General features: G+C 34.3%; 40 protein-coding genes and 1 pseudogene. 21 read left to right on the top strand and 20 right to left on the bottom strand.

Annotation, left to right across the window (positions count from 1 at the left end; genetic code table 11):
* Positions 1–74: 74 nt before the first annotated feature.
* The 13 genes from GQ598_RS06385 to miaB all read right to left on the bottom strand — a co-directional run bounded on the left by GQ598_RS06385 (position 75) and on the right by miaB (position 14,250).
* Positions 75–1,730 (bottom strand): hypothetical protein, encoded by a 1,656-nt coding sequence (locus GQ598_RS06385; protein ID WP_160403022.1) that lies wholly within the window; start codon positions 1,728–1,730, stop codon positions 75–77.
* Positions 1,731–2,284: 554 nt separating this feature from the next.
* Positions 2,285–2,842 carry a ribosome recycling factor gene (frr, locus tag GQ598_RS06380; RefSeq protein WP_065587087.1) on the bottom strand — a complete coding sequence of 186 codons (558 nt, stop codon included), beginning with the start codon at positions 2,840–2,842 and terminating at the stop codon, positions 2,285–2,287.
* A gap of 29 nt (positions 2,843–2,871) precedes the next feature.
* A complete protein-coding gene (pyrH, locus tag GQ598_RS06375; protein ID WP_160403020.1) occupies positions 2,872–3,606 on the bottom strand; it encodes a UMP kinase in 735 nt (244 codons plus the stop codon).
* Between the two features lie 120 nt (positions 3,607–3,726).
* Complete coding sequence (tsf, locus tag GQ598_RS06370) at positions 3,727–4,584, bottom strand: translation elongation factor Ts (protein WP_160403018.1); 858 nt, start codon at positions 4,582–4,584, stop codon at positions 3,727–3,729.
* Positions 4,585–4,672: 88 nt separating this feature from the next.
* On the bottom strand, positions 4,673–5,410 hold the full coding sequence (rpsB, locus tag GQ598_RS06365) for a 30S ribosomal protein S2 (RefSeq protein WP_034947534.1): 738 nt from the start codon (positions 5,408–5,410) through the stop codon (positions 4,673–4,675).
* Positions 5,411–5,815: 405 nt separating this feature from the next.
* Positions 5,816–5,947, bottom strand: coding sequence for a hypothetical protein (locus tag GQ598_RS11210; protein ID WP_255471331.1), 132 nt, complete (start codon positions 5,945–5,947; stop codon positions 5,816–5,818).
* Complete coding sequence (locus GQ598_RS06360; RefSeq protein WP_160403017.1) at positions 5,928–6,491, bottom strand: hypothetical protein; 564 nt, start codon at positions 6,489–6,491, stop codon at positions 5,928–5,930. The genes GQ598_RS11210 and GQ598_RS06360 overlap by 20 nt, the downstream gene beginning before the upstream one ends.
* A gap of 443 nt (positions 6,492–6,934) precedes the next feature.
* Entirely contained in the window at positions 6,935–8,116 is a 1,182-nt protein-coding gene (locus tag GQ598_RS06355) for a serine hydrolase (RefSeq protein ID WP_091349246.1), read from the bottom strand.
* 14 nt (positions 8,117–8,130) lie between these two features.
* Positions 8,131–9,237: a peptidoglycan glycosyltransferase MrdB gene (gene mrdB / locus GQ598_RS06350; protein WP_237410324.1), complete on the bottom strand. Its 1,107-nt coding sequence runs from the start codon at positions 9,235–9,237 to the stop codon at positions 8,131–8,133.
* Between the two features lie 2 nt (positions 9,238–9,239).
* Positions 9,240–11,189 (bottom strand): penicillin-binding protein 2, encoded by a 1,950-nt coding sequence (gene mrdA / locus GQ598_RS06345; protein WP_160403013.1) that lies wholly within the window; start codon positions 11,187–11,189, stop codon positions 9,240–9,242.
* A gap of 10 nt (positions 11,190–11,199) precedes the next feature.
* Positions 11,200–12,222 carry a PhoH family protein gene (locus GQ598_RS06340; protein ID WP_237410323.1) on the bottom strand — a complete coding sequence of 341 codons (1,023 nt, stop codon included), beginning with the start codon at positions 12,220–12,222 and terminating at the stop codon, positions 11,200–11,202.
* Positions 12,223–12,246: 24 nt separating this feature from the next.
* Positions 12,247–12,726, bottom strand: coding sequence for a hypothetical protein (locus GQ598_RS06335; RefSeq protein ID WP_160403010.1), 480 nt, complete (start codon positions 12,724–12,726; stop codon positions 12,247–12,249).
* Positions 12,727–12,822: 96 nt separating this feature from the next.
* Positions 12,823–14,250 carry a tRNA (N6-isopentenyl adenosine(37)-C2)-methylthiotransferase MiaB gene (miaB, locus tag GQ598_RS06330; RefSeq protein ID WP_160403009.1) on the bottom strand — a complete coding sequence of 476 codons (1,428 nt, stop codon included), beginning with the start codon at positions 14,248–14,250 and terminating at the stop codon, positions 12,823–12,825.
* A 377-nt stretch (positions 14,251–14,627) separates the two neighbouring features.
* Here miaB and GQ598_RS06325 point away from each other — a divergent pair, with 377 nt between their 5' ends.
* A complete protein-coding gene (locus tag GQ598_RS06325; protein WP_160403007.1) occupies positions 14,628–15,863 on the top strand; it encodes an N-acetylmuramoyl-L-alanine amidase in 1,236 nt (411 codons plus the stop codon).
* A 25-nt stretch (positions 15,864–15,888) separates the two neighbouring features.
* On the opposite strand, the gene rsmG is transcribed toward GQ598_RS06325, so the two are convergent.
* Both rsmG and mnmG read right to left on the bottom strand, forming a co-directional pair.
* Positions 15,889–16,488 (bottom strand): 16S rRNA (guanine(527)-N(7))-methyltransferase RsmG, encoded by a 600-nt coding sequence (gene rsmG, locus GQ598_RS06320; protein WP_160403006.1) that lies wholly within the window; start codon positions 16,486–16,488, stop codon positions 15,889–15,891.
* Positions 16,466–18,358: a tRNA uridine-5-carboxymethylaminomethyl(34) synthesis enzyme MnmG gene (mnmG, locus tag GQ598_RS06315; protein ID WP_160403004.1), complete on the bottom strand. Its 1,893-nt coding sequence runs from the start codon at positions 18,356–18,358 to the stop codon at positions 16,466–16,468. The genes rsmG and mnmG overlap by 23 nt, the downstream gene beginning before the upstream one ends.
* A 619-nt stretch (positions 18,359–18,977) precedes the next feature.
* Here mnmG and hda point away from each other — a divergent pair.
* A complete protein-coding gene (hda, locus tag GQ598_RS06310; RefSeq protein WP_160403027.1) occupies positions 18,978–19,661 on the top strand; it encodes a DnaA inactivator Hda in 684 nt (227 codons plus the stop codon).
* Between the two features lies 1 nt (position 19,662).
* Positions 19,663–20,442 carry a Cof-type HAD-IIB family hydrolase gene (locus GQ598_RS06305; RefSeq protein WP_160403002.1) on the top strand — a complete coding sequence of 260 codons (780 nt, stop codon included), beginning with the start codon at positions 19,663–19,665 and terminating at the stop codon, positions 20,440–20,442.
* Positions 20,443–20,510: 68 nt separating this feature from the next.
* Here GQ598_RS06305 and GQ598_RS06300 read toward each other — a convergent pair whose 3' ends face one another.
* Positions 20,511–22,013, bottom strand: a complete 1,503-nt coding sequence (locus tag GQ598_RS06300) for an MFS transporter (protein ID WP_160403000.1) — start codon at positions 22,011–22,013, stop codon at positions 20,511–20,513.
* A gap of 296 nt (positions 22,014–22,309) precedes the next feature.
* Between GQ598_RS06300 and GQ598_RS06295 the strand changes: the two genes are divergently transcribed.
* The 4 genes from GQ598_RS06295 to GQ598_RS06280 are packed head-to-tail and all read left to right on the top strand — an operon-like array spanning position 22,310 to position 28,943.
* The gene (locus GQ598_RS06295) at positions 22,310–23,878 is read left to right on the top strand and encodes an oligogalacturonate-specific porin KdgM family protein (RefSeq protein WP_160402998.1); all 1,569 of its coding nucleotides are present in this window, start codon (positions 22,310–22,312) and stop codon (positions 23,876–23,878) included.
* Between the two features lie 40 nt (positions 23,879–23,918).
* A complete protein-coding gene (locus tag GQ598_RS06290) occupies positions 23,919–25,484 on the top strand; it encodes a hypothetical protein (RefSeq protein ID WP_160402996.1) in 1,566 nt (521 codons plus the stop codon).
* A gap of 19 nt (positions 25,485–25,503) precedes the next feature.
* Positions 25,504–26,670 carry a polysaccharide lyase family 1 protein gene (locus tag GQ598_RS06285; RefSeq protein WP_202112703.1) on the top strand — a complete coding sequence of 389 codons (1,167 nt, stop codon included), beginning with the start codon at positions 25,504–25,506 and terminating at the stop codon, positions 26,668–26,670.
* A gap of 35 nt (positions 26,671–26,705) precedes the next feature.
* Entirely contained in the window at positions 26,706–28,943 is a 2,238-nt protein-coding gene (locus GQ598_RS06280) for an exopolygalacturonate lyase (RefSeq protein ID WP_160402993.1), read from the top strand.
* 284 nt (positions 28,944–29,227) lie between these two features.
* On the opposite strand, the gene GQ598_RS06275 is transcribed toward GQ598_RS06280, so the two are convergent.
* Positions 29,228–29,863, bottom strand: coding sequence for an RpiB/LacA/LacB family sugar-phosphate isomerase (locus GQ598_RS06275; protein ID WP_160402991.1), 636 nt, complete (start codon positions 29,861–29,863; stop codon positions 29,228–29,230).
* A 254-nt stretch (positions 29,864–30,117) separates the two neighbouring features.
* Between GQ598_RS06275 and GQ598_RS06270 the strand changes: the two genes are divergently transcribed.
* The 4 genes from GQ598_RS06270 to kdgR all read left to right on the top strand — a co-directional run bounded on the left by GQ598_RS06270 (position 30,118) and on the right by kdgR (position 33,456).
* The gene (locus GQ598_RS06270) at positions 30,118–31,290 is read left to right on the top strand and encodes an oligogalacturonate lyase family protein (protein ID WP_160402990.1); all 1,173 of its coding nucleotides are present in this window, start codon (positions 30,118–30,120) and stop codon (positions 31,288–31,290) included.
* Between the two features lie 43 nt (positions 31,291–31,333).
* A complete protein-coding gene (locus tag GQ598_RS06265) occupies positions 31,334–32,134 on the top strand; it encodes a gluconate 5-dehydrogenase (protein ID WP_160402988.1) in 801 nt (266 codons plus the stop codon).
* Positions 32,135–32,224: 90 nt separating this feature from the next.
* Positions 32,225–32,545 carry a cupin domain-containing protein gene (locus tag GQ598_RS06260; RefSeq protein WP_160402986.1) on the top strand — a complete coding sequence of 107 codons (321 nt, stop codon included), beginning with the start codon at positions 32,225–32,227 and terminating at the stop codon, positions 32,543–32,545.
* Between the two features lie 116 nt (positions 32,546–32,661).
* On the top strand, positions 32,662–33,456 hold the full coding sequence (kdgR, locus tag GQ598_RS06255; protein ID WP_160402985.1) for a DNA-binding transcriptional regulator KdgR: 795 nt from the start codon (positions 32,662–32,664) through the stop codon (positions 33,454–33,456).
* Between the two features lie 9 nt (positions 33,457–33,465).
* Here the strand turns inward: kdgR and GQ598_RS06250 are convergent, their stop codons facing one another.
* From GQ598_RS06250 to tusB, 3 genes are all read right to left on the bottom strand, one after another.
* Positions 33,466–34,572, bottom strand: a complete 1,107-nt coding sequence (locus GQ598_RS06250; RefSeq protein WP_160402983.1) for an anhydro-N-acetylmuramic acid kinase — start codon at positions 34,570–34,572, stop codon at positions 33,466–33,468.
* Positions 34,573–34,576: 4 nt separating this feature from the next.
* The gene (locus GQ598_RS06245) at positions 34,577–35,140 is read right to left on the bottom strand and encodes a Sua5/YciO/YrdC/YwlC family protein (RefSeq protein WP_160402981.1); all 564 of its coding nucleotides are present in this window, start codon (positions 35,138–35,140) and stop codon (positions 34,577–34,579) included.
* Positions 35,141–35,258: 118 nt separating this feature from the next.
* The gene (gene tusB / locus GQ598_RS06240) at positions 35,259–35,540 is read right to left on the bottom strand and encodes a sulfurtransferase complex subunit TusB (protein WP_160402979.1); all 282 of its coding nucleotides are present in this window, start codon (positions 35,538–35,540) and stop codon (positions 35,259–35,261) included.
* Positions 35,541–35,668: 128 nt separating this feature from the next.
* Here tusB and tsaE point away from each other — a divergent pair, with 128 nt between their 5' ends.
* From tsaE to purT, 10 genes and pseudogenes are all read left to right on the top strand, one after another.
* A complete protein-coding gene (gene tsaE, locus GQ598_RS06235; protein WP_160403023.1) occupies positions 35,669–36,145 on the top strand; it encodes a tRNA (adenosine(37)-N6)-threonylcarbamoyltransferase complex ATPase subunit type 1 TsaE in 477 nt (158 codons plus the stop codon).
* Positions 36,146–36,207: 62 nt separating this feature from the next.
* Positions 36,208–36,912, top strand: a pseudogene (locus GQ598_RS06230) (N-acetylmuramoyl-L-alanine amidase); the annotation flags it as partial.
* A gap of 20 nt (positions 36,913–36,932) precedes the next feature.
* Positions 36,933–38,783: a DNA mismatch repair endonuclease MutL gene (gene mutL / locus GQ598_RS06225; protein WP_160402976.1), complete on the top strand. Its 1,851-nt coding sequence runs from the start codon at positions 36,933–36,935 to the stop codon at positions 38,781–38,783.
* Positions 38,780–39,694, top strand: a complete 915-nt coding sequence (gene miaA / locus GQ598_RS06220) for a tRNA (adenosine(37)-N6)-dimethylallyltransferase MiaA (RefSeq protein ID WP_160402974.1) — start codon at positions 38,780–38,782, stop codon at positions 39,692–39,694. The genes mutL and miaA overlap by 4 nt, the downstream gene beginning before the upstream one ends.
* A 261-nt stretch (positions 39,695–39,955) precedes the next feature.
* Positions 39,956–40,201, top strand: a complete 246-nt coding sequence (gene hfq / locus GQ598_RS06215; protein WP_085247646.1) for an RNA chaperone Hfq — start codon at positions 39,956–39,958, stop codon at positions 40,199–40,201.
* 18 nt (positions 40,202–40,219) lie between these two features.
* A complete protein-coding gene (gene hflX, locus GQ598_RS06210; protein ID WP_160402972.1) occupies positions 40,220–41,515 on the top strand; it encodes a ribosome rescue GTPase HflX in 1,296 nt (431 codons plus the stop codon).
* Positions 41,516–41,538: 23 nt separating this feature from the next.
* Positions 41,539–42,756, top strand: coding sequence for an FtsH protease activity modulator HflK (gene hflK, locus GQ598_RS06205; RefSeq protein ID WP_160402970.1), 1,218 nt, complete (start codon positions 41,539–41,541; stop codon positions 42,754–42,756).
* Between the two features lie 10 nt (positions 42,757–42,766).
* Positions 42,767–43,705, top strand: coding sequence for a protease modulator HflC (gene hflC / locus GQ598_RS06200; protein WP_160402968.1), 939 nt, complete (start codon positions 42,767–42,769; stop codon positions 43,703–43,705).
* Between the two features lie 20 nt (positions 43,706–43,725).
* A complete protein-coding gene (locus GQ598_RS06195) occupies positions 43,726–45,024 on the top strand; it encodes an adenylosuccinate synthase (RefSeq protein ID WP_160402966.1) in 1,299 nt (432 codons plus the stop codon).
* Positions 45,025–45,113: 89 nt separating this feature from the next.
* The gene (gene purT, locus GQ598_RS06190; RefSeq protein ID WP_160402964.1) at positions 45,114–46,295 is read left to right on the top strand and encodes a formate-dependent phosphoribosylglycinamide formyltransferase; all 1,182 of its coding nucleotides are present in this window, start codon (positions 45,114–45,116) and stop codon (positions 46,293–46,295) included.
* Positions 46,296–46,478 lie beyond the last annotated feature (183 nt).

The following is a 46,478-nucleotide window of genomic DNA, read 5'->3' as shown; positions in this document are numbered from 1 at the left end:
TTCTTTGTTAGATTGTCCTCTCAGGCTCCATAACCGCCCCCGCGGCCCAAGGATTAAGGAATAAACGCTAAAAACTAAGGTGCGGTACAAACAGCATCCCAGCTGATGGAAGCACTGCTGCTGTAGACAGAGCCGTTGGACGAGTAGATATCGAACCCATAGCTACCTGAAGCGCCGCTCGTCCAGTAGTAGCTGTCGACGAAGCCCGCATCAGCGTAGCCGTCCATGTAGCCCCACTCCGTGAAAAATCCTGCACCTATGTGACGCATATAACGATTAACAGATGAATGAGGCAAGGCGCCAGAAATAGAAGGACTATCTGTTCTGACTGCATTGGTTAAATCCTTAACCTGTGGCGCACGATAACCCAAACCACGACACCAAGATATTTGACTAGACTGAGAAGCAGTTTTATTACCCCGATTGACGAACCACTGCTTTAACACAAACCCATACCTCACCTCATTACCACGACTATCTCTACCGACCAACTCAAACGTCTGTGGCAAAGAGGGCAACGGAGTAAGCCGACTAGGACTACTTGAACTTATCTGAGTATCACTAGCCCTAGGACCGCTTAACTTAACTCGTGCGACAACTTTTCCCCTATCAACACTAGGAATCCAACTATCACTAGGTGTAACATTTGTCACCGTAGCTGTTATTCCACCACGAGTAACAGGAGACCATGTCAACTGACCTGCATCGGCTCCATCTATGAGCAAATCAAAATACAATCCATCTGAACCTGTAGTTGGAAAATTTTGGCCGTAAGATGCAGAATCGTTAGACTGAGTTAAAAAACCCTTATTAGGATTCCATATGCTAGCTGGGCCGGCGTAATTGCCTGTGCCATAATTAAGATTTGGCCTCGCGTGACTCACAAAGTAACAAACAACAGGACCAGTAACACCATACGGATTGATATAGTATGTCACCCTTTGACCGCTAAAACTGGTTCTATTAGGAACACCGTACTGTGTCTGTAAATACCCCCCTGTACTACTTAAAGTGACCCTATAAGGAGCCTTACATTTATCTAATACATCGTTACGACTTACTGTATTCCCATTATTATCCGTAAATGATACCGATATACTCCCCGATACACCATTTACAGCCGGCTCATCCCCATCATCATCTCGCCAATAATTATATCGAGTGACTAAATCACTTAAACTCACTGAATTCGTTGATGATGGGACTATCATATCTATATGACTTAAATTACTCCCAACGTACGGCAAACTGATTGGATTTGTTGCACTTGATGTATTACTAGATGGCGTGATTACCTGACCATCCTGCAACCGAATTGACAACAATTTATCCGTTGATGTGGCCCTTGTTCGACCATTGTCGAATGTTAAATATGGCGCACTACCCTCGATATATCTTGATGTATAAGCCGTTAATGCCACAGAACCCTGTGTATACGACAACAAGAGCAACAGCACGAAGAACAACGCCGATTTAGAAAATCTAAATAATCTAAGTAAACCTGATAAACCTGATAAGCTTGGTAAACCTGAAAATTTAGATAGAAGAGGTAAACGCCTCGACCCCGGCGATAACCCTGCCGATAACGTCTCCGATAACGTCTCCGATTTCGCTACGCGAAATGACCTCGCTGATGAAAATAAGAACTGTGTCTGTTTTAGACTACGGTGAAATTGAAAAAGATTTTGAGCATAGGTTTGGCAGGCCAGATGCCAGATGCCAGATGCCATAAATGGTAACGCATTTCGATCATCCTGTCAAGTAATTTTTTGTTTTATTTGAATTTTTTATAATTGACTGCTCGACTAATGAGCACTCCCTTGCTTTGAAAGCGATTAAATTATAACCGTCTGAGTAATAATTCGCTACCTTTTTTGTTAAAAATTTGTAAAGAATTGTTAGGGGGTAAGTGTGGGTTGCTTTGGCTTTTTTGGGGAGTGACGTTTTTTATGGGGGTAGCGGTTGGGTGGTTTTTAAAGGAAGTTATAGTTATTACTTTGAAATTGACGCAATGAATCAAGGCGTTGAGATAACTCGGACATAACATCTTTTTTATTTAATTTATCAAGTTCTTGATATACTTTATTAATTCCCTCAAAATTACCATTCCATAAATATGCATCAAACAAATGTATTAAAAAATTAGAATTATTTGAATTTAGATTACTTATATTGGCATTTTCCATCCTAAAATAGATTTCAGTATAAAAATTAGTTTTTCAAGGGAAAAACGCTCTGCTGTATAAAACAGAGCATTTGAAAGGAAAGGGAAAAAATAGAAGAATTAGAATTCCATTAACTCTTTTTCTTTATCGGCAAGCACTGCATCTAATTTTTTAATTGCGGCATCTGTCGCTTTTTGGATTAAATCTTGTGCTTTACGCTCATCATCTTCTGAAATTTCTTTATCTTTTAGTAACGCTTTTATTTGATCGTTGGCATCACGGCGAATATTACGGATAGATACTCGACCTTGTTCCGCTTCGTTACGAACAATTTTAGTTAAATCACGACGGCGTTCTTCTGTTAATGGTGGCAATGGTACACGAATAACGGTACCTGCTGATGCTGGGTTTAACCCTAAATCAGACGTTAAAATTGCTTTTTCAATAGCAGGAGTTAATGATTTATCAAATACTGTGATAGCTAGCGTTCTTGCATCTTCAGCAACAATGTTAGCTAGTTGACGAAGTGGCGTTGGGCTGCCGTAATATTCAACCATAATACCATCTAATAAGCTTGGTGATGCACGACCTGTTCGAACTTTAGAAATATGATTTTGAAACGCATCAATGCTTTTTTCCATGCGCGTTTGCGCTTCTTTTTGAATCTCGTTTAACATAATAAAAGCCTTATTTAAAATAAAGATAATTAACTGGTTACTGTTGCTTTGTTATTAATTAATGTCCCTTCTTGTTCACCTAAAATAACACGACGCAATGCACCAGGTTTATTCATATTAAAGACACAAATGGGTAGATTATGATCTCTTGCTAATGTGAATGCAGCTAAATCCATCACTTTAAGTTCATCATCAAGCACTTTATCATAATTTAATGTTTTATAAAGTGTTGCTGTTGGATCTTTAACAGGATCGGCTGAATAAACACCATCAACTTTGGTGGCTTTTAAAACAACATCAGCTTCAATTTCAATACCACGTAAACAAGCTGCTGAATCGGTGGTGAAAAAGGGATTGCCTGTACCAGCAGATAAGATAACCACTTTACCATGACGGAGCAAGCTAATTGCTTCGGTCCAGCGATAATCATCACATACACCATTTAATGGAATGGCTGACATTAAACGGGCATTAACTTCAATTCGGTGCAACGCATCTCGCATCGCAAGACCATTCATTACAGTTGCTAGCATCCCCATATGATCACCAACAACACGGTTCATCCCTGCTTTAGCAAGCCCTGCACCCCGAAATAGATTACCACCCCCAATAACAACAGCAACTTGAACATTCATTTCAATTAGTTCTTTGATTTCTTGCGCCATGCGATCTAGAACGGTTGCATCAATACCAAAACCTTCGTCACCTTGTAGTGCTTCGCCACTGAGTTTAAGAAGAATACGTTTATAGAAAGGGGTCACCATATTGAAGTCTCACTATTTCGTTGTTTTATTACTCAATAAGCTAAAAAATTAGCCTATAGTAATTTTAAAATATTTTGTAGATAAACAAAACCGCCTTAACGGCGGTTTTTTTTGAAACGATTAAGATTGTTTCGATATTGCAGCAACTTCTGCAGCAAAGTCAACTTCGACTTTTTCAATACCTTCACCCACTTCAAAACGGATGAATGAAGCAACTGCTGCTTTTTTCTCTTTTAATAAGTCGCCAACTGTTTTTGCAGGATCCATAACAAATGGTTGTCCAGTTAGTGATACTTCACCTGTGAATTTACGCATACGGCCTTCAACCATTTTTTCAGCGATTTCACGTGGTTTGCCTGATTGCATTGCGATATCGATTTGAATGTTACGTTCATGTTCAACCACATCAGCTGGAACATCGCTTGGATCAACATATTCTGGTTTGCTTGCAGCAATGTGCATTGCAATATGTTTAACTAATTCATCATCAGCGCCATTAGCTGCAACTAATACACCAATACGCGCACCGTGTTGGTAACTACCCACAACATCACCAGCGATTTGAGCAACGCGACGGATACCGATGTTTTCACCAATTTTAGCAACTAAAGCTGTGCGCTCTTCTTCAAATTTAGCTTGTAATGCTGCGATATCGCTAGTGCGTTCAGTTAATGCAGCTTCAGCAACTTTATCACTAAATGCTAAGAAGCCTGCATCTTTCGCAACAAAGTCTGTTTCGCAGTTTACTTCTAAGATAATACCAAATTTTTTATCTGCAGAGATTTTAGAAATAATAACACCTTCAGCCGCAACACGACCCGCTTTTTTAGCAGCTTTTGCTTGACCTGATTTACGCATGTTGTCAATTGCAAGTTCTATATCACCATTAGCTTCAACTAATGCTTTTTTACATTCCATCATACCTGCGCCAGTTCTTTCGCGCAGTTCTTTTACCATAGAAGCGGTAACTTCAGCCATTTTTTAATCCTCTATTTAACCATTGTGATGATTTTCATTAGAATGGGTCGATATTACTCAATATCAACCCTGAAAATATTTGAGTTTATTACTCTGCTGCTGGAGCTTCTTCTACGAAGCTTTCTTCAGATACTGGAGATTGGTTTTGCTCACGACCAGAACGTACTGCTTCAGCAACTGCATTTGCATATAATTGAATTGCACGAATTGCATCATCATTACCTGGAACAACGTAATCAATACCATCAGGATCTGAGTTTGTATCAACAATAGCAATGACTGGAATACCTAAATTGTTAGCTTCTTTGATTGCGATATGTTCGTGGTCTGCACCAATCACAAAGATCACATCGGGTAAGCCACCCATATTTTTAATTCCGCCCAAGCTATTTTCTAATTTAGCCATTTCACGAGCACGCATTAGTGCTTCTTTTTTGGTTAATTTATCGAATGTACCATCACTAGCTTGTGTTTCTAAATCTTTTAGACGTTTAATTGATTGACGTACTGTTTTCCAGTTAGTCAACATACCACCTAACCAACGGTGATTAACGTAGTATTGTCCACAGCTTTCAGCCGCTTGTTTAATCGCTTCGCTAGCTGCACGCTTTGTACCAACAAATAAAATTTTACCTTTACGAGCGGCAATCTTGTTTAATTCAGCTAATGCTTCGTTGAACAGTGGTACTGTTTTTTCAAGATTGATAATATGAACTTTATTGCGTGCACCAAAAATAAATGGTTTCATTTTTGGGTTCCAATAACGAGTTTGGTGTCCAAAGTGTACACCCGCTTGTAACATATCGCGCATTGATACTGTAGTCATGATTTCCTCATTTTGACGTTGGGGTTATGCCTCCACATATCCGCTTTAACCGACCTAATTACACAAGGTAAAAGGCACCCCGGAAAAGTGTAATGATATGTGTGTGTTATAACGTTAATTAATCATTAAATTTAATGCTTTTATCCATCATTACTTTTGCGAAAAAATAATGTGAAATGTAGCGCGCGTTTTATACCATAAATTGTATAAGATTACCAGCTTTATTTGTATTTATAGGCTATTAGCGATGTTAATTAACGTTATTTAGATGTAGGTAAGTTTTGTAACTATCTCTTAAAATAGTACAGCAGGCAAATCATCGTAGGTCAGTAATTCAATGTGTGCAATTTGCGGTAATTGATTGTCTAATGCACGTTTCATCGTCGATAACGAGGCAACATTAGGCTAGTCAAAACGTTGGCGTTGGCTGTCATTATGGACGATATAACCTATAAAGTCGCCTTTTTTGATTGACACAAGCGTTTTTAATACCACGATTTTATCTAATTTTTCAGGTTTAAGCTGGGTAATTATCATATTGTTCGCCTAGGCCATTTTTTGCTTTCATTTCAATCTTTAACGTTACTTCATCTTGCCAGCGATAACCTTCTAACACTCTAAGAATATCAGCAGTACCAATACTTTCCATACGTTCAAAAATAATGCCTTGCATTTTATCGGGGTTATGGGTGTGCACTGGATACACGTGTTTTAAATAATTGCCATCAAGCGGATCAACCGGTTTAGTATTTCGCAACTCTTGCTCACGCCGAGCTATCATCTGTTTAAAAGGGGGTAAATATTGTTGCTTTGTGGTAATGGTCACATCATGATTACTTTTATAATAAAAGTTTCCCTTCTTTTTGACTTTAAATTCAATAGGTAAGTCTATTAAATAGGTACCAATACAGCGTGTTGCTCTCTTTTCTAATAACTTATTTACTTGTTGCTGTTGTGTTGATGATAATTTGATCACACGAATATCTTGGTTAAAGATCTGATAACAGATTAAAACGATCAGTACCAACAAACCAACAATAAGACCACAGTAATATTTATAAAATTTAGTTAAATTAATCATTTATTTTTACCTTATACATAATTTCAACAATGGCTTGAAGGGTGAATTCTCGACTGATTTTACTTTTATAAGAGGGCCCATGTCCAACAGGTAGTTGTATATAAGCAAAAAACTGATTGATATTAGCTGATAAATTTACTGTGATGATGGTAGGTTCTATCACTATATTAGTATACTAATATTAGCGATAATTCTGTATTATCTGGTTCTTCATAAAGTATTGATATCCATACCGAATAATCTATTACTGGCTCAGTATTTAAATCCCAACGTTGAATATGGCTTCCAGCAGTTCGTCGTCATAGATGAGTGTTTTAGGTAAGTAAATATGCGTTAAATAGTGGTGATAATTAGGGCATTGCTGTTCTAAGTTTTGCATTACTTCATCAAGAAACCAAAAGGTTGTTCTGTAAGCGAACGCTTACAGAACAATGATAATAAAACTAGCTAAATAACTTATGGCATTGTAGGCAGATCCAATCCCATACTCCACCAAAGAATCCTGTTTCTTCGATATCTTGTAAAGCAACAAGCGGTTGTTCGTTAATGACTTTGCCATCTAATAAAAACTGCATTTTACCTACCGCATTACCTTTGGTGATAGGTGCATAGATGTAATCGTCAATTTTATATTCGACTTGTACATCAGCCGCACGTCCTTTTGGTACGGTAATAAATGCCCCATTAACAGCACCCAGTTGGATTTTATTTTGGTCGCCATACCAGATGGTTTCGGTAGTGACTGGGGTTCCAGCCTTAACAGGGTTTGCGGTTTCAAAGAAGCGGAATCCCCAAACTAATAACTTTTTACTTTCTTCTTCACGACCTTTGAAGGTGCGACCACCCAGTACCGCTGAAATTAAACGAGTATTACCATCAACCGCTGAAGCAACTAAATTGTAGCCTGCGGCATTGGTGTGGCCTGTTTTGATGCCATCTACATTTAATGTGGTGTCCCAAAGTAATCCATTTCGATTAAGTTGGGGTTTTGATAGAGTATAGGTAAATTCTTTTTCTTTATAAATAGAATATTCTTCGGGTAAATCACGAATTAAGGCCTGCCCTAAATATGCCATATCTTTGGCTGTAGTGTATTGGCCCGGGGCATCAAGTCCATGTACAGTTTCAAAATGAGTATGATTTAGTCCAATTTTTTTGGCGTAATCATTCATTAAGTTAACAAAAGCACCTTGGCTGCCAGCAACATGTTCTGCCATGGCGATACATGCATCGTTACCTGATTGAATAATAATACCTTTGTTAAGATCGGAAACGGAAACTGTTTTACCGACTTCTAAAAACATTAATGACGACCCTTTTAATACAGGGTTACCCGTTGCCCAAGCATCTTTACTAACAACAACCATATCATCATTTTTTATGCGGCCTGATTGCAATGCTTGCCCAACGACATAACTAGTCATCATTTTAGTTAAGCTTGCAGGATCACGCTGTTGCTCGGCATTATACTGCGCTAAAATTTCGCCTGATTTTGCATCAATTAAAATATAAGCTTCTGCATCTAATTGCGGAATAGCTGGAATAGGAAAAGCCATTTCAGCCGATGCAGATGAACAAATAGCAAGCGCTAATAAAGCAAAAGATAATTTAAATTTACTTTTCATTTATTTAAATTCCGTCAAATATTTTTAGATAACATGTATCGATGAGTATGAATAGACATCATAATGCCAAAACTTGCCATTAATACGACTAAGGATGAGCCACCATAACTTATTAGTGGTAATGGTACACCAACAACAGGCAAGATTCCACTGACCATACCAATATTAATGAACACATAAATAAAAAAGACTAAAATAAGTCCACCAGAAAGGATCCGTCCAAAGGTTGTTTGCGCCTGTGCAGCAATAAACATCCCTCGTATAATTAAACATAAAAACAGAATTAATAAAATAATAGAGCCAATAAAACCGAACTCTTCAGCAATAACTGAAAAAATAAAATCAGTATGTCGCTCAGGTAAAAATTCAAGTTGCGATTGCGTACCTTCAAGCCATCCTTTACCCCATATACCGCCCGATCCAATTGCTGTTTTAGATTGAATAATATGATAACCAGCTCCGTTTGGATCAAGTTCAGGATTAATGAGCATAAGTACACGTTTTTGCTGGTAATCGTGCATTAAGCAGAACCACATAATCGGTAAAAATATAGCAATTAAAATAAGCGCAATAAGAATATAACGCCAGTTTATGCCTGCTAAAAAGATAATAAAAATACCAGACATGGTTATCAAAATAGCAGTTCCTAAATCGGGTTGCATAGCAACCAGTAACGTTGGTACGCCAATAATAGCAAGTGTTTGTAGCGTGGTTTTTAATGGCGGTGGGCATCCATCACGATGAATAAATTTAGCAACCATTAATGGTACGGCAATTTTAGCTATTTCAGAGGGTTGGAACCGTAATACACCTAAATCTAACCAACGCTGTGCGCCTTTACTGGTGTAACCAAAAATGTCCACAAGTAATAAAATTAAAATACAAAAAACATATAGATACGGTGCCCATTTTTCATAAGTTCTGGGTGAAAACTGCGCCAACACAATCATTACAACAAAACCAAGCAATATTTGTATTGCTCGCTTTTGTATCATATCAATACTTTGCCCTGTTGCACTCCAAAGAATATAAAGGCTATAAGCAAGCAATAATGTAATAAATAAAAAAAACAGGGGATCGATATGTATTTTTTGCCAAAAACTTTTTTTGATATTATTCATCATTAGTCCTCTATTCCTGTATTGGATGATGATTCATCAAGCTCTGTTGAATTATTGCCTAAAAGGTAAAAATCCAATATTTTACGCGCTACCGCACCACCGTTCGAGCTACCGCCACCACCATTTTCTAAAACAATGGCTAAGGCTATTTTTGGCTTATCATATGGAGCGTAAGCAATAAATAAGGCATGATCGCGCAGACGCTCCGGAATTTTATGGGCATTATAGATCTCGTCTTGCTTTAAACCATAAACTTGTGCTGTGCCCGATTTACCTGCTGCCTGATATTTTGCATCAGCATAAACTTTGCGGGCAGTTCCTCGTGATCCAAACATGACTCGGTGCATTCCTTCTTTAGCAAGTGACCAATAAGTTGGATTGACATCAACTAAGCTATTTTTTTCGATATAATTATCTGAATTAACCTGTGGTTGGTGTTCACTAGAGTTTAAAATATCGCTCTTTTTATATAATAAAAAATGTGGTGTGTAAGTTTTACCATTATTGATCAAGGTCGTTAATGCTTTCGCCATTTGGATTGGGGTTGCAGTCCAATAGCCTTGTCCTATGCCAACTGGAATAGTATCACCTTGTAACCAAGACTTTTTATGGCGCTTCATTTTCCATTCACGGCTCGGCATAACCGCTCGTGTTTCTTCGTTTGGTGATATATCAATGCCTGTTCTTTCACCATAACCAAACTTTGTCATCCATAAATTTAAACGATCAATGCCCATGTCATAAGCAACTTGATAAAAGTAAGTATCAACTGATTCTTCAATTGCCTTTAATACATCAACACGACCATGTCCCCATTTAAGCCAGTCTCGATAACGTCGTTCTGTGCCCGGTAATTGCCACCAACCAGGGTCGTTAACTACGCTTTTTGGCGTTACGATGCCTTCACTTAAAGCGGCAATAGAAATAAATGGTTTAACTGTCGAAGCAGGCGGATAAGCACCCAGTAAAGCCCGATTAAAAAGAGGCTTACTTGGATCTTTAAGCAATTCGCTATATTTAGCACTTGATATCCCACCTACAAATGGATTGGAATCATAGCTTGGGCTAGAAACCAAGGCTAAAATCTCACCATTATTCGGATCAATAGCAACTACAGCCGCTTTGCGTCCAGCTAGTAATTGCTCAATATAAAGCTGCAATTTAAGGTTGATAGACAAATAGATATCCTCACCAGCTTGCGGCGGATGTTGATTTAGTTGGCGAACAATACGGCCTCGGCTGTTGACTTCAACCTTTTCATAACCCGGCGTTCCGTGTAATACTTCTTCGTAGTACTTTTCAATACCCATTTTGCCGATGTTAAACGTTGCTACATAATCGCTAGTCTTATTTTCATCTTCTAAACGCTGTTTATCTTGGCTGTTAATTTTAGAAATATAGCCAAGAATATGCGTCAGTGATGCACCATAAGGATAATAACGATGCTGTATACCAACAATGGAAACAAACGGAAAACGATGTTGATCTACAACAAAACGAGCTATTTGTTTTTCGGTCAAATTATCTTTTAATGGTACCGGACGATGAGCTCTATAGTTGCGACGTTCTTTTTGAAAAGTTTCAATATCTTCATCAGTCAAATCAACAATTTTTTTTAATTCCTCTAATTGTTCATTGAGGTTTTTAGTTTTATCGGGAATGATATTTAATTGATAAGTAATGTTATTAATCGCTAATGGCGTACCATTACGATCATAAATCATGCCACGATTTGGTGGAATAGGGATAATTTCGATGCGATTATCATTAGATTTCGTAGTGTAATAACCATAATTCAAAATCTGTAAATCAGCTAATTTTGTAATCAATACGACAATCAAAATAATAATTACAATAAAAGAAAACAGTGCTCGGCGTAAAAACAAGTTTGCTTCAGCTGAATGATCTCGAATATTAGTTTTCTTTTTTTTACTTGAGATAGGGGTAATCATACTCTTTCTACTAAATGCTTTTTTCTGTTTGTGGCTTATGTTGCTGTTCTTCCCATTTTTCATAAGCATTAACAATTTTAGCAACCACTGGGTGACGTACCACATCTTCGCTATTGAAAAAATTAAAGCTGATTTCATCAACTTTGCTTAACACTTCAATCGCATGGCGTAAACCCGATTTTTGATGACGAGGTAAATCAATTTGAGTGATGTCGCCTGTGATGACCGCTTTTGAATTAAAGCCAATACGAGTTAAGAACATTTTCATTTGTTCTATTGTGGTATTTTGGCTTTCATCAAGAATAATAAACGCATCATTTAGCGTTCGCCCGCGCATATAGGCAAGTGGAGCTACTTCAATCACACTTTTTTCAATTAGTTTTTCTACTTTTTCAAAGCCAAGCATTTCAAATAAGGCATCATAAAGTGGACGTAAGTAAGGATCCACTTTTTGGCTTAAATCGCCCGGCAAAAACCCTAGCTTTTCACCCGCTTCAACGGCTGGACGGGTTAGTACAATACGACGAATTTGTTGCTTTTCAAGGGCATCAACTGCGGCAGCTACCGCTAAATAGGTTTTACCTGTTCCAGCAGGTCCAATACCAAATGAAATATCATAATCTAAAACATGAGCAATATATTGTGCTTGGTTCGCTGTTCGAGGTTTTATCACACCTCGTTTAGTTTTGATCATCACTAACTTTCCACCTTGATGATCAATATAAGCAGGTAAGTGTTCACTTACTTTTTCAAGCGCACCTGTTTCTTTAATAGCTAAATGAATTTGCTCAGGTTCAATATCAATAATTTTATCTTTTATTTTGGTTTGTTTATAAAGAGACTGCAAAATATCACCAGCAGCTTTAACACAAAGCTGCTCGCCAGTTATTGAAAATAGATTACCTCGGTGATTAATTTCTATACCGAGTCTGCGTTCTAACTGTTTAATATTATCATTATAAGGACCACAAAGACTATTAAGCCGCTGATTGTCGGCTGGTTCAAGCATGGTTTCATGTGTCGTAATATTCAAATGTAAGTCCTCAAATAATTAATTTTAACCGCTAATACGCCCTTCGCATAAAGAACACTTTTCAACACCTTTTAAAAAGTCCATGTTACACTGATGGCAAGAAACGATGTTTCCGTTAACAACATTATTAACTGCGTTTGTTGATTGTTGTTCATCAAATCCTTGTGCTTTTAATTTGTTGACTAACATTGAAATAGGTGTTCCGCTTTTTAACTCTTGCTCAACATATGATGCAATTTGTTCTTCAAATGTTGGTGGTACATATTCGAGCACCTTTTCGTTGTAATCATTATTACATTCATTACACTTTATATAACGTCCTAATGTTTCGTAACTAAAAATAGGAATAAAAAATAGCGTAAAATATTTTGCGATTTTTATTTGTGTATATTTTTGTTTTTTTTCGTCGGTAGTGGTGTTTTGTTGCGAACAGCAATTTGGGCAATTAAATTGTCCACTACGTTCGTTAACTTCTCTTCCGCGAGTTCCAAATATTATAAACATATTATTCCCCTTTTCCTTAAATTCATCTGTAAGTTATTTTATTATTTTATAAAAATTATAAAAAGCCACTCTCATTGTGGCTTAATGATTATTACTTTAAGGTTGATAGATCCCAACCCCTAACTCGTTTTCTTTACGAGTGCGTGAAATAACTGAAATTGGCGATTCACTAACACGTAAATCCATTTCATCTTCAGTACGAACAACTCTACCACGCAATGAATTTGGATAAACATCAGTAATTTCAACGTCAACAAACTTACCTATCATCTCAGGGCGACCTTCAAAATTAACAATTCGATTGTTTTCTGTTCGACCGGTTAATTCCATAAGGTCTTTTTTGGATGGACCTTCAACTAAAATACGCTGTACAGTATTTAACATACGACGACTAAATTGCATAGCTTGCTGATTGATTCGTTCTTGAAGAATGTAAAGGCGTTGCTTCTTCTCTTCTTCTGATACATTATCTTCCATTTCAGCAGCAGGAGTACCTGGGCGCGATGAATAAACAAAGCTATAACTTAAATCAAAATTGACATCGGCAATCAGTTTCATTGTTTGTTCAAAATCTTCTTGTGTTTCACCCGGGAAACCGACAATAAAATCCGAACTAATTTGAATATCAGGGCGCACTTTACGTAATTTTCGAATAATGGATTTATATTCAAGCGCGGTATGCGTACGTTTCATTAAGTTTAATACACGATCTGATCCACTTTGTACTGGCAAATGTAAAAAATTAACTAGCTCTGGTGTATCACGATAAACATCAATAATATCATCAGTAAACTCAATTGGATGACTGGTTGTAAAGCGAATGCGATCGATACCGTCAATGGCTGCAACTAAGCGTAATAATTCAGCAAAAGAACAAATATCACCATCAAACGTAGGTCCACGATAAGCATTAACATTTTGACCTAATAAATTAACTTCACGCACACCTTGTTCAGCCAGTTGAGCTATTTCATAAATGACATCATCACAAGGTCTGCTGACCTCTTCACCTCGGGTGTAAGGCACTACACAGTAAGTACAATATTTATTACATCCTTCCATAATCGACACAAATGCAGTTGGACCTTCGCTACGAGGTTCAGGTAGACGATCAAATTTTTCAATTTCAGGAAAGCTTACATCAACCACATGATTGTTGTTACCACTGCGAATCTGTTCAATCATTTCAGGTAAGCGGTGAAAGGTTTGTGGTCCAAAAATAATATCTACAAATGGTGCGCGTTTACGAATTTGAGCACCTTCTTGAGAAGCAACACAACCACCAACACCAATGATGATATTTTTATTATGTTGTTTAAGGTTTTTCCAACGACCTAATTGATGAAAGACCTTTTCTTGGGCTTTTTCCCGAATAGAACAAGTGTTAAGTAATAAGATATCGGCTTCTTCAGCATTGTCTGTTAAGGTTAAACCATGGGTGGATTCAAGGAGATCAGCCATTTTTGTTGAGTCATACTCATTCATTTGGCAACCCCAAGTTTTGATATGTAATTTTTTGCTCATCAATAACTCAGCTATATTTAATTGTTAAAATGAAAACGGGTTTAAATCCGCGATTTTAGCGAGCCATATTGTAAACTGTTGTGATTGTAGGGTCTATAATAAATTAAAAAAGAGACATCACAAAACAAGGCTTATTTTGATAATGTTGAATAAAAAATGTAAAAATAGGTTCAATGAATATTTATTAATAATATTAAATATAAAATAATAATTTAATTTAAGATTTTTTATTGGGGTATTAAAAATGAATAAATAGATTAAAAAGGTTTATTTATTTACTAAAAAACAACCAATTATAATCATCATTCTTTTTTAATATCTCTTTATTTTATGTTATTATCCGCGGCTAATAAGATCACAAATAAAGTGTTTAAGATATGGCAAAAACATTTAGTTCAACAAAACGCCTTTTTATAAAAGGTATTATAGCTACATGTTTATTATCTGTCACTCGTGTTGGCTTTGCAGCAGCTAAAGCCCAAGTTGTTGCTGTACGTGTTTGGCCTTCATCAACTTATACTCGAATTACGTTAGAATCTAATATCAGTTTGAACTATAAGAGTGCTTCACTTTTTAATCCAAATAGGATCGTTATCGATATTGATAATATCGATTTAACCCCCACTTTAAAAACGATTTCATCAAAAGTATTAAGTCACGATCCTTTTATAAAATCAATTCGTGTTCTTAAATTAGATGCTAAAACAATCAGAATTATGATCGAGTTGAAGCAAGGGGTTGAGCCTAATACTTTTACATTGTCACCTATTGCTGAATTTAAACATCGTTTAGTGATGGATCTTTATCCATCAAAATCTTTTTCAAAAGAAGAGGACGATCCTTTACTTACTCTATTAGAAGAATATAAAGCAGGCAATCTTAGTAAAAAACAAGCACAAATAAAAACCCCAACCAATAAAAAGAAAAATGCACCTGTTATTGTTATGCTCGATCCTGGCCATGGTGGTGAAGATCCTGGAGCAATCGGTTACAGTAGAACCCGAGAAAAAGATATTGTTTTGCAAATAGCACGTCGTACTTATAACTTACTTAAAAAAGAACCGAATATTAAAGTCTATATGACTCGTAATGAAGATGTATTTATTCCATTAAAAGTACGAGTTGCTAAAGCGCGGTCACTGCATGCAGATCTATTTATTTCTATTCATGCCGATGCTTTTGCTAACCGTTCAGTCGGTGGTTCGTCTGTTTTTGCATTATCAACTCGTGGGGCAAGTAGTTCGGCAGCAAGCTATTTAGCGCAAACTCAAAACAAGTCCGATCAGATTGGTGGCGTTAGCCGTAGTGGCGATAAATATTTAGATAATACTATTTTAGACTTAGTTCAAAAAACGACGTTAAGTAATGGTATATTATTGGGTAATGCTATTTTAAATCGTATGAAAAAAGTAAATAAAATGCATAAACCATCGCTTGAAAAGGCAGGATTTGCAGTGTTAAAAGCGCCGGATATCCCATCAGTTTTAGTCGAAACAGCCTTTATTAGTAATATCAATGAAGAAAGAAAACTAAAGACTGCTTCGTTTCAAAATCAAGTGTCTAAATCAATCGTTGATGGTATTAAAGATTACTTAAAAAACCGTAAAAATTAAAAAAACAAACTGTTTTACGATAAAACTATTGAATAATAATCAAACATCTTTCAGCATCTAATCCTGGTATAGCTAATTTAATATTCTGTTTAAGTGTAAAACCATCAGGAATAGGATCGATATCACTTCCTTTTAAAGCATAAAAAGATCCGTTTTGATCAGGAAGGTGCTTACACCAATTAAGCATATCTTGTAAAGAAGCAAAAGCTCGGCTAATAACTCCATCAAATTTTTTATCATTATACTCTTCGATTCGGCTTTGTATTGGGTTAATATTTGTTAGCTTTAATTCAAACTGCACTTGCTTTAAAAAGCGAATACGCTTACCTAAACTATCAACCAAATCAAATTGTTTATTGGGGTTAATAATCGCTAATGGAACGCCTGGTAAACCAGGACCAGTTCCTACATCAATAAAGGTTTTGCCAGTTAAATAAGGCGATACAACTAAGCTATCCATAATATGCTTAACTAACATCTCGCTCGGATCGCGCACTGCTGTTAAGTTGTAAGTTTTGTTCCATTTGCTGAGCATTTCAACATAATGGATCAATTGATCTATTTGTGATTCAGAGATCGAAAGATCCGTTTGATCAATTAGACTAGTGAGTTTCTTTTTTAACATAATTTTTCTTTTTTAAATAAACTAATAACATTGAAATAGCAGCTGGTGTAATGCCTGATATACGAGAAGCTTGTCCTATAGATACAGGCTTATGTTGCTTTAATTTAGCCACAACTTCATTCGATAATCCAGATATTTCGGCATAATCAATATGCTCAGGAATAAGCGTTTCTTCATTGCGCTTTTGACGTTCAATTTCTTCTATTTGCAGTTTAATGTAACCATCATATTTTACTTGAATTTCAACCTGCTCGGCAGCTTGTGGATCAGATAATCCTGGTGCAAATAATGAAAGTGATTTCAATGTGTTATAACTCATTTCAGGCCGTTTAAGTAACTCTTCACCATTGGCTTCTTTAGTCAAATTAGCACTTAAAACAGCATTGACTTCATCGATGCTTTCAATATGAGGATGTACCCATATATCCCGTAACCTTGCTCTTTCTTGTTCAATAGCTTCGAATTTTTCATTAAAACGACGCCAACGATAATCGTCGACCATGCCTAGTTTACGACCTATTTCAGTTAAACGAATATCAGCATTGTCTTCACGTAACATTAAACGATATTCAGCGCGCGAGGTAAACATACGATAAGGTTCGTTAGTGCCAAGTGTACAAAGATCGTCAACTAGCACACCTAAATAAGCCTGATCGCGGCTTGGATACCATTGATCTTGATCATATGCAAAGCGGGCTGCATTTAAACCAGCAAGCATTCCTTGTGCAGCCGCTTCTTCATAACCTGTTGTGCCATTGATCTGTCCAGCTAAAAAGAGCCCTTTGATCACTTTACTTTCAAGTGTTGGTTTAAGATCCCTTGGATCAAAATAATCATATTCGATCGCGTAACCTGGTCTTACAATGTTGGCATTTTCTAATCCTTTCATACTGCGGACAAATTCAAGTTGCGTATCAAATGGTAAGCTTGTTGAGATCCCATTTGGATAGATCTCATTGCTATCCAATCCTTCAGGTTCTAAATAGATCTGATGAGAATTGCGATCGGCAAAACGCATGATCTTATCTTCAATTGATGGGCAATATCTTGGTCCTACACCTTCAATAATACCAGTGTACATAGGGCTGCGATCTAAATTAAATCTAATAATATCGTGGGTTGTTTCATTCGTGCTGGTGATGTAGCAAGGGATCTGTCTAGGATGTTCATTTGCGTTGCCTAAAAATGAGAATACTGGAACAGGATCATCACCATATTGAGTCTCCAATTTTGAAAAATCAATAGTTCTAGCATCAATTCGTGGTGGAGTACCAGTTTTTAAGCGCCCCATTCTAAACGAATATTGATGTAGTGATTTTGATAAGCCGATCGAGGCCGGATCGCCGGTACGACCGCCACTATAATTATCAAGCCCTATGTGGATCTTACCATCTAAAAAAGTACCTGTTGTAAGTACAACAGCTTTGGCTTTAAAAGAAACACCCATTTGAGTTCTTACACCAATAATCTGATCGTTTTCAATGATCACATCTTCAACCGATTGTTGAAATAACATTAAATTTTCTTGGTTTTCAAGTGTTGTTCTTATCACTTTTCTATACAGAGAACGATCCGCTTGTGCACGCGTAGCCCTAACGGCTGGACCTTTGCTACTATTTAAGATCCTAAATTGGATCCCAGCACGATCGATAGCATGAGCCATTAAGCCACCCATTGCATCAATTTCTTTAACCAAGTGGCCTTTACCTATACCGCCAATGGCTGGGTTGCAAGACATCTGCCCTAATGTATTGATATTATGGGTTAAAAGTAGTGTTTTCCGTCCCATTCTTGCTGATGCCATAGCTGCTTCTGTTCCGGCATGGCCGCCGCCGACGATGATGACATCAAAAAGATCTGGATAAAACATAAAAAAGCCTCGTATTTATTTTTTGTACAGAAGATCGCTAATTTAGATCTGAAGATTTGGTTTATTTAGGGTAGGGAATTTTACTCATCTTTTCGATTACGTCAAATGATCTATTTTGATCGCGATCTAAATAAAATAAGATCTTTTAGATGATCTTTTTATTTTTATTATTATTACTGTGGATCCTTTTTGTTGATAACTCATTTTTATAATTATTTTATAGGATCTTATCGATCATCTAATTCTGTTAATTGATCGGATCTTTTTTTATTTAAACTTGTTTATAACTATTCTATTTATCCACAGATGATTTATTAGGTCAGGTTATTAATGCGATCATAACAGCTTGTGATCCTAATTTATCACAGAGTTATCCACAAAAAATAAATTTGTTTGCTTAAATTTTATCCTTTATTGCTTCTATTTTATACTTACTAAATGAGCTTTTATTAAAGATCTAACATATTTAGTTCAAAAAACTAAATGATGAATATGAAACAAAATAGTAAGTAAATTATAATATGATACTAGGATATTTTTCTTTTCTATAAAAGTGATTGATTTTTATGAAAGCAAATTTATACTTAATATGATTATGTTTTTATTGTGAGGTTATTTTATTACTCTTTCGCAGCTACCTTTACCTTTTTCGTTACCTAATAATGAAACTTTTGATAGTTTTTATGTAGGCGATAATCGATTATTATTTGATTCATTACAAACCTTATTAGGTAAAGAGGGGTTTAATATCTTTTATATATGGTCGGCTAGCGCTGCGGGTCAAACTCACCTTTTACATGCATCAAGTCAAAATAAATTAGCCAGTTATATTCCCTTAAAGCAGTACTATCATCTTGTGCCTGAAATTCTACAGGGGTTGGATCATTATGATTTAGTCTGTTTAGATGATATTGATGCAATAGCTGGTCATAGAGATTGGGAAGAAGCTATTTTTGATTTATTTAATCGTTTAACTGAAAAAAACGTGAGTAAATTATTGATAACGGCAAGTAGACCACCTAAACAAATCTCTTTTATATTACCTGATTTGGTTTCTAGATTATCTTGGGGGCAAGTTTATCAATTAAAAGAGCTTAGCGATGATGATAAGCTTAAAGCCTTGCAATTAAGGGCACAATTAAGTGGGTTTGAATTATCAACAGAAGTTGGGTTATTTTTATTAAAGCGCGTTAATCGTGATATGCGTACACTGTTTTCTTTATTAGAAAAGTTTGAAGTTGCAACGCTTGCGCAACAGCGTAAATTAACTATTCCTTTTATTAAACACATTTTGGATTTGTAATATGAGCAAGAAACCTGACGCTATTGTTTTTTTTGATTTAGATGGAACATTATTTAATAGCCAAATTGATGTATTACCCAGCTCTTTGGAAGCTATAAACAAATTAAAACAAAATAATATTACACCAATGATAGCAACGGGTCGAACACCTTGTGAAGTGGTTGATTTAATGAAAAAGACTCAAATTGAATCGATAATTGGCATGAATGGACAAGTTGTTTTATATCAAGGCGAAAAGGTCTTTACTAATGATATTGATAAGGGCGTTATCGATAGGTTGTATCAATTTTCTAAACAGCAAACAGGCATCCCACTGTCTTTTTATAATTACGAAATTATGCGAGTGTCGCAAGATAGCCAACCTACTAAAACATTTTATAATTTCCTTAAGCAGCAAGTTCCACCTGTTGATGATCAGATTTATTTAAAAACACCTATTCAGATGCTTTTATTACTTTGTGAATCAGGAGAGGCGCTTTATCGAGATGTTTTTCCTGAGCTAACCTTTATTCGTAATACGCCTTACTGTGTTGATGTTTTTAATCATGGTGGATCTAAAGGGTATGGTATTACTAAGTTGCTACAAAATAAAGGCTTTACTGATGTACCAACCTATGCCTTTGGTGATGGTATGAATGATTTTGAAATGTTTTTAACAGTTGATCACCCTATTGCTATGGGTAATGCTGTTGATGAATTAAAAGCACAAGCTGAGTTTGTGACAGATACTAATAATAATGATGGTATTGCTAAGGCATTACAAAAATTTGGATTGATTTAATTTTCTATTTAAAAAAATCATCTAATATTAACAATTAGATGATTTTTATAGTTAGATTTTATTTATTGTTAGTGATGCTTAAAACCGACATTATTATTGCCAAAGCAGTTGTCATAGCCATATCCTGTTAGCTCTTTGACTAAGTTTCTTATTTCTGGTGTTGCATCTTGTTTTTTACCACCATTTTTTAGTCTTTCTAGCTCTTGAATAATTTGTGCGTGAGTAGATTTATCTAATTTCATGCGATATGTAAATATAATACCTAAAATGGCCATTCCACATACCCCAACAATCATTACTAAGTTGATAGCATCTACGGCGCTTTGGGGTTGTACGCTATTGACTCCTGATACAAATCCAGAAAACTTCAATACGAGTCCTAGAATAAAAACAATTGTAGCTCGCATTAGTTTACCTGCCATAGTCATTGCACCTGCGTAGATACCTTCACGGCGTCTTCCGGTTAATACTTCATCAATATCGGCTAGAAATGTATAAACACTCCAAGGAATGTAATAAACTCCACCGGTACCTAATCCAAACCAAATTGTGATACCAACAACAATCCAAGTTATATTTGGCATATTAAAGTAGTAGATACCAATATAACCAATTACAGAAGATATAACAATTAATATGGCGATCACAAAAGGACGTTTAAATCCGCGTTTTACACACCATGCCATAAAGAATGCAGTTGAAATTAACTGGCATATACTACTTAAACTATTCATTTCTGATACAAATGTTTTTGGTTGACCTAAATTGAAAACCACAAAATAGGTAAATGTTGCTGCAAACAACCATTCAGCACCAAAACCAAATAAGTACATACCTAAATGATTTCTGAATGTTTTTAATCGGAATGTTGAAAACACATCTGAAAATAATTTAATTATACTTTCCCAAAGCCCTGATGTTGTTTCATCTTCTATTTCATCAACAGATTTCTCCCAACTATTGGTATAAAGTAAAATGAGTGCAATAGCCATAATAGTGGCATAGGTAATACCGGTAAGTAAGAATGGTAATGGTGAATCTTTACCATTGAATAGATAGAAAAATATACCTGGTATGGCAGCCGCTAAGAAGTTAGCAACTTTACCAAACATCGCTTTTGAACCAGCTAAATAGGTTCTTTGATCAAAGTTTTTGGTCATTTCTACCGGTAATGTGTTGTACGGAATCATTATCATTGTATAAATGAACTCAAATAGAATATAGGTTGTTAAGTAGTACCAAAAATTCATTCCATCAACCCATAGTAATGGGTAAATAATCATACAAGGGATAGCTAATAAGATGAAAAACCGACGACGCCCAAAACGACGCCCTAGTTTGGTATGATTAAAATTATCGGTAATAAACCCCATCAATGGATTTAATATAACATCTAAATAGGTTGCTATTGAAAATATTAATGTTGCTTGAAAAGCCGAAAGGTCACAAAAAGTTGTATAAAAGTAAAGTAGCCAAGCAGCACTAATAGCTAGTGCACCACTTCCTATTAAGTTACCACTACCATACGAAAACCGAGTTAGTGTTGTTATTTTTTTTTGATTGTCAATCATAAATCATTTTCCTTTAATAATGAAATGATGTTTTAAAAATATTAATTAAATAATACTAAATTTATTGAAATTTACTTTAAATTTTTTTTATAAATGTGATATTGGTAACAAATTATTTATTTTTTAGAGATTAATTTATATTTTTATTTAAAATAAATTTATATATATCAAAATGTTAAAATAAAACACTGATTGTTTATCTAAACTGTGATCTTATTAACAGAAAAATTGTAAAAAAATATAAAAAATATAAAACAATATTTCAAAAATAAAAAATTAAAAATAAGGTAATGGTGATGAGAAAAATAAAATTAAAAAAAATTTCTTTAATGATATTTATTTCAACATTTTCGGTGTGTGCATTTGCTGGCTCTGGCCAAACTACTTTTCAATATGAACATAATTGGAAGTCGATGAATAGGATTCATGCTGATACTTTAAAGTTAATCCATAAAACGGATGATAATTGGCAATATGAATTTAAATTTGGTGTGAATGAAGGCGGTGGAAATAAAAGGGATGTTTTATATGATGATATGTATGGTGGTTCAGGTGGAGTTGTGATCCAAAAAACATTTGGTCTTCCTAATGACTGGGGGTCATTAATTCCTGCATTAGAGTTAGGATTTGGTAAAGATTTAACCCTTTATCAACCTGGTTTGAAGTATAGCTATAAATTCAATAGTGATTGGTCAAGTAGCTTACGTTATCGCTATGAATGGAAAAAAATATCGCAAGCAGAACGGTATAAAATTGCAAAAATTTCCGGCAATGAAGTTAAATATATTTTAAGTAGTAATACAGGAAGGCATCGTTTAGATTGGGCATTGGCTTATTCAGGAATAAAAGCACTTAATCTTGTCTATACCTTTAATTACTATATTGGTGACTTTACCAATCAATCATATAAGGCATTGAAAAATGAATTAGTCAAAAATAAATATAAAGCTTATAACAATAAAAAAATAGATTATGAACAAGAATTTAAAGTAACTTATAACTACTCAAAATTATTTCGCCCATATTTTTCTATTTCTGATGTCTCCAAAAACAAAACAGCAGATACCCGACAAGCAAAATTTAAAGTCGGTTTTAATTACGCTTTTGGAAAATCAAATAATACAGAATCTAACTTTAATTATAAAACCTATTTTAAATATGTTCATAATTATGGTTTAAGCTCTCGTTATCATAGTGATAATTTTGGTTTATATCTTGACTTTTATAAGCAAGGTTATCTTGGTATTGGGGTAGCGACTTATAATCAATTGAAGGATAGAGCCTTTTTTGATGATTTAGTTTCAAACTATTACCAAATGTATGGTGGTTATAATTTCTATCTTGCTGATAATTGGATTTTAACACCAAATATGGAAGTAAGATTTTATTCTGGTGGTGGATATAAAGCGAAAAGCAAAGAAAATATTCCTCATTATCAATTAGGTGATGTCAGTGACTCACAACGATCAGGTATGCGATACGCACCAGCATTGAAATTAACTTGGTTATCAAACAATGATCTTTCTTTTTATGGCCAATATCGATTTGAATATCGTAAAGTTTCCCGTAATAAACGAGACGATAGTGTTCAAGGTTATGTTGATAATCGTTCACGTAATCGATTTGATATTGGAACTCATTATGTTTTATCTCCGGATTGGAATGTAGGATATCGCTTTTCATATTTAAAGGGCAATTATTTATTACAAAATGATAAAAAACATGATTATCAACAAGAAGTAGATATTAATTGGCAAGCCACAAAAGATTGGCAAATTAATTTTGCCGCGGAAGATATTGCTAAAAAAGTACATTCTAGTGCCAGAGAAACAAAGTTAGCTCTTGGGTTAAGTTATTTATTTTAGTGATATAAAAAATAATAAAATATGTATTTATGGTGTAGCTATGTTAAAAAAATCAATTTTAAGCCTTTTAATTTTTGCTTTTTCAGGGAACCAAGCTATTGCTAGTACTTTATTACAAGGCTATGTTTATGTTAATAAACCTGTTGCTAATGCATCAGTGATAATTCGTGATGTAAATAATAAAACCTTAACTACTACAACTGATGAGCGTGGATTTTATCAGCAAGATATTTCACAATTATCTGCACCATTAGTTTTGTTTTCTGATAATAATTTACTTCATAGAGGTGGGCAAAAAGGAATATGTGCTGGTAATTGTATTACATCATTAGTTAATGTATTACAAAAAAATAAGGTTAATACAGCCAATATTAACCCATTTACAGATTATTTTGTAAGTGAAATAGCTAACCAAATGTCTCTTATTGGCCCTGAACAGCTGATTGAGAAAGGTATTTTTTCAACTATAGATGATGATATTTTAGCCCGCGCAAGGCGGAAATTATACATAAGGTTTGATCATGCATTGCAACAAGTTGGGATTACTGATCAATTATTTGATCCTGTGAGTGGAAATGATCCTAAAATAACTCGTTTATTTGATTTGATTATTTTCAATCGAGGGTATGATTCTACTAGTGGGCAAGTTGGGGCTACAGTGCTATTGGATATGCGTTTTAAGCCTATTAGTGATCAATCTATTTTTGATTATGGACTCGTTGTTAAGCAAAAAAACGAAAATATTAATGCTCAAAGACGGATATTTATTCTTAGTGATTCAACTGCTTCTTATTATGATGCTAAAGTCTATCCGAGAATGGGGTGGGGGCAGGTTTTTGATCGGTTTATTGATAAAAGTGCCAATATTGTGGTGATAAATGGTGCTCAATCGGGGCGTTCTAGTCGTAGTTTTTATGATGAAGGCTGGTTTGATTTAATGGCACCATTAATGCAAAAAGGTGATTATATGATCATCGCTTTTGGTCATAATGACGAGAAATGTGATTCAAGTAACACCAAGCGTGGACAGGCCGATGTAAGCCATTTATGTACATATCCTAATGATGCAAATAATCATAAGCAGTTTCCTATAGATAATGAAAATATGTCTTTTCAAACGTCACTTGAGCGCTATATTAATTTTGCTAAACAGAAGCAAATGACGCCAATTTTAATGACTCCTGTTACACGATTCCGCGATGCTAATAATAAAATTGCTTTCCAAAATCAAAGTATCGATCCAGTTAGTCATACTCATTATACGAGTAATAAATTAGGTTTTGCTTACTGGGGTGATTATTCTCAAACAATAAAATATACGGCTAAAGTTCATCAAATTGCTTTAATAGATCTAGAGTCATTAAGTATTGAGTTTGCTAATCAACATAAAAATGATTGGCAATCTTACTGGCTGGTTGTTGATCCTAATGATGCAAAATTTCCGTATTACAAAACACAGTCTTCAGGGGTAATTGATCATCCTGATACGACTCATTTTCAAGAAAAAGGCGCATTAGCAATAGCTAAAATTATAGCTAATGCTATTAACCATGATTTTACCTTAAAAAAAGGCATCGTTATTGATCAAAGTCAGATCAACCAATAAAAAATAAGGTATTTATTAAATGAAAAAATTAATGGCAGTCATTTTAATTTCTTTTGCTATAAATTCACATGTTTCAACATGTCATGCTTTATTGCCATCATCAGTCAAAGTTAAACAAGCTCTTGATGTTGCTCCAATAGGAGGGTTTGGTAGTTATGATTTAAAGAAAAATAGCGGAACGATCGGTGGATCTCAAGCTAATAAAAATATGATTTTTTTTGTAAGTAATAAACAAGATCTTTTGGATGCAATCGTGATAAATAAAGATCAGCCGCGTATTATTCAAGTCTTTGGAAAAATTGATCTTAGTGATAACAAGCCATATAAAAACTTTGAAGATCAAAAATCACGATCCTTAATAAATATTCCTAGTAATACCACATTAATTGGTATTGGTGATAATGCAGGTTTTATCAATGGTTCGATAGTGCTGTCTAAGGTAAATAATGTCATTATTCGTAATTTGAAAATTGAAGCACCGGTTGATATTGAACCAAAATTTGAAAAGGGTGATGGTTGGAATGCAGAATGGGATGGTATTAACATTATTACTTCAACTTATGTTTGGATTGATCATGTGACTTTTACTGATGGTCAATTTACCGATGATAAGTATCAAGAAAAAGATGGATGGAAATATGTTCAGCATGATGGTTTATTAGATATTAAGCGAGGTAGTGATTTTATTACTATTTCTTATTGTTTATTTGAAAATCATGATAAAACTATATTGATTGGTCATAGCGATAAGAATGAAGATCAAGATGAAAATAAGTTAAATATCACTCTGCATCATAATGTTTTTTCCAATATTCGCCAACGGGCACCGAGAGTAAGATTTGGAAAAATCCATCTTTATAACAATTTGTTTAAAGGTTCTATTTATCAGTCAAAAACAGCTTATCCTTATCTGTATTCAGTAGGTTTAGGCATTAAAAGTAGTGTTATTTCTGAAAGTAATCAGTTTATGATTGATGGTCTGAAAGATAGTTGCAAAATTGCTAAGTTGTTCAAAGGCGATAACCTCCGTGATAGTCATTCTTTATTTAATCAACTAACTCTTAATTTGTCGTCTTGTGGTTTTGATAACAACGTTACTTGGTCTGTTCCTTATCAATATCATTTAGATGATATTAATTATTTTACTAATAATTACAATGATTTAGTTGGAAATGGAAAACTTTGATAATTCAAATAAACAAAAATTAGGATATATATATAATGAAAAAAATATTAACTTCGGCACTTTGTATATCAGCTCTTTATATCGGTACTGCTGGTGCACAAGAATGGAAGGTGGTAGCTTTTGGTCAGTCAACTGATTTAAATTTTGCTTCACTTATTAAACCTGAAAAAGTAGGAATAAATAATGCTTGGATAGCAGGTCAAAAAGAATATTTAATTCCTAACCAAATTTATGAATTACCTGCTGATTTTTATCTTGAAAGCAGGGGCGGTAAAATAGCCAACTCTCATGATGGAATGGTTGTTTTTTATACTAAACTTCCAGTTAATCAGACTTTTACATTAGAAAGTGATGTAACATTAGAACAAATTGGACCTGAAGTTGATGGTAAAACACCAGCAGCTCAAGAGGCAGTTGGCTTATTTGCCCGAGATACTATTGGGGTTGCCAGGAGAGAGCCTCAACCTGCCGGCTATGAGGAGTTTCCTAATGCTTCGAATGTAATTATGAATGCATTAATTACGCAGAATAAAAAAAATGATGATTTAGTAAAAGTAACAGCATTAGTACGTGATGGTGTGATAAAAGCTTGGGGCAATGAAGGTATATCAATTAATAAAAATGATTATGTTCAGAACGTCAATTATGTTGAAGTTAAAAATATACATTTAACCCTAACAAGAACTTCAGATAAATTTATTTTAGAGATGAAGGATAATACAACAGGTACAGCAAAAAAATGGCAAATGAATGATTATTCTGGTTTTATGAATCAACAAGATAATGAGAGTCTTTATGTCGGTTTTTTTGCTTCTAGAAATGCCAAAGTTGAGTTTAAAAATTCTGCTTTAACGCTTGGCAATGAACATGTTAATTATGATAAATTACCAGTTAAACCACCAGTAATTGTAGATATTAAACCCACTTTAATATTATCTTCACCGCAAGAGGTATACAATAAAAACTATACGTTACAATTTTTTCCAAATACTTCTGGTACTGTTTTTGTAAAAGAGCTTAATAAAACACTTTATGCCAAAGTTGGTGAATTATTACAATTTACAACTGAGTTAAAACAAGGAAGTAATACTTTTAGCGTTGAGTTTAAAGATAAAACTAAAAAAAATAACCAAAACTTTACTATAAATTTGGGTAAATCAACTATCGAAAACCTATCTAATATTATTGTTTCACCAACAGGTAAAAATACCAATAAGGGAACAAAACAATCGCCCGTTGATTTACAAACAGCAGTTAATAGTATTGAACCCAATGGGGTGATTTATTTAATGGATGGTTATTATGATGGTGTAACGATTCCTGCAACATTAAGTGGTTTACCAGGAAAATTTAAAACTATTGAGGCGATGAATAAACATAAAGCTGTTTTTATCAATAAAACATTTGATTTAGATAGTTCTTATTGGTCGATAAAACAAGTTATTTTTGACGGTAATATTGATGGTAAAGATAATAAACCTGCTTATTTAAGAATTTCTGGTAACCATAATATAATTGATCAAGTTGTCACTCGTAATAATAGTGATACAGGATTAGCTATTTCAGCCAAAAGTAAAAACCGACTATTTTGGCCTTCTTATAATTTAGTTATAAATTCAGATTCTTATAATAATATGGATAAATCAGGCAAAAATGCTGATGGTTTTGCCGCAAAATTAGGTGTTGGAAAAGGTAATGTGTTTAGAGGGTGTATTGCTCATAATAATACAGATGATGGATTTGATTTGTATAATAAAATTGAAGATGGCCCTAATGAACCTGTTTTAATCGATAGTTCTGTTACTTATTCTAATGGTTTCCCTTTTTCTAAACCAAATATTGCTAAAGGTAGTATTGGTAATGGTTTTAAATTAGGTGCTGAAGGTCAACCAGTTAACCATAAAATTATTAATTCCATTGCATTAAATAACAATATGGATGGTTTTTCTGATAATTTTAATACTGGTTCTTATAGCATTAATAATAATATAGCTATTAATAGCGCAAGATATAACTATATTTTACGAGCTAATCCATATACTTTTTTAAAACCGGTTGTTACTTTTGAACATAATTATTCTATTCGTGATAGCTGGCAATCAGTAATTGAAGATTCTTTGGGACCACAAGTCAGTGTAAAAGATTTTCAATCTATTACCCGTAATCAATTATGGAAAGATGATGTTGAATTTACAATTACACGAGATCAAAATGGAAATATAGTCTTACCAACAGCATTAAAAGAATTAATTGATAAACACTTTGTTAAATAATTAGTATTAAATAATTATTGTTAAAGCTTAGCGCTAAGCCCATTATTAGGTTTAGCGCTTTTTATTGAGATAATTATTCAACAGTAGTTTTCACTAAAAATTTTTTATTTAGTAATATTATTAAGTTTTTGTGAATTTACTTACATTTAGTATTTTATAACTATCTAACTGTGGGGATAAATAAATTTAATAGGTTCTTATATCGTCAATGTGATTATGGCAAGTTTATTATTTGCCATTTCTTGCAACTAAAGTTACTTTTTGAAATGGCAAAATAATTCTAATTAATTTAATAAGCTTTTGATGTAGGCTGTAATTTGAGGATCTTGGCTGTTTTCAAATAGACATTTTTGGAAACGTTCACCTTTGATTGCATCTTTAAGTAATGATTGATCAATGGATTTTAATGATTCAATTAAGTTTTTACCTACAGCATTTTTCATTTCGTTTAAAATGCTAGCATTCGCATTTTGTGATTCACGACGCTCTGGTGGATAACCTAAACCTTTTTCACCTTCAAATGCTTTTTCAAAAATATAACGTGCATTAAGCTCAGCTCCCCAACCGAAGCCTTTGGCAAAAGCCAGTGATAATGCATTACCATTATTAACTTGAGCAAATAAATAAGCATCAGTTGGTTCAAGACAGTAACCACAGTTAACACCAGGAAAAGCATTTAATGCCATAAGAGCTCCCTGTCCTGTACCACAGCCGGTAATAACAAAATCAACAGCTTTACTATTTAATAAAATAGCGCTAATAATGCCTAAATGAACATAAGTTAATTTGTTGTCGTTATCGCCATCCATTCCTACGTTGAAAACAGTATGTCCATGTTTTTCAGTTACATTTTTTAATTCATTTAGAATAATCGGATTTTTAGCTGCTTGGCTAAATTCATTCATTAGTGCTATTTTCATGATTTACCTCTATTTTTTAGTAATAACAAATTATAAAAAACAGTTTTTGTTATTGTTATTAATGTATTTTATTTTTATTATAATCCATAAAAAAAATATATCAATTTTTTAACTAAAATAAAATAATGTTTTAATAAATTTATTGCAATGTGATAAAAATCACAAAACCATCTTTTTTTTTATATTACTATAGCCAAAAATAATAATTTAACGTCTTTTATTAATTTAATTTTTTTTAAATTTAGGGAGTTTATATGGCTAAGGGAAATATTGTGAAATTATCATTTTCTTCTTTTATTGATGATGATTCAAAAAATGAAATTATCCGTTTAACACCTGAAGGTGTTTTATGCCATCGTAATTATTTTTACCAAAAATGTTTTACAAATGATGGAAAAAAAATTCTTTTCGCCGGAGAATTTGATACTAATCGCAACTATTATTTACTTGATATTGAAAGCCAGACAGCAAAACAACTAACAGAAGGATCTGGTGATAATACTTTTGGTGGTTTTTTATCTCCTGACGATAAATTTTTATATTACGTTAAGAATGAACGGAATTTACAACAAGTAAACCTCGATACTCTAGAAGAAAAAAATGTCTATACTGTGCCTGAACAATGGGTTGGTTATGGTACTTGGGTGGCCAATAGTGATTGTACTGAAATTGTCGGTATTGAAATTGATAAAAAAGACTGGACTCCGTTAACTGATTGGAACATTTTTAAAGCATTTTATAATAAAAATCCCCATTGTCGTTTGATCAAAATTGATATAGTAACAGGTGTTTCTACAACTGTTATTGACCAAAATGTTTGGTTAGGACATCCTATTTTTAGGCCTTTTGATGACAATACTGTTGCTTTCTGTCATGAAGGACCTCATGACTTAGTGGATGCAAGAATATGGTTAGTGGATCGTGATGGTAAAAATGAACGTAAAGTTCATGATAATTTAGCTGGTGAAAGTTGCACTCACGAGTTTTGGGTTCCGAATGGATCAGGACTTGCTTATGTTTCATATATAAAACATAAGCAAGAGCGTTATATTCGTCTTTATAATCCTGTTACCAATGAAGATAAAGAAATTATGGAAATGCCTGCTTGCTCACATTTAATGAGTAACTTTGATGGATCTCTTTATATTGGTGACGGAACAGGAAGCCCTGTGGATGTAGTTGATACTACTGGTTATAAAATTGAAAATGATCCTTGGCTATATATTTTGGCGCCTAAAACCAAAACGGCCCATAAATTAGTCAAACATAATAGCTCTTGGCGAGTATTAGATGGCGATCGCCAAGTGACTCATCCACATCCATCGTTTTCGCCTGATAATCAATATGTTTTATACTCGTGTGATGCGCAAGATGAGCCAGCACTTTATTTAACAAAAGTGCCAGCTAACATTTTAAAAGAAATGTAATAGCCCCTGTTTTGTTCGTCATAAATATAATGGAGAAATAACTATGTCGATTTTAAATAAATTTTCACTTAAAAATAAAGTTGCACTTGTTACTGGTGCTTCTTACGGTATTGGTTTTGAAATTGCTAAATCCCTTGCTTCAGCTGGGGCAAAAATCGTATTTAATGATGTTGTACCAGAAAATTTACAGAAAGGACTTGATTTGTATAAAGTTGAAGGTATTAACGCGCATGGATATTTATTTGATATTACAGATGAAGAATCCGTTGAAAAAGCTATTGCACAAATTGAACAACAACATGGCGTGATTGATATTTTAGTGAATAATGCTGGAATTATTCAACGTAAATCAATGTTGGAAACCAGTGCCGCTGATTATAGAAAAATTATTGATATTGATTTAACAGGTCAGTTTATTATGGCAAAAGCAGTATTGCCTTCTATGATCAAAAAAGGTAGCGGAAAAATTATTAATATTTGTTCTATGATGAGTGAGTTAGGTAGAGAAACAGTAGTAGGATATGCATCAGCCAAAGGTGGTTTAAAAATGTTAACCAAAAACATTTGTTCTGAATTTGGAGGCGCTAATATTCAATGTAATGGCATTGGTCCTGGTTATATTGCTACACCACAAACGGCGCCATTACGTGAAAAACAAGCTGACGGATCTCGTCACCCATTTGATCAGTTTATTATTGCTAAAACACCTGCCGGACGTTGGGGTACTCCAGATGATTTAGCTGGAGCGGCTGTTTTTTTAGCATCTGATGCATCAAATTTTGTTAATGGTCATATTTTGTATGTTGATGGTGGTATTTTAGCATATATCGGTAAACAGCCTTAATTGAATATTATCTAAAAATTGACTGATATAAGAGATAAAAAGTTTTTGCTTTATTATCTCTTTAATTTTTTAACTATTTAGGAGATATGCATGTTTTGTTTTAATTCAGATTGTGAATTAATTGATTTAGGTAATGGTGTTAAACGTAAGGTATTGGCACATGATGGAAATCTGATGGCAGTTGAAGTTCATTTTGAAGCTGGTGCAATTGGTGTTGTCCATCATCATCCACATGAACAGTTAACGTATGTTTTATCAGGTGAATTTGAGTTTACTATTGGTGATGAAACTAAAATTGTTCGTGCTGGTGATTCTTTATACAAGAAACCAAATATTGAACACGGTTGTGTTTGTAAACAGGCTGGCGTATTAATTGATATGTTCACCCCGCAAAGATTGGATTTTTTGTAAAATAGCTAGTAACTAGTCATGATTATATATGATATAATTTTAAGAATTTCAATTCGTTCTAATTTATCATTTTATAATTAAATAATGACTAATTATAGTAAGGAGATGTGCTTATCATGAACGATAGTTCACCAGAATCCGTTGCTTCAGTTTTGAAAGTTTTTGGGATTTTAGAGGCTTTATCTGAGTCAAAAGACATTGCAATATCAGAATTATCGCAAAAAGTAATGATGCCCAAAAGCACAGCTTATCGTTTTTTACAAACCATGAAATCGTTAGGTTACGTTAATCAAGAAGAAGATTCAGATAAGTATTCACTGAATTTGAAACTGCTTGATTTAGGTAACCGAGTACTTTATCACCAAAATTTTTTGGCTATTGCTGATTTAGAAATGAGAAAATTACGGGACAAAACTAAAGAAACTATCCATTTAGCTGTTCGTGAAGGTGATCAAATAATCTATGTTAATAAAGTTGCTTCCGAACAATATAGTCTTTGTTTAACTTCTAAAATTGGTAATCAAGCTGCAATTCACGCTAGTGGGCTCGGTAAAGTTTTATTAGCTTGGTTAGACGATGAAAGTAAAAAAAACTTGGTTAATAATATTGATTTTGTAAGGTATACACCAAAAACGATTACTAGCAAAGAGGCTTTTTTATTAGAACTTGATGAAATTAAACGTTGTGGATATGGTAAAGATGATGAAGAATCTGAGCTTGGATTACGATGTTTTGCTGTGCCGATTTATAATCGTTTAGGTAATATCATTGCCGCATTGAGTTTATCAACGTCTATTTTTAGATGTAATACTGCGGAAGAAGAAGCGAAACTGGTTAGTGAAATCAGTCAATCTGCGGCAAAAATATCGGAATTGATTGGTTTCAATAAGCAATCAAAATCTTTGGATTAATTGCAGTAATTATTGATATATCACTCCCAAACAAACAGCTTGGCTTGCGCCAGTTACCTCGGGAATGTTTGATGGAATATTGTTGATTCGACAATAAGCAAGCCAAGCAAAAGCTATTGCCTCCATGTCTTCTCCATTTATGCCTTTTGTATCGGTCGTTAACACTGCCCATGACGGTAATAAGGCCGATAATCTTTGCATAATTAGTGGATTTTTAGCACCTCCACCGCAAACTAAAAGCTCACAAGGCAATGTGCTGACTATAGGGAATTTATTAATTTCATTGGCAATGGATAAAGCGGTAAATTCAACGAGTGTTGCTTGAATATCTTGTGCTTTTAAATGTGTTCCTGTTAATTTTTTATGTAACCAAGGTAAATTAAATAGCTCTCGTCCTGTGCTTTTTGGTGCGGGTATTTGAAAGTAGTCTTCTTGATATAAAAGCTTTAATAAGTCTTGATTTATTTTACCTGTTTTTGCCCATAAACCACTTTTATCATAGTTTTTACCTAAATGTTCTTTTATCCAACAATCAAGTAATACATTGCCTGGACCTGTATCGTAACCAATAACAGTATGGTTAGGAATTAATACTGAAATATTACTTATTCCCCCAATATTTAATACTACACGATTGATTTGCGGATCTTGTAGTACTGCTTTATGGAAAGCTGGAACAAGTGGTGCGCCTTGTCCGCCATAAGCCATATCTTTACGACGAAAATCAGCAATAGTGGTTATACCTGTTTTTGCAGCAATAATATTGGCATCACCAATTTGTAAAGTAAATGGATAATCGCCGTTTGGTGCATGGTAAATTGTTTGTCCGTGACAGCCAATAGCTTTAATTTTTTGTTTATCAATATTATTATCTTTTAAAAACTGATTTATGCTATCAGCAAACAGTTTGCCTATTTGATGATCTATCTCACCTAAATTTTGTAATGTGGTTTGCTGGGTTTCACATAATGTTAGTAAATGCTGTTTTAAATCAGCGGGCATTGGATAGCAGTTGCTCGCGATTGATGTAACGTTTTGGGCAGTAATATTAACTAAAGCAATATCAATTCCATCCATGCTAGTACCTGACATCACACCAATATATAAATTTTGCATAACTTTATCCTTGTCGAATGATTTTTCCTGTTTTGATGTCTTTTATTTCCGATGGTTGTGATCGATGACCTGTGTCACCGTCTAAAATAGGAAAATTTTGACCAAATTGTTTGGCGACTTCGATGGCTGTTTTGCAAGGATTATGAGTAGAAAGATTAGCGCTAGTTGATACTATTGGTTTGCCATAAAGATCACAAAGCTTGCAAACTAAAGGATGATTAGTGACGCGTACCGCAATAGAATCAAATTTACCTGTCAAAAAATAAGGCGTATTTTTATTTTTAGGAAAAACCCAAGTAACAGGTCCTGGCCAGCTAGTAAGTACTAACTGTTTTTGTTCATTGGTAATGGCTGATTCATCTATGTAAGGAATTAGTTGTTGGTAACAGCTAGCAATTAAAATCAAGCCTTTATCTATTGATCGTTGTTTTAGTTGTAGCAACTTTAATACGGCTGATTCATAATCCGGATCACAACCTAGACCAAAAACGGCTTCAGTTGGGTAAGCGATCACTTCACCATTTTTTAAATAATTACTTATTTCCGATAGCGTTAATAAATTAGCCATTAAATTTGAATATTAACTGAGTACAATTGGTATTTATATTAAACCTAGGTTTTAGGTTTTGCAAATTAGCATGATTTAGCTTTTAAATGGTGACAATAGTGAATGCTATGGTCTATAGTCATTCCCAGTTCATTTGTGGAAAATGGTTAGCTGTAAGTTCAACGACCTGTTGCATATTAATAATTTTAAGCCTTGAATCAATAATATTACTTAGTCCACGTGCTTTAATATCACTGTCAATGATATAGCAATGCTCTGTTTTATGGATAATATCATTTAATAATGGATTGTTTTGTATAGCTAGAACAACGCCATTTTGCCAGAATAATACGGCATCTTGAGTCGATATTAATTGTGGGTTTATGGTTGAATGATTTGCTGTCGAGATTGTATGTAGCATTATTTTTCACTTTTTATATTAAAACGTAAGTTTTCTTGAAACTTTTTGATAAAATCTAGATTATCTGTTTGGTACATCTTTAATGGTTATTAGTATATAATAAGGAGTATTTATTGAGCAAAGAGTTCATCATGAATCCGATTATTTTAACCGATGAGCAACAAACGATTTTGTTTGGTAGTAAGCTTGCCAAACTGTGTTTAAACTATTTGTCTAAACATGATGATACTATTGTTATCTACTTAAGTGGCGATCTTGGTGCGGGTAAAACGACTTTTAGTCGTGGTTTTTTACAACAATTAGGTCATACAGGTAACGTAAAAAGTCCAACTTATACATTAGTAGAACCCTATCATTTTGATGACTTTTCTGTTTATCATTTTGATTTGTATAGACTTTGTGACCCAGAAGAGCTGGAGTTTATGGGGATTCGTGAGTATTTTGCTTCACGATCGATTTGTTTAATTGAGTGGCCAGAGCAAGCAAACGGTATCTTACCTAGTGCTGATCTTGAAGTCCATTTGGCTTATTTAGCATTTGAACGTACAGCTTCTGTGCAGGTAGCAAGCGAAAAAGGTCAAGCGATTATTAATTTATCACAATAGAAATAAACAATAAAAAGACAATGAAAAAACTAATCACTTTTTTTATGTTATTACTGCTTTGTAGCTCTGCTTATGCAGCTAAAGTTGTGATTGCCGTTGATGCGGGGCATGGCGGTAAAGATTCTGGCGCAATAGGAAAAAATAAGTTATATGAAAAAACTGTTACGTTTTCAATTGCAAAAAAATTGACTAATTTGTTAAACAAAGACCCTAACTTTAAGGGTGTTCTAACTCGTACTAGCGATAATTTTATTTCTGTTTCGCAACGATCCGAAATCGCTCGTAAAAATAAAGCTAATTTATTAATTTCAATTCATGCCGATGCTGCACCAAATAGAAATGCATCTGGTGCTTCGATCTGGGTTTTGTCAACTAAACGTGCTGACACGGAACTTGGTCGTTGGCTTGAACAAGATGAAAAACAGTCGCAACTATTAGGTGGAGCTGGTGATGTGCTTAGTGATGATCATGATCCTCATTTAAGCCAAGCAGTGTTAGATTTACAATTTTCTTATTCTCAACAAGTGGGTTACGAGTTAGCAAAGCAAGTGTTAAAAGAGATGAAAGGAACAATAAAGTTACATAAATCTGCTCCAGAACATGCAAGTTTAGGTGTATTACGTTCTCCAGATATCCCATCGATTTTAGTTGAAGTTGGCTTTATTTCTAATCAAAATGAAGAAAGTTTGCTTGGTAGTAATGACCATCAAGATAAGATAGCTAAAACTATCTATCAAGGTATAAAAAATTACGTTAAGCAAAATCCAAAATTTGGAGAACAGCATTAATGGCAATTCATATTCTTTCACCCCAATTAGCTAATCAAATTGCTGCTGGTGAGGTGGTAGAACGCCCTGCTTCTGTTATTAAAGAGTTAGTTGAAAATAGTCTTGATGCGGGAAGTACTCAAATTGATATTGACCTTGAACAAGGTGGTTGTAAATTAATTCGCATTCGTGATAATGGTTGTGGTATTGCTAAAGATGAATTAGCGCTGGCACTTGCTCGTCATGCGACAAGTAAAATCAGTACGTTAGATGATTTAGATGCTATTATTAGTCTTGGATTTCGTGGTGAGGCACTAGCGAGTATAAGTTCAGTTGCAAGATTGACATTAACTTCACGTACCGCTAAACAATCTGAAGCATGGCAAGTTTATGCTGAAGGGCGGGATATGAAGCCGATGATTAAACCTGCAGCCCATCCAGTAGGATCGACTGTCGAAGTACTTGATCTGTTTTATAATACACCGGCAAGACGTCGTTTTTTAAAAACAGAAAAAACTGAGTTTATGCATATTGAAGAGTTTGTTCGGCGTATTGCACTTGCTCGCCCTGATGTTACCTTTAATTTACAACATAATGGTAAACTCGTTAAGCAGTATCGTTCATCAACTCTTGAAAAAAGAGTCGAATTAGTTTGTGGCCGATCTTTTATGCAAAAAGCTGTAAAACTAGATTGGCAGCATGATGATTTACTCATTCAAGGTTGGGTCACTAGTAGTGAAAGTAGTGATTTGCAATACTTTTATGTTAATGGGCGAGTCATCAAAGATAAATTACTTAATCATGCATTGCGCCAGGCTTATATTAGCCGTACAAATGAACAACAAAGTTATGTGGTATTTTTACAAATAGATCCAAAACAAGTCGATGTTAATGTTCACCCTGCTAAACATGAAGTTCGTTTTCATGAGGCAAGACTGGTTCATGATTTTGTTTATCAAGCGATTGTAATGGCTCTTGAATCAGATCTATCTGTAACAGAAGAAAAAGTAACCATAACATCCAATCGACAAGCAGCCGGTGAAAATATCTTTAATCAAAAAACAGTTGCTAATTCTTATAAAACAAGTAGCCAATTATCGAAAAAACCAAGCAATTATGCTAAAGAAAATGCATTGTATGGTGAGTTAGTCAATGTTGCACTTCCCCAAGAGACAGTGCAAATTGAGCAAAAACAGTCATGTTTATCAATAGAAGAAGATGAAATAACAGAACCACAAAAAGCGGTTATTGAAGCATTATTTCCTAAACGGAATACGCCGCTACAATCATTACAACAGCAACTTGATAGTTCATCATTAGTACAATTTGGTCGAGTATTAACAGTTATCCATCCTGATATTGCACTGCTTGAAAAGTATGAAGATAATCAGCAAAAATTAATGTTGATGAAATTGCCTATTGCTCAGCAAAAAGTGACTGCAATTAAATTATTATCACAAGACTCTGAAAAATTGCTTATCCCATTAACAATTTTAATTAATCATAAAGAGCAGCAAGTTCTTTCTAGTTATAAAGAACAGTTGGATTTTTTAGGTTTTGATTTTTATATTGATAAAGCAAAATTATATTTACAAAATGTTCCTAAAATGTTGCGCACCATCAATTGGCAACAATTATTACCTGCTTTAATTGCTTTTATATCAGATTCAGAAAATAGGGTGTTAGATCCTACACAAATAGCGGCGTGGTTGGCTAGCCAATCTGATGATGGTCGTGCTATGAACTGGAGTGTGGCTAAAGTCATTCCATTGCTTGCTCAATTAGAACAGGTGGATATCAATTTGTTACAACAGGAATCATTTTTATATCCGATTGATATACAATCTTTAACTCAATTAATTTTATCATGAATAAACAAAAAGTTATTTCGTTAATGGGGCCAACGGCATCTGGTAAAACAGCATTTGCTATGATGCTTTGCGATCGTTATCCTATTGATATTATAAGTGTCGATTCTGCGCTAATTTATCGCGGTATGGATATTGGTACCGCAAAACCAACTAAAGAAGAGCAACAAAAGTATCCACATAAGTTGATTGATATTTGTGATCCAGCTGAGAGTTACTCAGCTGCTAATTTTAGACATGATGCAATTGTGGAAATTGAAAAAACACTAAAAAAAGGTCGAATTCCATTGTTAGTTGGTGGGACAATGCTCTACTTTAAGGCTTTAATTGAAGGGCTTTCACCGCTTCCTGCTGCCAATTATGAAATTCGTGAACAAATAGAGGAAAAAGCTCATAAATTAGGGTGGCAAGCAATCCACGAAGATCTTAAAAAAATTGATCCAATTTCAGCAGAAAGAATTCATCCTAACGATCCACAGCGCCTAAATCGTGCTTTAGAAGTCTATTTAATCTCAGGTAAAAGTCTAACAGAACTTACAAAAGAAGGTGGTGAAGCATTACCATATGATATTATGCAGTTTGCTATTATGCCCGAAGATCGGGCGCAATTACATGACCGTATCGAACAACGTTTTTTACAGATGTTAGATAATGGATTTGAAGATGAAGTTAAGGAACTTAAACAGCGATCGGATTTACATTTAAACTTGCCATCTATGCGTTGTGTTGGATATCGTCAAATGTGGGAGTATTTAAATGGCGATATTAGTTATGATGAAATGGTATTTAAAGGAATTTGTTCTACTCGCCAATTAGCTAAAAGACAAATTACGTGGCTTCGGGGGTGGAAACAACCTATAACATGGTTAGATAGTAATAGTATTACGGATAGTGCTTTTGATCATATTTTTTGAGCCTTATTGAAAATAATTCTTTTTATTTTGTAAAGAAATTTTAGATTTGTGCGATGTTTTATCTTTTTTTTGTTTTATTTTTGTAAATTTATTAAATTTTTAGTTATTTTTGCATAAATTTCAATTGGCAGGTTTAAGAGCTGAGTTTTTTATGTTATTTTGGTACATGTTATAGGTATCTTATATTTAAATTTAAATAGATATTTATTTTTTATATAGTTATTTTATCTTCATATTATTATCATCTTAAAGGATAAACTCATGTCAAAAGGGCAGTCATTACAAGATCCTTATCTAAATTTGCTTCGTCGAGAGCACATTCCTGTATCAATCTATTTAGTTAATGGTATCAAGTTACAAGGACAAATTGAATCATTTGATCAATTTGTTATTTTGTTAAAAAATACTGTAAGCCAAATGGTATATAAACATGCTATTTCAACAGTTGTACCATCTAGACCTATTTCTGGATTGCTATCTCAACCTGAAGAGGAAGGCGAAAGCTGATATTTCTGGAGAATCTGATTGTTTGAGCGATATAAAGGCGGTGAAACTGCCTTATTAGTCCATGTATTCTTCCCTCAAGAAAATGATATCGAGGATCTTAAAGAGTTTGAAGTATTAGTTTCTTCAGCTCAAATAGATATTCTCGATATCATAACAACTTCAAGAAAATCGCCTCAAACCAAATATTTTGTTGGTGAAGGTAAAGCGCAAGAAATAGCTGAAAAAGTTAAACAACTTGATGCTTCTGTTATTTTAGTCAATCATACTTTAACCCCCTCGCAAGAACGCAATCTAGAACAGTTGTGTAAATGTCGCGTTGTTGATAGAACTGGATTGATTCTTGATATTTTTGCTCAACGGGCCAGAACACATGAAGGTAAATTGCAAGTTGAGTTAGCACAGTTACAACATCTTTCGACTCGATTAGTTCGAGGTTGGACGCATTTAGAACGGCAAAAAGGGGGGATTGGCTTACGAGGTCCTGGTGAAACGCAATTGGAAACTGATAGACGACTGATTCGTCATCGTATTCAGTTGATTTTATCAAGGCTTGCAAAAGTTGAAAAACAGCGAAATCAAAATCGTCAATCAAGAAATAAAGCTGATCTCTCAACAGTATCTTTAGTTGGTTATACTAATGCGGGTAAATCAACACTATTTAATGCATTAACAAATGCGGATGTATATGCTGCTGATCAGTTATTTGCTACGCTCGATCCAACACTACGACGAATTATTGTTGATGATGTTGGCGAAGTTGTTTTAGCAGATACGGTCGGTTTTATTCGTCACTTGCCACATGATCTTATTGCGGCTTTTAAAGCAACATTACTTGAAACTCAGGAAGCGACATTGCTATTACATGTTGTTGATGCAGCTGATCCTAATTTATTGGATAATATGCATGCCGTTGATGACGTTTTGCTCGAAATTAATGCATACGAAATTCCAACATTACTTGTTATGAATAAAATCGATTTGATAGAGGGTAAACAACTAAGTATTGATCGAGATGAAAACGGTATGCCGATTCGAGTTTGGATTTCAGCGCAAAATGGTTTAGGATTAGATCAGTTATTGATTGCTTTAAAAGAAAGACTTGCTAAGCAAATTCAGGTTTGCCATTTGAGTGTGCCAGCTTATTTAGCAAAACTAAGAAGTCGTTTATATCAATTAAATGCAGTAGAAAATGAATTTATTAATGAGGATGGTAGTTTTCATCTAGATGTGAGAATTCCCTCTATTGAATGGAATCGCCTCTGTAAACAAGAACCAGATCTGTTATACTTAATCAATAAGCAAAATAACAACTAATTGTTAAATGGAGCATATAATATATGGCGTGGAATCAGCCCGGCAATAACGGACAAGATAACGACCCATGGGGTAATAATAACAAAAAACCGGCTAATAATTCTTCTAATGGTTTATTTGATAAAGTTAAGGGATTCTTAAAAAAAGGTAATTTTGGTAATAATAGAGGTAGTTCTGGAATTAAATTGCCGATGAATACTACTAAAATTATTCTATCGGTAGTTTTTTTACTCGTTATGATTTGGGGTGTAAGCGGTTTTTATACTATTAATCAAAGTGAACTTGGGGTAATTACTCGCTTTGGTAAAGTTCAACCCGAAATTCTTCAACCTGGATTAAATTGGAATCCACCATTAATCGATAAAGTGTATAAAGTTGATGTACAAAGTACGCGAAATTTTAATCTAGACGGCTTTATGATAACAACCGGTGATGATTTGGACTTTGTTGAGATGAAGGTAGAATATAGTATCGTCGATCCGATTAAATATTTATTTAATGTTACTAATGTTAAAGATAGCCTACAACAAGCAGCGGATAGCGCTTTGCGTACTGAATTTGATAGATTTGGTATGAAGGGTGTCTTTACTAATGACAGTTCGACATTAGTAAACCGTATAAAAGATGAATTGACTAATATTATCAATAATTATGATATGGGTATTAGTATAGTAGATATTAATTTCCAATCAGTTCGTCCTTCTACAGCAGTACAAGAAGCTTTTAATGGTGTTATGAAAGCTCAAGAAGATAAAAAACGTGAAATAAACAACGCGACAACTAAAAAAGCCACACAAATTCAAGAAGCAAAAGCCCAATCAGCCGTAATTTTAGCTAATGCAAATGCATATAAAGTTAAAGTGGAACTTGAAGCTGCTGGTGATGTAGTTCGTTTTGAAAAAATCTTATCACAATATAAAGAGGCTCCAGAACTTACAAAAGAACGTCTATATATTGAAACTATGGAAAGAATATTATCTAAGACTAGCAAAATTATAGTTAATGATAAAAGCGGAAATTCAGTGGTTCTACCATTAGATCAACTGTTAAAAAACAAAAATGAAAAAAATCCTGAGCCATTGACTTTACCAAACTCAAATAGTAAAGATATGTCGAATTCTTCTGAAGCAGTAAAAGATCAGTCTCAGACAACACAGGAATTACCAAAAGAGGCTAAAAATAGTACGGATAATTCCAATCTTGGAAATACTGCACGAACTCCGCGGTTTATAGGGAAGTAAGGAGATAAATATGCGCAAATTATTGATTCCTTTAATATTGATTTTAGTTGGTGTGTTTTTATCTAGTACTTATGTTGTGGAAGAGGGAACACGTGGTGTTGTTTTACGATTTAATAAAATTATAGGTGTATCAGAGCCTGGATTACATTTTAAAGTTCCAGGAATGGATAATGTCAAAGTTATTGATGCTAAAATCCAAACTATAAATAATTCTAGTAAGTTAGATCAGGAACGAAAATTCATAACTCGTGACAATAAAGACTTACTTATTGATTATTTTGTACAATGGAGAGTTGTTGATTTTAATCAATACTATAAAGCTATTGCAGGAAATAATAATATTGAAAACTTATTGTTTACTCGTTTAAATAGTCGTTTAAAGGCTGAAGTTGGTAAATTAGGTACCATTGATATTCTTAATAACACAAATAATAGCTCTCATAATTCTATTTTGATGAGTATCAAAGATGCATTAAATGGTCTTTCTCAGGCGGTGGTTCAAAATAAATCAACAGGAAATCTTGTCAATGAGGCTGAAAAAGATTCGGCAAATAATGAAATAAGTATAAGATCTTTTGGTATTGAAGTTATTGATATTCGTATAAAGAATGTTAAATTTCCTCAAGAAATATCTAAATCTATTTATGATAAAATGAAAGAAGAACAACATTCTCAAGGTGTTCAGGTAGTAAATGAAATACAAGCAGAGACTATACTGGAAGTGACAAAGATATTATCTGAAGCCGAACGCGAATCTCAAGTTATTCGTGGTGAAGGAGATGCCAATGCCGCTAAACTTTATGCAGATGCTTTTGGTAAAGATATCGAGTTTTTTAGCTTTATTCGTAGTTTAAAAGCTTATGAACAAAGCTTTACAGGTAATGATATTATGGTTATCAGCCCTGATAGTGAATTTTTTCAATATATGAAATTAAAATCTAATAAATAATTGAATGAGATAAATAATCTATGAGTAATAATGTTGTTGTGCTAGGTACACAATGGGGTGATGAAGGCAAAGGTAAAGTTGTTGATTTACTCACAGAAAAAGCAAAATATGTTGTTCGCTATCAAGGTGGACATAATGCTGGTCATACATTAGTGATTAATGGTGAAAAAACAGTATTGCATTTAATTCCATCAGGAATTTTACGTAATGATGTAATAAGTATTATTGCTAATGGTGTTGTGCTATGTCCTGATGCTCTAATGAAGGAAATGCATGAGTTAGAAAAAAGTGGTATTCCTGTTAAAGAACGGCTCCTCATTTCTGAATCTTGTCCTTTAATTTTACCTTATCATATTGCGTTGGACCAAGCACGAGAAAAAGCGCGTGGTAGTAAAGCCATTGGAACAACAGGGCGCGGTATTGGTCCAGCCTATGAAGATAAAGTAGCGCGACGAGGACTTCGGGTTGGTGATTTACGTGATCGCCAAGCTTTTGCTGAAAAATTAAAAGAAGTGATGGAATATCACAATTTCCAACTAGTTAATTATTACAAAGCAGAAGCAGTAGACTATCAACAAGTTTTAGATAATACATTAGCGATAGCTGACATTTTAGTTGCTATGATTGCAGATATTCCCGCGCTTTTGGAAGAAGCACGCAAAAAAGGCGAGAGAATTATGTTTGAAGGGGCGCAAGGTACATTACTTGATATCGATCATGGTACTTATCCTTTTGTGACTTCTTCTAATACCACAGCCGGTGGTGTTGCTACAGGTTCTGGTTTTGGTCCACGTTATGTTGGTTATGTGCTAGGCATTGTTAAAGCTTACTCTACACGTGTTGGTGCCGGTCCGTTTCCTACAGAATTATTTGATGAAACCGGTGAGTACCTCTGTAAGCAAGGTAATGAATTTGGCGCAACAACTGGTCGTCGCCGTCGTACTGGATGGCTTGATATAGTCGCTGTTCGCAAAGCAGTACAACTTAATTCTATTTCTGGATTTTGTTTAACTAAACTTGATGTTCTAGATGGACTTAAAGAAGTGAAGATCTGTATTGGTTATCAACTACCAAATGGTGAGGTCATTAAAAATGCTCCAGCGGCGGCTGAAGAGTGGAGTTTAGTTAAACCTGTTTATGAATCGATGCCTGGCTGGAATGAATCAACCTTTGGTGTTAAAAGTTATGATGCTCTTCCGCAAGCAGCTAAAGCTTATATTAAACGGATTGAAGAGTTAACTGAAACACCGATTGATATTATTTCAACAGGACCTGATCGAAGTGAAACAATGATTTTACGCGATCCATACCAAAACTAATTTAGCATCAATCAAATCGGGATAATTGTCCCGATTTTTTGTTTTTAGAATGTTGTTTTCCAGAAAAACTCACTGCGTAAGAGGAAATTATGACTAAACTAGGGACGCCATTATCACCAACTTCAACTAAAGTATTACTTTGTGGTGCGGGCGAACTTGCTAAAGAAGTTGTCATTGAGTTACAGCGATTGGGGTGTGAGGTTATTGCCGTTGATCGTTATGCAAATGCGCCTGCGATGCAAGTTGCTCATCGGTACCACATTGTTAATATGCTTGATGGGAATGCTTTAAGAAAAGTTATTGAAGAAGAAAATCCAGATTATATTGTTCCAGAAATAGAAGCCATTGCAACATCTACACTAATTGAGTTGGAAGAAGAAGGTTTTACGGTTATTCCAACAGCAAAAGCAACACAACTTACTATGAATCGTGAGGGAATTCGTCGACTTGCAGCGGAGGAATTAAAATTACCAACCTCACCCTATCGATTTGCTGCAAATGCAACTGAATTTAGAAAAGCAGTTAAAGAAATTGGTTTTCCTTGTTTAGTCAAACCCGTTATGAGCTCTTCTGGTAAAGGACAATCGCTATTAAGAGGTGAAGCAGATATTGAATCTTCATGGACATATGCACAAGAAGGTGGGCGAGCCGGTGGTGGAAAAGTAGTTATTGAAGGCTTTATAGATTTTGATTATGAAGTGACATTATTGACCGTCAGGCATATTCATGGCGTCTCATTTTGTGAACCTATTGGACATCGCCAAGAAAAAGGAGATTACCGAGAATCTTGGCAACCACAACAAATGTCTAACAAGGCATTAACCTTAGCAAAAGATATAGCAACCAAAATAACTGATGCCTTAGGCGGGCGAGGCTTGTTTGGTGTGGAATTATTTGTTAAAGGAGATCAAGTATGGTTTAACGAAGTTTCTCCTCGTCCTCATGATACTGGTATGGTTACACTTATTTCACAAAATTTATCTGAATTTGCATTACATACTAGAGCCATATTAGGGTTACCAATTCCTATTATTGAACAATATGGTGCAAGTGCTTCAGCTGTTTTAATAGTAGAAGGCGATTCAAAACAAGTCTCCTTTGCTAATTTAGATAAAGCATTGAATGAGCCACAAACTGATTTACGTCTATTTGGTAAACCAGAAGTAAAAGGAACAAGAAGGATGGGCGTTGCGTTAGCTAAATCGGTAACGGTTAAAGAAGCGATTAGTAAGGCCATTAATGTAGTAAAACAAGTAAAAATAACCTTGTAACTGGTTGTTTTGTGTAAAAAGCAATCATTCAATTTAAAAAAAGCAAAATTTCTAAAATAGGGGTTGACGTATACGAGTGAAGTGAGTAACATACGCAACCCTTGAGACAGCAAACTAAATCAACGAAGAGTTGATTGAAAATAGAAGCTGTCAGCTCTTTAAAAAGAAGAAACAGACAATCTG

Origin of the sequence: Gilliamella sp. Pas-s95 (assembly GCF_009795795.1) — a bacterium.
GTDB classification, from domain to species: domain Bacteria; phylum Pseudomonadota; class Gammaproteobacteria; order Enterobacterales; family Orbaceae; genus Gilliamella; species Gilliamella bombicola.
This window is presented reverse-complemented; position numbering and strand designations above follow the sequence as displayed.

What these genes read in the sequence shown, in the direction of transcription:
- GQ598_RS06385 (WP_160403022.1), bottom strand. Translation starts at nt 1,730, where the DNA reads ATGGCATCTGGCATCTGGCATCTGGCCTGCCAAACCTATGCTCAAAAT.
- frr (WP_065587087.1), bottom strand. Translation starts at nt 2,842, where the DNA reads ATGTTAAACGAGATTCAAAAAGAAGCGCAAACGCGCATGGAAAAAAGC.
- pyrH (WP_160403020.1), bottom strand. Translation starts at nt 3,606, where the DNA reads ATGGTGACCCCTTTCTATAAACGTATTCTTCTTAAACTCAGTGGCGAA.
- tsf (WP_160403018.1), bottom strand. Translation starts at nt 4,584, where the DNA reads ATGGCTGAAGTTACCGCTTCTATGGTAAAAGAACTGCGCGAAAGAACT.
- rpsB (WP_034947534.1), bottom strand. Translation starts at nt 5,410, where the DNA reads ATGACTACAGTATCAATGCGCGATATGTTACAAGCGGGTGTACACTTT.
- GQ598_RS11210 (WP_255471331.1), bottom strand. Translation starts at nt 5,947, where the DNA reads ATGATAATTACCCAGCTTAAACCTGAAAAATTAGATAAAATCGTGGTA.
- GQ598_RS06360 (WP_160403017.1), bottom strand. Translation starts at nt 6,491, where the DNA reads ATGATTAATTTAACTAAATTTTATAAATATTACTGTGGTCTTATTGTT.
- GQ598_RS06355 (WP_091349246.1), bottom strand. Translation starts at nt 8,116, where the DNA reads ATGAAAAGTAAATTTAAATTATCTTTTGCTTTATTAGCGCTTGCTATT.
- mrdB (WP_237410324.1), bottom strand. Translation starts at nt 9,237, where the DNA reads ATGAATAATATCAAAAAAAGTTTTTGGCAAAAAATACATATCGATCCC.
- mrdA (WP_160403013.1), bottom strand. Translation starts at nt 11,189, where the DNA reads ATGATTACCCCTATCTCAAGTAAAAAAAAGAAAACTAATATTCGAGAT.
- GQ598_RS06335 (WP_160403010.1), bottom strand. Translation starts at nt 12,726, where the DNA reads ATGTTTATAATATTTGGAACTCGCGGAAGAGAAGTTAACGAACGTAGT.
- miaB (WP_160403009.1), bottom strand. Translation starts at nt 14,250, where the DNA reads ATGAGCAAAAAATTACATATCAAAACTTGGGGTTGCCAAATGAATGAG.
- GQ598_RS06325 (WP_160403007.1), top strand. Translation starts at nt 14,628, where the DNA reads ATGGCAAAAACATTTAGTTCAACAAAACGCCTTTTTATAAAAGGTATT.
- rsmG (WP_160403006.1), bottom strand. Translation starts at nt 16,488, where the DNA reads ATGTTAAAAAAGAAACTCACTAGTCTAATTGATCAAACGGATCTTTCG.
- mnmG (WP_160403004.1), bottom strand. Translation starts at nt 18,358, where the DNA reads ATGTTTTATCCAGATCTTTTTGATGTCATCATCGTCGGCGGCGGCCAT.
- GQ598_RS06305 (WP_160403002.1), top strand. Translation starts at nt 19,663, where the DNA reads ATGAGCAAGAAACCTGACGCTATTGTTTTTTTTGATTTAGATGGAACA.
- GQ598_RS06300 (WP_160403000.1), bottom strand. Translation starts at nt 22,013, where the DNA reads ATGATTGACAATCAAAAAAAAATAACAACACTAACTCGGTTTTCGTAT.
- GQ598_RS06295 (WP_160402998.1), top strand. Translation starts at nt 22,310, where the DNA reads ATGAGAAAAATAAAATTAAAAAAAATTTCTTTAATGATATTTATTTCA.
- GQ598_RS06290 (WP_160402996.1), top strand. Translation starts at nt 23,919, where the DNA reads ATGTTAAAAAAATCAATTTTAAGCCTTTTAATTTTTGCTTTTTCAGGG.
- GQ598_RS06285 (WP_202112703.1), top strand. Translation starts at nt 25,504, where the DNA reads ATGAAAAAATTAATGGCAGTCATTTTAATTTCTTTTGCTATAAATTCA.
- GQ598_RS06280 (WP_160402993.1), top strand. Translation starts at nt 26,706, where the DNA reads ATGAAAAAAATATTAACTTCGGCACTTTGTATATCAGCTCTTTATATC.
- GQ598_RS06275 (WP_160402991.1), bottom strand. Translation starts at nt 29,863, where the DNA reads ATGAAAATAGCACTAATGAATGAATTTAGCCAAGCAGCTAAAAATCCG.
- GQ598_RS06270 (WP_160402990.1), top strand. Translation starts at nt 30,118, where the DNA reads ATGGCTAAGGGAAATATTGTGAAATTATCATTTTCTTCTTTTATTGAT.
- GQ598_RS06265 (WP_160402988.1), top strand. Translation starts at nt 31,334, where the DNA reads ATGTCGATTTTAAATAAATTTTCACTTAAAAATAAAGTTGCACTTGTT.
- GQ598_RS06260 (WP_160402986.1), top strand. Translation starts at nt 32,225, where the DNA reads ATGTTTTGTTTTAATTCAGATTGTGAATTAATTGATTTAGGTAATGGT.
- kdgR (WP_160402985.1), top strand. Translation starts at nt 32,662, where the DNA reads ATGAACGATAGTTCACCAGAATCCGTTGCTTCAGTTTTGAAAGTTTTT.
- GQ598_RS06250 (WP_160402983.1), bottom strand. Translation starts at nt 34,572, where the DNA reads ATGCAAAATTTATATATTGGTGTGATGTCAGGTACTAGCATGGATGGA.
- GQ598_RS06245 (WP_160402981.1), bottom strand. Translation starts at nt 35,140, where the DNA reads ATGGCTAATTTATTAACGCTATCGGAAATAAGTAATTATTTAAAAAAT.
- tusB (WP_160402979.1), bottom strand. Translation starts at nt 35,540, where the DNA reads ATGCTACATACAATCTCGACAGCAAATCATTCAACCATAAACCCACAA.
- mutL (WP_160402976.1), top strand. Translation starts at nt 36,933, where the DNA reads ATGGCAATTCATATTCTTTCACCCCAATTAGCTAATCAAATTGCTGCT.
- miaA (WP_160402974.1), top strand. Translation starts at nt 38,780, where the DNA reads ATGAATAAACAAAAAGTTATTTCGTTAATGGGGCCAACGGCATCTGGT.
- hfq (WP_085247646.1), top strand. Translation starts at nt 39,956, where the DNA reads ATGTCAAAAGGGCAGTCATTACAAGATCCTTATCTAAATTTGCTTCGT.
- hflK (WP_160402970.1), top strand. Translation starts at nt 41,539, where the DNA reads ATGGCGTGGAATCAGCCCGGCAATAACGGACAAGATAACGACCCATGG.
- hflC (WP_160402968.1), top strand. Translation starts at nt 42,767, where the DNA reads ATGCGCAAATTATTGATTCCTTTAATATTGATTTTAGTTGGTGTGTTT.
- GQ598_RS06195 (WP_160402966.1), top strand. Translation starts at nt 43,726, where the DNA reads ATGAGTAATAATGTTGTTGTGCTAGGTACACAATGGGGTGATGAAGGC.
- purT (WP_160402964.1), top strand. Translation starts at nt 45,114, where the DNA reads ATGACTAAACTAGGGACGCCATTATCACCAACTTCAACTAAAGTATTA.